Origin of the sequence: Candidatus Accumulibacter aalborgensis (assembly GCF_900089955.1) — a bacterium.
Lineage (GTDB): Bacteria > Pseudomonadota > Gammaproteobacteria > Burkholderiales > Rhodocyclaceae > Accumulibacter > Accumulibacter aalborgensis.
On the sequence record NZ_FLQX01000090.1, the window covers coordinates 1 to 57671 of the forward strand.

Here is a 57671-nt window from a genome sequence, read left to right on the forward strand (position 1 = left end):
CCCTCTGTCTCAGCCTCGAACAGCTTGCGCCAAACAGGCTGAATCACCGCGCGACGTAACAGCGTGTTCGATGGCAAAGCGAAGGCTGGCGAGCGTTTTTCCGCCACCGGTCGGCACGGTCAGCGTGTAAATGCCACTCTCGCGGGAAGCTGCGTCCAGACATTCCTGCGAGATATTCCGACGAAGAACATCTATCGAACGGCGAGGCTCCATGGACGAAAGGTGCCGCTCCAGACGTTGGCTCAGGACTTCCCATCCCACATAGGCGCTATTGGGACGATATTCCCGGCTGCGTTTCTCCTCAAAATCGGCGGTATCGATACGGTCCGCGTCAATCAGGCAGCTAAAAAGAAAACGAACAGCCAGGCCGATTTGCTGCTGCAGGGGCGCTCTCTGAGGCTCATGCTGAGCGATCCGCTGAATCAACTCACGCACATTCTTCGTCAGCCCCGGAGAATTCATCAGCTCATTAGCTCTGGTGAGGACGCACTCATCCGCAACCTGCGTAACTTCATCGAGATGTGTCTTTTCCTGCGCCTTTTGCATGCGCTTGCCGAAGGTATCCTCACCATCAGGGTCCAGGCAGTCGATCAGGCCCGAATGGTGTGATGCAATACAAAGGGCAAGAACTTGACCAATCTGCTGCTCAAGTGGCCCCTTTGCGGCAGCGAATTGCCAGATATACTGCGCCCCCGCAGAGGAGTGATCGACCTTGCCTTTGAGAGACCGCGAGTCGACGTAATCATCTGCGTCTGGGTTGAGCAGCCCCAAGGCGGAATTGATGTAGTCCCGGAACTCTTTGCTGTATTTTCCCAGATCATGGAGCAACCCAATGAGTTCGCCGGCGATTTCCAGCCTGATCTTCCTGCTGAAGACCTTGGAAATGGAAGCAACATTCTGCAAATGATTGTGAAGGTACTGCGGTGTGCTATCGGATGCACGCCAATGGGCAATCGGCTGGTCGGAAATGTTCATCGTGTTGGTCATAATTTGTGATGTGGATCGTACTTGGGCTGAGTCTCAGTCGGGCGTCTGAGGTCATACCTCCCCACCGCCCCCACCAACAGCCCCCTCACCTTCTCCCGCAACCCCTCTGGCTCGACCACTTCGCAATCCGGCCCGTATTTCAGAACATCCATGATCAACTCCGGATCAGCGCTGTAAGGCACGCGCAGTTGGTAGCTGCCGTCGTCCAGGAACTTGCCTTCCTGCGCCGGGTGCCAGTTTTCGGCGGCGACCCAGCGAGCCCGTTCGGCGGTGAAAAGAAGCGTCGCCCAGCGGACTTCACGGCCGGCGAAGATGCCGTAGCCGGCGCCTAGCGCGGCGTCGAGTTCGGCATCCGGAATATCGCTGGCCGCGGTGTCGGCGGCCCTGACCGTCCGGATGGCATCGACGGCGAAACTGCGTAGTTCTTCGCGCAGGTGGCACCAGGCGTCGAGGTACCAGTTGTCGCGGTAGTGCGTCAGTCGCTGCGGCGAGACTTCGCGCTCGCTGGTCACGCCGTCGCTGCGCGCGCAGTAGGCGATGCGCAGCCGCTGACGCTCCATCAGCGCGGCGGCGATGGTCGGGAAGTGTTGCGGCGCGCAGTGCCGGGCGGCCGCGCTGACAATGTGGATGCGGCGGACGATGTCTGCGGCGGAATCGTGGCCGCTTGCGAGCATGCTCGCCAAGCGGTCGCGCAGCGGGTTGATGTGTTCGGCGAGGATGCCGCCGGTGTCGAAGGCGGCGAGCAGTTGCTGCATGCTGAGCAGGGCGTGGATTTCACCGGCGGAGAACCACACGCCGGGCAGTTCGTAGCGTTCGACGCAGCGGTCGATGCGGTAGCCGCCGGTTGCTGCGTCACGGACGATGGGAACGTGCATCCGGTCCCGCAGATCGCGCAGATCGCGAAACAGCGTGGCGCGGGAAACGCCAAGTCGATCCTGCAGGCCGGCAAAGGCCATGTTGCTGTGCGCGAGCAGCAGTCGTTCGATGATGCCGAAGCGCTCGGACTGGGTCATCTCATCCTCTTTTTGTTGTCCGTTATCATAACCGCAGCGATGGCATTGTCTCATGCGTAGATTCGACCTGGGACGGATCAGCGGAGGAGATCGGCGACCGGCGGAAAGCGACTGGCGGTCAGCGCGAACGAGGCAGCGAGGGGGGCGGCTTGGTCCACAACGGTTCCCAACAGGCGTTTGGCGTGAGTTTGCACCGACTCAGTCTCATGGCGTAAGACTGCCTTCGCCTCGGTGAAGAGAAATCGCCATCCGGGCGATGGTTGCCCACACGCTAAGTCCCTTACAATCACGGTCTGCAATACGTAGATACCGTAGATACGGAGCAGGTATCGATCGGTCGTGCCGAGGTGCCGGGGCTTGGAACCCGGCTGTTCTGCTCTGGCCGGCGTGGCCGCTCTTGGCCAAAAGCTGCGGTTCCATGGGGAGGGTCGCCGGTGGGTACTCAACCCGCCTTGTCGCGCGAGTCTGCGCCGATCGGCTGCCCGGTGATTTCATCAAAGAGAGGAGCAAAAATGTCCAAGTCGGCCTTTGTACATGCACGTGATTTCCTTCTGGCTCACCGCACCGATTACGAGACCGCATATCGCGATTACCAGCCACCGCAGTTGACCGAGTTCAACTGGGCGCTGGATTTTTTCGATGCCGCAGCGGCGGGTAATGATCGCCCGGCACTGTGGGTGGTCAATGAGGACGGATCGGAACAGAAGATGTCGTATTCCGAGATGTCGAAACGCTCGAATCAGGTGGCCAACTGGCTGCGCGGACAAGGCGTCAGGCGTGGTGATCGCATCCTGATGATGCTTGGCAACGAGGTTCCCCTGTGGGACACGATGCTGGCGGCGATCAAGCTCGGCGCGGTGTTGACGCCGGCGACAACGCTGCTCGCTCCCGACGACTTGCGCGACCGCCTCGACCGCGGCCAGGTGCGGCACGTGATCATCGGTCACACGCATACCGACAAGTTCGCCAGCCTGCCGGGCGACTACACGCGCACCACTGTCGGCGGTGCGGTTGCCGGCTGGCAACAGCTCGAACAGGCGTACCAGGAGTCGACCGAGTTTACGGCTGACGGCGTGACGCTGGCGACCGACCCGCAACTGCTGTATTTCACTTCGGGAACGACGTCGAAACCCAAGCTGGTGCTGCACAGCCAGCAGAGCTATCCGGTCGGGCACCTGTCGACGATGTACTGGCTGGGGCTGCAGCCGGGTGACGTGCATTGGAACATCAGCTCACCCGGCTGGGCGAAACATGCCTGGAGCTGTTTCTTCGCTCCCTGGAATGCCGGCGCGACGATCTTCATTTTCAACTACTCGCGTTTCGCCGCGTCGGCGATCCTCGATACGCTGGTCAGATGCTCGGTGACCACGCTGTGCGCGCCACCGACCGTGTGGCGGATGCTGATCCAGGAAGACCTGAGCAAGTATCCAGTCAAGGTGCGCGAGCTGATCGGCGCCGGCGAACCGCTCAATCCGGAAGTGATCGATCAGGTCAAGGACGCGTGGGGGATCACGCTGCGCGACGGTTTCGGCCAGACCGAGACGACGGCGCAGGTCGGCAACTCGCCGGGGCAGCCGGTCAAGCTCGGCTCGATGGGACGGCCAATGCCGGGCTATCAGGTGCGCCTGGTCGACACCGAGGGTCACGTCGCCGAGGAAGGCGAAATCTGCCTCGAACTGTCGCCGCGGCCGATCGGGCTGATGATCTCGTACGCCGACGACGCCGAGAAAACTGCCGAGGTGATGCGTGACGGCTTCTATCACACCGGCGACACCGCGGCCATCGACGCCGACGGCTACATCACCTACGTCGGCCGCGCCGACGACGTTTTCAAGGCTTCGGACTATCGCATCAGCCCGTTCGAACTGGAAAGCGTGCTCATCGAGCACGACGCGGTGGCCGAAGCGGCCGTCGTTCCCAGTCCCGATGCCTTGCGTCTGGCGGTGCCCAAAGCCTTCCTGACCCTGCGCGCCGGGCATGAGCCCAGCCGCGAACTGGCGCGTGACATCTTCGTCTTCCTGCGTAGCCGTCTGTCGCCTTACAAGCGCGTGCGGCGGATCGAGTTCGGCGAACTGCCGAAGACCATCTCGGGCAAGATCCGGCGCGTCGAACTGCGCAAAAGCGAACAGGAACGCGTCGCCGATTCGCGTGGCGTGATGGAGTTCTACGAGGAAGATTTCGAGTTCTGAGCCGGGCGGCGAGGTCTTTCGGGCCAGCTTCGAGGTCCCTCTGACGCGCTGTGCCCGGGTCGACCTGCCATGCCGCTTTCGGGCGGCATGGCGTTGTCTGGAGAGCTCTCTTTTCTCGGTTGGGGTGAGGAGCGAACGCCAATGCTGATGCGGCGGTGCTCTCGTTGGGGTTCCTGCGTCACCCCAACGACGACCCTGCTGGCTGCCCAACGTCTGTAGGATGTGCCGACGAACGGAGGCGCATCGCCTGGGTGATGGCCTTAACTGATCGCGCCTGTTCTGCGTTTGCTGCACGAAAGAGGCGGCCCCGCGCGGACCGCCTTTGCGTCGCGACCTTGCGGCTCGAACTTACGTGCGTTGCCGGCGACGACCGAAACCAATCCCGGCCAGCCCCAATCCGAGCAGCGCCAGCGTGGCGGGCTCCGGTACATTCGGAATCGTGTCGGCCTGAACCGCGAGGTCGGTGCCGACGCCGGTCCCGGCATTGTTGCCGACATTCTTGATGATCACGCCAGTCGCGCGATCGATCTGGTACACACCGCCGCTATCACCCGATGCGTACAGGTCACCGGTCAGGCGGTCATAGGCCAGCCCATCGTACAGAGCCCCATTCCATGAGGCGAACGCATCGACGTAGGTATACGAATGGTTGATGCCGGTAAGCACGGAAGCGCCGCTGAGCCGATAGGGAATGAAAGCACCATTGCTGTCGGTACCCGTCCCGACCAGATCGCCCGTGATCGGATCGAAGGCCAGATCGGTGTAAAAAGAGTTTCGGCCTCCAGGGCCGCCGTCATTGGCGAAGGTGCCAACGAATTCGGTCACCGCGGTGTCCGGCTTGAAGCGGAACAGCCCGTTGCGGACAAACGCCGTATGGTCGTTATCATAGGCAGTGAAGTACAGATTGCCGTCTGGTCCGGCGGTCAGGCCGTCGAGGTTGCCCCCCAACCCGGTCGAACCCAGGCTCACGACGTTGGTGATCACACCCGCGCTGACCTGGATGTTGGTCGAGTCGAGCTTGAACATATGCACGTCATTCTGGAAGCGGCGCATGAAGTACAGCGTCTTGTCCGGTGTCTCGGCAACGGTGGACCAGCCTGAGCCTACATCGCCGAGCACCGGATCCTTGATAGCCCCGATGAGCGTCGTGGTGTTGCCAGCGACATCTATGCTCCACAGGTTGCCGTCGCCGCTATTCGACATGGCCCACATATCGATCCCGGCCGCCATCGTCGTGCCGGCGGCGCACGAACTGGCAATAGCCACCGTCGTGGCGAGCTTTCTCAGAAGAGTGTTCATCAATATTCCCTCACAGATTGAATGATTTGGAGACGTTCAGCGCATCAGGTCGATCAGCACCGTGCTCACGCGCTATCGATAAGCAATTGTTGGGCCATATAAACTAAAGCGTTGAAATATTGGATACTATCCTGGAAAACAGAGCTGGACTTGAAGTGCGATGTAAAATTTTTCGACAGATTTTTGGTCTTCTCAGGGTCCGGGTTGAGTCAATTGCCGGTCTTGGTCGAAAGGACGCTGGTCGGCAAGCGAGGTTGAACGTCTGCCGGAACATGCCGCCTCGTTCAGCCGCGGCCCAGCCCGCAACGGGTGGCGTCGGTCAACGATTTTCGAGGCGGTTGTAGTCGAGAATCCCGGCACTGATCGGCGCCGCGAGCAGGTGTGCTGCCTGCAGCTCGTCACTGGTGGGCCAGAAGCCAGGGTCGCTACGGCGAACGGCATAGCGATCGGCCAGCGTGCGGTAATCGTTTTCCGATGACAGTGCGGCGATGGCTCGGGCCAGGTCACGGATTTCCGAACGCCCGACCCGGTAGATGGCGTTCGGGTAGGCGCCAATGAAGCCCTGCGCGACGGTCAGCGTGTTCTCCGCGGGCAAGAGTTCTCTTCCTTCGCGCAGCAGGCTGGTGACATTGCTGTGGCCGGTGTTGCGCAGCAAGGTGAAAAAGCGCGCTTCGCGCGGGGGGTCATCGACCCGCAGGACGACCAACTCCGGCAGCCAGGACAAGGACGCGCCACGAACGCCGGCGAGCGCGGCGAGATCGTTGCGCAAGGCGACGTCGCTCACTCCCGACAAGTCGTGGCGCTGGTTCAGAACCGGCGCCAGGCGCGTGCCGAGCATGGCGTAGAACTCCTGCTGCGCGTCGTCGGTCTGGAAGCTGATTCCCGTCTCGACGTCGAAGTGGGCCAGGGTTCCGTACACGTGATTCTTGACCGCCTGCGGGGCACCTCGATACCAGTGGTTGCGCACCGCCGTGCGTTGGTCGAGGGGCAGAAAGGCGATGAAGTTGAACTCGCCTTCCATGCGCATGAAGTCCATGTACAAGCGCGACAGCAACTGGTGATTGACGTTGCCGTAGACGTCGAAGCCGGCGACCAGCAGGTAATGAATCCGCTCGAGCAACCCGTAACCGAGTACCCAGGCGGTTTTCGGTGGGCCGCCGACGAGGCCCTTGACGACGCTTGCATTGTCGAAGTGACGAAAAACCGTCAAGGCCGCGTTCGGGTTGGCGCCATCACCATTCCAGATCCATGGCAGGTCGGGGCGGCGAACGGCGTCCGCGTAATGCGTCAGGAAGTCCGACTTGGCCTGCAGGTACTGCGCTTCCAGCTTGGCATACTCGCGCCACGGACCGATGAAGCGGGCGTCGCTCCCCTGCCCCGCCGGCAGGTCGAGGCGCCGCGCTTCGCGTGAGAGAAACTCGCCGCCATGCTGTTGGAAATCTGCATCGGCCAGGAAGAAGACCCAGAAGCGGTCCTCGATCACGTCGAGCGCAATCTGCCCACGACAGACCGGGCCCTTGATGAAGCCCATGATCGTGAACTCCGCTTCGTCGAGCATGAAGCGGTAGCGCGCATTGGTCGGCAGCGCGCTGAAGGTGAGAAAGGGGTTGGAAGCCACTTCCAGCGCATACGACGGCAACTCGTCGACCCTGTAATCCGGCTTCAGGAAGAGTTCGCTCCAGCGGGCCATGCGCTGTGGCCCAAGCGCGTAGGGCAGATGTGTCTTGTCGACGATGCTTTCTTGCTCGCGCACGAGCCGATAGTAGACACGTTCGACGCCAGGGTCGTCGTAGGGCCTTCGACTGGCGACGAGATCGACCGGCTGACCGGGTGGCGTGCGCGATCTGACGATGTGGAAATAGTGATGCCTGGCGTCGCTATCAAAATACAGATGGGCCAGGAACAGGTGCTCGAAGAGGTAGCGGCTGACCAGGCGTTGCTTCAGCGAGTCGCCGTTGAGGAAGTTTTCCCAGTCGTCAAGCTGCCTGACGACCGGCGCCGGTAGCGGCGGCAGCCCTTCGAAAGGGGCTCCCTGTTCCAGCCAGCGGCTGAGCGTTGCCAGCTCGACCTGGCTCAGGCCGGGCAAACCAAAGGGCATTCCCCACAAGGGGTTTGCCCGCTCGAAGTCGTCAAATTCCGCGATGCGCGGACACGCCTGCGTCCGGTCGAGCGAAAAGTCGAAGGTCTTCGGCAGGATCGCGCTTTCGGGCAGGGGATGGCTCTCCTTGAGCTTCAGCGCGCGATACATCACGCTAGCCGCGAGATTCGCCGCGGGTGTCTGATCGCGCTCGTTGAGGACCGCCGAGAAACCCCTGGCGCGCCATTGCGAAGCCGTCTGCGCGTCGGTGAATAAGCGCGATGGCGGCGCTTCCAGCAAGCGCCCACCATCGTAGACCAGATCCTTGCTCGTGCCGCGGGCAATCCCCTCCCAGGCGGTGAACTTCAGTTGGCAAGGAGCGTCGTAGCACGCATGGCACACCACGCAGCGCCGCTCAAGGATCGGCTGCACATCGGCGCGGTAGGACAATCCCGCAGAGGGCGAACGTGGGGTATCGAAGCGTTCCGGATCGGCCTTGCCGAACTGCTCGTCGAGCGTGCGCGTGCTCAGCGCGGCGCAGCCGCTCAGCACCAGAAAGAAGATCAGCAGGGAGCTCTTGTCGATGATCATCGGGATTTCCTCAGGTTTTTGGCCGCCAGGATCAAGGCCGAGCGCAGATCCTGATCGGCAAAAGACGAAGGATACCTATTACGCTGCCGTCTGCGCCAGTGCAGATCGCGGCTTCCGGCCGCATCTGCCTCCTGCCGAAGGCCGAAGGTATCAGCGCACCTGCCGGTTCACCAACGCAGTCAGTCAGTCTTCGTTTATGATGGCGGCCGGCTGCCACTCGCGGCCACCGTCGTCGCTGAACTCACCTCATCTCACCTCACCTCGTGGGCCGACCACTCGGGCAATTCCACCGATGGATAATCTCTTCGCCAAACTGCCGCCGCTCACCGCGCCCGATGAAACGGTCCGGCAATTGCTCAGCCAACCCGGTCTGCGCATCGAACGTATCGTGTCCACCGGGCAGTCCAGCCCGCCGGGCTTCTGGTATGACCAAGCTGAGGGTGAATGGGTGTTGCTGGTACAGGGATGCGCGAACTTGCGTTTCGAGGACGAGGCTCAAGTCCGCCACCTCAAGGCGGGGGACCATGTCGACATCGCACCACATCGGCGGCACCGTGTGGACTGGACCAGCCCGGATCGGGTGACGATCTGGCTGGCCGTCTACTATGATGCGGCGACTGCCTCTGATTCTGCACCGTGCTGCGCATCAGAGGAGTGCTTCGGCAAGTGGTCGTCCGCACCGTGATGGAGCGCACAGACTGTCTGGCCGACCGCTGCTACAGTCGGACCAACGTTAAATCCGAAAGTTAGCGTTTTGGCTGAAGTGCGCACGATTCTTGCGTTCTCCATAAAAACTTTGCCACAGGTGCAGCGATGAACAATGTCCACCGGCTCGAACGAGCCTTGAGTAGCGAACCAGACCCTCCCGAGGGAACGCGGAGAATGATCAACGATGAGGAGCGGGTACTCTACGACGGGTACTGGATCAAGACTTACCCGGTTCCCGCCGATTCGCTGCAGGCCAAGAAGCCGCTGATCGAAGCGCTGACTCGCCGCCTGTTCAACCACACCGAGCACGGCCTCAACATTCCGGGCTGCCGGCTTGGTGAAGCTCGGCAGAGTTATCAGACCGAGACCGACCCCGGCCGGCGTCGGGTCAAGGGCGCGATGCTCGCCGGTGCACTGTTCAACCGGGCGACCGATATTTTTCGCAAGCTGGTCGAGTTGCAGGCGGACGGTATCGAGATCCACAGCGACGACCCGTTGATGCGCGAGTGCGGCCAGTGCCTGCTCGATGCCATGGATCTCGGTCATATGGTTCTCCACCGCAGCGGCGAGGAAGGCATCGACGAACTCTGGGGCGAACCTTTTCGCGCCTTCTCGGTGTCCGTCGCCGAGTTCTACGAGAGCCGCTACATCAAGATCGGCCAGAGCATGCGCGACATCGACCGGATCGCTGACGCGATGGTCGACCACTTCGGGCGGATTCCAGCTTTTGAAGCCATCGAAGCACCCGTGCGCGAGTTTGCCACTGCCGCCAGAATCAAGGCGGAGACCTTGCGCACCGACCCGGACATTTTCGATGTCTGGGCGCAACTGGTCACCGCCTGCGAGAGGCTGGCCAACTTCACGCCGAGGCATGGAGCTACGCCCCCAGGAGAACGGACCGGCAGTCTCGTGCACAGTGTTTCGGATGGCCTCCATTTACTGCACAGCGGTCGCGACCTCGTCTTCTACATCGCCCGTGCCCGCACCCCAATGCCCAGGAGTACCAGCGAATACATCGAGCGCTGCGCCGCCTACTTCGCTACCGGCCGGGTTCCCGTCATGCCGGTCCCGCTCCCGGCCTGAGTCACGACACAGACAAAGGGGTTGCCCCGCTCGCTCTCGCCGCCTGGCTCGTCCCCTGCGCCGTCCAGGCGTCACCGGCGAGGATCGCTGGCGGCACGCTGTTCACTCGCTCGGCGGCCAAAGGCTCTGCAACCTGGCCAGAGAAGTCCGCAGACGCCGTCTATCCGTTTTCAGATGGCAGTGCTGTGCGTAACACCTCATGAACACCCGCCAGTCCGACCAGTCGGCCACATGCTGTCCGCTGAACAGTATCTCGGCAAGGTCATCTTCAATTCCGTAGCCTGGCCTCGGTGCGCGGGCATTGCCGCCACAATCGATCAGGTGGCAGCTTGTTTGCCCACCGGCCTGGGTGATCAATACGTTGCCGAGGTGCAGGTCGCCGTGGAACAAGCCTTCGCTGTGCAAGCTGGCCACGACTTTGCTCAGGGAACGGATAATGGCGACCCTTGCCTGACCATCGTTTTCGTCGCCAAGGGCATCCTTGGCCAGCCTGGCGCTGGACAGGAAGCGGCTCATGACCAGCGACTCAGTGCAGCGAAAGGAGCGCACTCGGTCCGCGTACGCCAGTGGAGTGGCGACTGCCACGCCATGGTGCAGTAGCAACTGCGAGTTCTGGAACTCGCTCCGGCCCTTGCTCTTGCCGAGCAATACCTTGCCCCTGGCCCAGATTTGCTCGGTGAATCGCTGATGGACATAGCATTTGACGAACACAGGGCCAGACGGTCGTTCGACCACCAGGTTCTCTCCTTGCACAAGGCCGACTCCGTGGATTTCGCGTAACACGTCGTCGCTGACGCTCGCGTCGCCGCCGGTCATCCAGCGACCCGCTGGCGGCGAAGCAGCGTCGACAATTATCGGCTTTCGGGTCGACAGCAAGCCTTGCCACCAGGTCTTCGCCTGTTGTGCCAGGCGGTCTATTTCGACTTGAATCGGATGTTGCAACCATCGCGCTGCCAGTCCAAAAACAGCCAGTCCGGCGATGAATGAGCACAGCAGCGGGGCCAGTCGAGCATGCGGCTCCAGGCCGAAGACTGACACGACGGTCAGTGGAGCCAGAGTCGTGAGGCCGGACAGTGCCGCACTGCGCAGCAACACCTCGCGCAGTGCTTGCCACGGGAACCCCAGATGACGCTGCGCAGCGCTCAGCCAGATGGCCAGCGAGAAAATCTGGGCGACCGCAAAGCCGAGACCTGCGCCTTCGAGCCCGACCCAGGCACCAATCGCGACGCATCCTAGCTGAAACGCCACCACGGCAAGCGTCGCTTGCAGCACGCTGCCGTGGTGGCCAGCGGCCATCAGCGCCAATGGACACATGCATGGCGACAGGCCGATGGCCATGCCAACGGCGAGCATTTGCGTGACGCTTACCGAAGCATCCCATTGATTGCCGTACAAGAGGCGCGTCAGCGGGTAAGCCATCAAGGCCAGGCCGAAAAAAAACGACCAGCCCAGTGCAGTCACCAGAGACGTTGTTCGCAGCAGCGCTTCGTTCAGATTGCTGCCGTGGCGCTGCGCGCGCCCGAACAGGGGCTGCGCAACGCCTTGCGCGGCATCGAGCACCAGTCGCTGGAAGGTCATCGAAAGCCCCGAGCTGCGCGAATACAGACCGGCTGCGCCCAGGCTTTGCAGCATGCCGAGGAGCAGTTCCGGCGCGCCTGCCGCGAGGTTCAGGATGAGGGTTCTGGCCGAGATCGTGCTGCCGATGCCGACCACCTGGCGCACACCGGTCCAGCCGGGCCAGCATGCCAGATGCACCGGTCGGAAGCGCAGCGCAATCAAGGCGCCGACCAGCGTTGATGCCAGGTTGCCGAAGGCCAGACTGATCGGGCCGTGGCCCCTCCAGGCCAGGAAGACCGCGGTACAGGCGCCGGCCAGGCTGCCACCCAGGCGTATGACGGCGAGCGCATCAAAGCGCATCTCGCGGGTCAACCAGGCGTAAGTCATCGCCCCAAAAGGAGTGATCGCAAAGTTGGCCGCGAGGACCTGCATGATCTCCAGCATGCGCGGCTCGCGGTAGAACCGCGCCACCGGCCCGGCGGCCAGCAGGAGGACTCCCGACATGAGGAATCCAGTGCCCAGAAGCACTGTCCAGGTAGCGCGGACGCACTCGGGTGTAAGTTCCGGCGCCTGGACCAGATACTGCCCCGCGCCAAGGTCCCGCAGCGACGAGATGAGCATGATCAGCACCATCGCTACCGAAAAGACGCCGATTTCGGTCGGTGTCAGCAGCCGGGCGATGACCATAGACGACACGATCAACAGCAACAAGCCGGCGTAACGGTCGAGGAGCGAGAAGAAGAGTGCGCGTCGTGTACTCATGTGGGACCGACAAGCCGGCCGGTTGGAATCGGTGGTGGGTTGTACTATCGCGAACAGGGCGAAGTGCGCAGATCCGGCTTCGCGCCAGCGCTTACGTCGAGGTAAAAGCGCTGATAGTTTTGCACCATGCTGACCAGCGAAAAACTCTCGGCGGCAAGCCTGCGACCAGCCTCACCGAAAGTCTGCCGTGCACCGGCATCATCGGCCAGAGCAACAATCGCGCGGGTGAGCGCGGCGACGTCGTCCGGAGCCACGAGCAGCCCGCTCTGGCCATCGATAACCAGGTCGGCGACTCCCCCGACACGAGTTGCAACCACCGGCAGCCCTGCCGCCATCGCTTCCATGATCGATGTCGGCCGACCTTCTTGCTCGCTCGCCAGGACAAAGATGTCGAACTGAGCGAGTTGCTCAGGAACGTCGGTGCACTCACCCATGAAGCGCACGGCGGTCTCAACGCCGAGTTGGCGAGCCAGCGTCTGCAGCGCAGCACGGCAAGGCCCGTCGCCGACCAGCCGAAGCTCAAGTTCAGTCGGGCACTGCGCCGCTGCGCCGGCAAACGCCTTGAGTAACTGCTCGTGGCCCTTCTGCTGTCCAAGGCGGGCGACACATCCGACGACCACACGACACGGGGAGCGTACGGAGCGGAGGCGCGCGAGCGCCGGCTGGAAGCGTTGCGTATCGACCCCGCTGTGCAGCACGGTGAACCGCTCCGGCGAAATGCCCACCTGCCGAGCGAAGCACTCGCCCGTTGCCGCACCGACAGCCACCATGCGAAAGGTAATCCGTGCCAACTGGCGATAGATCATCGCCCGAACCGGGCCGACGCGGCCGATCCAGTCGAGACCGTGAAGACTGAAGACCAGGTGCCCGGGGCAGCCTGCCAACAGCCAGGCCAGCGCGCCGATGACCCAGGCGCCACAGTTGCGAGCATGGACGACCGCAGGCTGAAAGCGGCGCATCGAGCGGGCAGCCCGCAGCACTGGCGCCAGGCGTTCACGCCGGTCAGTCTTGCCGCAGACCGACACTGAGATCGACTCCGGGACCCGGTCGATGAGTGCGCCGGCGCGTTCGAGGCAACAAACGGCCTGCTCGTAACCTAGGTCATCCAGCCCGCACATCACGTTGACCACTCCGACTTCGACACCGCCGACGTCGAGACTGTTGACCAGATGCAGCACGCGCATCGGCGCCGCCCGCTGCGCCGACTCCGAGGGCCACCGCGGAGGGTGTGGCCGCGTTCGCACGGCGGGACTCGGCCTCGGCCTCCTCGGCCTACTCGGCGTACTTGCGCCGACTGGCTGCGTCGCGCATGATCCGGTCACCCGCGCTGCAGTGGCAGTTGGGACAGTCCAGCGCAAACGCACGGCGAGCGGCATCCTTGTGCTCTGCGGTGTAGAGCATCTCACTCAGCCGCCGTTCGTGCAGGTTGCCAAGCTTGAAGGTCACGTAGCAGAGCTGGACGCTACCGTCCGGGCCGACCCACAGCATCTCGCGCGCAGTGCATGGCACCTTCATCGCCGGGCCAAGCAGCAGCCAGTCGGGCATGGCACGGATCGCTTCGGGTGTATGCCGGATCATCTGGGGGTTATTGGCCTTGAGGCGCAGCAACTCGGCGACCACCAAGTCGATCGCCGGCCGGTCTTCGGGCCGAAACTGCAGGAAGCGATCTGGCCCTTCGGTGAAGTACGGCAGGGAATAGTGAACCAGGTCGATTTGCAGCGTGGTGCCGTACTTTTGCGCAAAGTCGAATGCTTCATGCAGCGAGCGCAAATCGCATGTCTGGCGCCGCAGCAGCCAGTTGATCTGCATGTGCACCTGGTCGCCGTATTTGCCTCGGACCGCAGCAATGCTGTCCTCCATCTTCCTGGACCGGCCAGGGCGCTCGGTGTATTCGTCGTATTCGCTGCCTCGCCCGTAAAAACCGATCGAGATATCGCGCAAGCCTGCCCGGTAGAGTTCATCGATCTGCGACGAAAGCGCCACGGCATTGGTCGTGATCCCCGGCACCAAACCCAATTCGCGACAATAGGCGACCATCCTGGCCAGGTCTGGATGCAGCAGCGGTTCGCCCCCGTAGAGCCGCACCTTGTAAATACCTGCGGCCTTTACATCGTCGAGTACGCCCTTCACCAGATCCCAACTGAGCTGGGTGCCAGGCATGAAGTCCCGCCCATACCGGCAGCCTTGGCAGCGCAGATTACAGTAGCCGGTGATCGCGATCATCACCAGATAAGGCCGTGGCCGGATCATCCCCGGAACAAAGCGTGCCGCGGTGTGCTCTTGCTGGCGCATCCACGTTTCCACTTTGGCGGCGCCATCACGTATTTCGGGGTGTTCGCGCAGAGCGACACCGACTTGCCGACGCGCGGCATTCCAAACGACGTTGATCACTGATCCGCTCATCGTGGCTCCTGGACGACCGGTATGGCACTACTGTGCTACTACAGCCGCAAGCCGATCGGCAGCGAAGCCGAGCAAATTCAACAGGTCTGCCGGAAGTATCCCTGACTCTGCCCGCCGCGGTCAACGGATTTGTCTGGTCAGCATCACTGAGAATCGTCGGCATCTGACGCTTCCGTCATTGCCCGCAAGGTGGGGGTTGGGTACCGCCTACCGGGTGCAGCCCCGTCGAACGCACGATGCCGCTGGTCGCGTCGAACATCACATCAAAAAATTCCTGAGAACTCCAACTGTTGCAGAACAACCATGAGCAGGCGAGGGCATTGCTCCTCGGGTAAGACTGTGTCCATTGCGATCCCGAGGGACTAATGACGCACAGCACTTCGTCCTTGCTCATTCCCGCCTTGACATGTTCAAAATGCGCCATCCAGCACTTTTTCGATGCGCTGCAATGTTCCGTCAGGGCCCACATAGGCCATGAAAGTCTGCGTGCCCGCCGGGCCGCGCGGGTAGGCCAGTTGTTCACTGCCATCGGGATTCTTCCAGACCATCGCCGGTTCGCCCATCGAGGCAACCATCTCGGGAAGAGTCGAGACACCCGGCTTGAGATTACTGCCGCTCTAGCCAGCGCACGCAGCAACAAGCAGGGCACTGAAAACAACCAGCCCGCGTAGCCATACTGAAAGCTTGCTGTCCATTTCGCCTCCATAGCCAATCAAAGTTGAGTGCATCTTCACAGAGCATGAGTCTACCCGCACCCCGACCCGGTGCTCGCGATAATCGTCAACCAGAGGAATCGCCTGGTCCGTGGGTGCGGGCACTGGTCGGCCGTTCCGCGACCATGCGGTTGTCGTGACGACAAACACGTTCCCGCCCTGACGACGAGCAGGCATCACTGCCAGTTCACCGTCAGCACCGGCGCCAGGCCCATCGGCTGGACCGGCACCCCGACCTGGATATCGAGCAGCAGATGATTGTCGGCGGTCTGGAATTGTTCGACGTGATTGGCCGAACCGCTGTACCAGTTGGCGATCGTCAGCTTGTCGCTGGTGCCGATGATGCTCACCTCCAGATTGTTGCCAACGCGGCGGAACCAGAGTTGGTCCATCGCGATGCCGGCGGCAAACTGCACGAGGTCGGTGTTGCCGGCGGTCGCGTCGTTTTCGGTCACGGTGTCGGCACCGCTGCCCCGCCCAAAGAGGTAGGTATCGTTGCCAGTGCCGCCGACCAGGCTGTCGTCGCCGGCACCGCCGTCCAGCGTGTCATTGCCGGTGCCTCCGTAAAGGACGCCGTCGCCGAAACTGTTGCTCAGCGTGTCGGCCGCATCGGTCCCGACCTGCACGTTGCCCCGAACGTTCATCTGCGCCTTGCTCAGGCTGGTGCCGTCGGCAAAGACGAAACGCTCGATCCGGTAAGTGTCGCTGGCAAACCAGTTTTCGACGGTGATCTGGTCGGTCGCCGCCGGATTGGCCGGATCGTTGACCCGAACGACCAGATGGTTGCCAAACCGTCGGGTCACCAGGTCGCTGGCAGAGATGCCGGCACCCAAGACGATCTTGTCCGCCCCGACCGTTTGACCCCAGTTGTTGCTCCCCTGGTCGTTGATCGTGTCCTGGCCATCGCCCCGGTCGAAGAGATAGGTGTCCGCCGTGCCGCCCATCAGCATCCGGTCGTTGCCGGCGCCACCGCTGATCGTGTTGGCATTGGCGTTGGAACCGTAGTTCTGAGTGTTGGCCTGGATCAGGTCGTCGCCGGCACCGCCGTCGATCGTGCTGTTCACGTTGTAGCCGGATGTCAGCGTGTCGTTGCCGGCGCCGCCGTCGACCAGATTGTTGTTTCCGCTTACTATGATCGCGTCGTTGCCAAGGCCGCCGAGCAAGGTATCGTTGTCGCCAAGGTTGGAAACGACATCGTTACCACTGCTGCCGATGAACAGATCCGCGTGCGTGCTGAACGAAGAATACGAACTGCCCAGCGCCAACCGCGCCGCATCCACTGCCGCCGCATTGGCCGGATCATTCAGGCGCGCATTCAAGCGATCAATTCCCGGCCACCCGGCGTCCTTCAACTGTGCACCTTCGAAGCGAACCATCTCGATCCAATCCGCGACGCCGGTGGCGGCATCGGCGCTGATTCGCGCGTCAAGCGCCCCGTCCATCGCCGCAAAGTCCAGACTGACCCCGGTCTCGGAAGCATCGAGCGTTATGGCGTCAAGATAGGGCTTGAGCCGGGTCTGCAAGGCCAGGCTCTGATACACCGATGCTTTGAGCTGGTCGTAGCTTTGTTGCAGCAGCGCCTGGGTGGCAGTCCACAGGTTGACGGTCACGGTGGCCGCGCCACTCGGTACTGGATTGAAGGTGCGGCCGTTGAAGTGTTCGAGGACGGTAAGCTTGTCGGCCCAACTCTGGTAGGCGGCGCTGCCGGTGACGACACTTTGCACGTTGACGGTGAGGGCATGGCCGGCATAGGCGCCGGTGAAGGTGGCGGCCATCGGGCTGGTGCTGGACCATTCCTTGAGGAGGCTGTCGATCAGTCCCATCTGGGTTGCCCGGTCGTCGGCGGCGGCGAATTGGGCGAGCAGCTCGGCGAGGGTGCTGTTCTGGGTGGCGGCTTCGCGCAGGCTTCTGACCTGCCCGGCGCCCTGCAGGTCCGGCAGGTTGGCGACGCTGCTGGTGTCGAGGTGGTCGCTGAATTGGCTGCGGAAGGTGTCCACGGCCAGGTCGATGTCGGCGCTTTGCGCGGTTTCGCCGAAGTCGCCCAGTTCGCCGCTGGTCTTGACGTAAGTGCCGATATCAGCGATGCGGTTGCCGTTGGCAAGGACGGTGCTGTGACTGGTGTCGTCGGCGTTGAGCGCGGCGATGTCGAGGCTGGCGAGATTGGAGAGTTCACCGGCCTGGCTGACGCCATCCTGGTTCACATCGCGCCAGACGCGCAGGCTGGCGAAGCCAACTTCGGCAGCATCGACTTTGCCGTCGTGGTTGCTGTCGAGTTCAGCGAGGGCGGCAAAGCCATCGACGGCTTTCTGCCCGCTGGCTAGGACGGTGGCGTCGCCGAAGAGTTCGGCGCCGGAGTCGATGAGACCGTTGCCATTACGGTCGCGGACGAGGAAGCCGTCGTCGCGCTTGACCCAGCCGACCGATTGCTTGACACCGGTGCCGGCGATGTCGAACATCAATGGCGTGGTGGCGTTGACGCCGACCGTTTCGATGCCGTCGCCGTCGAGGTCGAGAACCAGGGGGTCGCGGCGTGGGGCGGCGACGGTGGCGGCGGTGAACAGATTGCCGATGCTGTTGACCAGCACGGGCACCATCTTGATGGCTTCGTAGGCGCCATAGGCCGCTAGCAGGCCGCCCACATAGGCCGCCAGAGGCAAGCCAGCGATGGCGCCGATCGCGGCCGCGGCGAGTTCGATGCCACCAAAAATGGCGGCGCTCTCGGCGAAATCGCCCAGCCCGTCGGCGACGATCTGTTGTGCCCCGTCTCTATCGCCGGCAAGCTCGGAAGCCATGGCCTCCGAGCCGATCAACATCAGACCCATGACCATGCCGGCCATATTGGCGCGGTTGAGGGATTCTGACGCCAAGCCTATCCGCGCCGTATCGCCGCTGGCACTCGCGAGATCCAGTCGTTCCTGGTTGTAGGTGACGATGTGATCATTGGCGAGTTTCGCATTTTGCAAGGCCGCTTCACCCGCCATTGTTGTCGGCACTTCAAGAGTCGCGGCGTACCTGCCGGCGAGTTCGGGCGGCAACGGCTTGCCGAGACCGGGTTCTCCGAGCTTGCTGAAATAGTCCGACGTTCCGACGTCTACCAGTCTCTGGTTGGCGTCGAGGAGAACCTTGCCTTCGGCATCCACCGGGATCTTGAGGTTGCTGGTTTCTTGTGCGGAAATGGTGTTGACGTAGTCCAGCACCACCTTGCCTGCCGCTTCGTGATCGCTTACCGCGCCGCTGGCGACCAGGTCGACTTTGAGGCGGCGCAGGTCTTCGACCGCAACGCCGTTGATGTGCGTCACCTCAGGGTGATCGAGAAGCACGGGAAGTTCGGTGAGTGACCAAACGCTGTCCCCCCTGCCCGCAGGTGTCAGGGTCATCACATTGCCTTTGGCGTTGGCCAGCATGAATTCGCGGGAGACAAAATCGTTCAGGGAAAGGGTTTCCCCAACGCCATAAGGGGTGCGTTTGCCTTCGGCAGTGATCGAACCGTTGAAAATCGCGTTGCGGACGTTAACATCGCCAACGACCGTAAGAACGGCCTCTCTGAAAGCATCAGAACTGATTGCCTTTCCCGCATCGACGTCACTGATGTACACGAGCTTGCCATTGCTGTCGGCGGACATCCCGGCCGCAACTTCCCAGCCGTTTGCGCCCCCGATTTGCCCTGAATACGCGACCACATTGGCACCCGGCGTCGGCGACTTAACACTCATTTCTCCAACCTTCGCCTGAAGGTCAGTGACAAACTTTTGTGTCTCGGCAGTGGTTAGTTTTCGATTGTTGAAAACATCGTTACTTGCACGCCAGGCATCGACGAAGTTGATCACATCCTGAGTCGTAGTGGTCATGAGATGCTCTCCGGCTTAGATGAACTTTGGGGTGGGCAACTGGATATGCACTGCCTTTACAATGTCACGGCGGTGAGCCGTGCCCTGTGCATCCAACGCTTCCTGGATAAGTTGCAGGACCGTTGCGGCTTGCGGTGCAAGTGTCTTGGGAATCCCAATATAAGTGAGACGCCACCACTCCTCAGTTCCGTCCCAGAAATTCCCTTCTCCTCTGTTGTAGGCTTGAATACGTATCACCTGACCAGACCAGATCAGCACCATGAAAGTGGGAGGAACGTCATAACCTTCAGCACCTTGCCCTTCGAGGCTGATCAGCACCGCGTCCCGGTCACGGTCGATGGTCCATTTTCTTGGCGCTGGAATGGGATCCCGCGTGGAGAACACCGAGCGGAAGTTGAAGGTCGCAAACCATGCTTTATCTTGCTCGGTCAAGGTTTCATTCACGAATGCCATGTCGTGCTCCTCGGTCAAAGTTGAATTTGATGTTTCCGATCGCTGTTGAACGGCACTGCTCGGTGTCGGCATTTCAAGCAAAAATGCGAAATCCGCCGGCTCTGCCGGGGGACTGGAAAAGTCTGACATTTCAGGGAGTCCATCAGGAAACTTCAAGCCGTGAGCCGCCAAGCACACGACTATGGCTGTTCATTCCGCCTCCACAGCCAGTCAAGGTTGGACGGACAAGTCTACCCGCAGTTCGACCAGGTGTTCGCGATAATCGTCAACCAGAGGAATCGTCTGGTCGTGGCGCTCGACGCCATCGACGGTCACGCTCGTCACACTCGTCACGCCGCTCTGGCGATTGGTACCCGTACGCGTTTGCCATACGGCGATGTGGTAAACCGTCTCGCGATAGCGGTAGTGAATCGTGCATCCCGGCCAGTCCGCGGGCAGGCAGGGAGCGAGGCGCAGTTGCTCGCCCTCGAGCCGCAGGCCGAGCAACGATTCCACGATCAACCGGTACATCCAGCCGGCCGAACCGGTGTACCAGCTCCAGCCGCCGCGGCCGATGTGCGGCGACAAGGCATAAACGTCGGCGGCGACGACGTAGGGCTCGACTTTGTAGGTCGCGACTCCCGCCGCCGTGCGCGCATGGTTAACCGGATTGATCATCTTCAGCAACTCCCAGGCGCGCTCGCGCTCACCCAGTTCGGCAAAAGCCATTGCCGCCCAGACCGCTCCATGCGTGTATTGGCCGCCGTTCTCGCGCACGCCCGGTACGTAGCCGCGAATGTAACCGGGGTCCAGGTTGGACTTGTCGAAGGGCGGATCGAGAAGCTGAACGAGCGCGTACTCGCGCCGCACCAGGTGCTCATCGACCGCCTGCATTGCCCGGCGTGAGCGCGTGATATTGCCCAGCCCATCAGCCGCGCCGGAGAGCACGGACCAGCTTTGCGAGATTGAGTCGATACGGCATTCGACGTTGGCGGCCGAGCCAAGGGGCGTGCCATCGTCGAAGTAGGCGCGGCGGTACCACTCGCCATCCCAGCCATGCTGCTCGATATTCTGGCGCAGACGCCCGCCCTCGTCCCGGCAGAGTTCGGCGAAAGACAAGTCGCCATGGGCACTCGCCACGCTGGCGAACTGCCTGAGCACTTCGCACAGGAAGAAGCCCAGCCAGATGCTTTCGCCCTGGCCATGGATGCCTACCAGGTTCATGCCGTCGTTCCAGTCGCCGGAACCCATCAACGGCAGGCCATGCTCGCCAAAGTGCAGGGCGTGCCGAATGGCGCGCACGCAGTGCTCGTACAGGCTGCCGAGTTCTTCGGATTGGCCGGGCAGGTCGTAGTACGAGTCGTCCTCCGGGTTGACCGGCCGGCCTTCGAGGAAGGGCACGGACTCATCGAGCACTCCGGTGTCACCGATCGACCGCACATAGCGGCATACCGCCAGCGGTAGCCAGAGGTAATCGTCCGAACAGCGCGTCCGCACGCCCCTGCCCATCGGCGGATGCCACCAGTGCTGAACGTCGCCCTCCTGAAACTGACGGCTCGCGCAGAGCAGCAGATGCTCGCGCACCAGCCGCGGTGCGGCGTGGATCAGCGCCATCGCGTCCTGCAACTGGTCGCGAAAACCAAAGGCACCGCCCGATTGGTAGTAGCCGCTGCGCGCCCAGACACGACACGTTAAGGTCTGGTACACCAGCCAGCCGTTGGCCAGCACATTGACCGATGGGTCGGGTGTTTCCACCTGCACTGCGCCGAGTGTGTGCTTCCAATACTGCCAGACCGCTTCGAGAGCGCCGCGCGCCGCTTGTCCGCCGCGGAAGCGGCGCATCAGCTTGTTGGCCTCGTAGGCGTTATGCCCGACGCCAAGCCGGAAGATGATTTCCCGTTCCTGTCCGTCGGCCAGTTCAAAGTTGACCTGGATCGCGCCGCAAGGATCGAGGCCGGCGCCCACCTTGCCGGAAAGGCGCGCACGCTGCAGAGCGGCCGGATTTCTCAGCGTGCCGTTGCGGCCGAGGAATTCGGCACGGTCGCCGCTCAGGTTGCGCGTCTGGTCATCGACGTCGAAGAATGCCACGCGATCGGCAAACTCAGGGCTGTACGGGTTGTGCGCGTAGAGCGTGCCGCTGCGCGGGTCAATTTCGGTACTCACATGCATGGCCGACTTGGCACGCAAATCGCCCAGCACCCACTCGACGTAGCCGGTTGCCGAAAGTCTACGCCGCCGACCTGATTCGTTGCGCACTTTCAACACCGAGAACTTGACCGCTGCGTCGATGGCCACATACACCCAGAGTTCCGAACAGATCCCGTCGACCCGGGTCTCGAAAACGCTGTAGCCGAAACCGTGCCGAATCACGTACGGTGTCGTTGCCGGGGCGGGCAAGGGCGTCGGCGACCAGACCTGGCCGGTCGTCTCGTCGCGCAGGTAAAGGGCTTCGCCGCTGGCATCGCTGACCGGGTCGTTGTGCCAGGGCGTGAGACGGAATTCGTGCGCGTTCTCGCTCCAGGTGTAAGCAACGCCGCTTTCCGAGATGACGGTCCCGAAATGCCGATTGGCCAGCACATTCACCCACGGCGCCGGCGTTACCTGACCAGGGGCGAGAGTGATGACGTATTCGCGTCCGTCGATGGTGAATCCGCCCAGGCCGTTGAACAGGATCAGTTCGCGCTTGGCCAACGCGACCTCAGGGACCTCCGGCCAGTGGCTTCTTCGGTGATGAAGGCGAGGTGGTCGCGGTCCCACCGGGGCGCGGCTGTCGAGTTGCTCGGCCAGCGTTCCCCTACCGTCGGTGATCACGGCACGGGCGACCGACTGGAACAGGATGCGGTCCTCGCCGGATATCTGTTCCGCCGGGCGAACGAAGATTCCGCCCGGCCGATCGATCAGGCTCGCCCCGATTCCCGAGGCGATCAGGCCCATGATCTGCTCCTGCAGTTGTTGCCGGTAACCCGCGCGATCCTCGTTCCAGATCACCAGGTCCACCGCCAGCCCCTTGAGGCGCCAGTAGGCATGCGCCTGGACGAGCTGGCGTACGAGGTCGATGTTGGCGCCGTCAGTGATCTGCAGCAGGACGATCGGCAGATCGCCCGAGATGGCGTAACCCCACAGCCCGGACTGCCCACGGTGATTCTGGATCAGCACGGCGGCGGCAGCGCGCAGGGAGGCGTTGGCGTAAATGACGGAACTGGCCAGGCGTGCATGCAGTTGCGAGTCGGCTTCAGTGGCATTGAGCTGTCGCAGGACGACCTGGCTGTGCGTCCACGCGAGATCGAAGACGCGGTCTGCGAGATGTCGATCCTGGTATTTGTCGACCAGGCAGAGGGCCGTCTCGCGGCTATCGCTGATCCCGGAGACGATATCGATGATTGCCGACTGCTTCGGGTCGAGAGTGATGCGCTGGCGGATGGCGACGATCGGATCGAGTACCGACCCTGCCGATCCGGACAGTTCCCCGGCCTCGATCATCGCCAGCGGATTGCTGGCGTCTCGTGTCCGCCCGATGAAGCGCAGGCGATCGGTTTCGTAAGACAGCGCACCGACATCAGCGCCATGGACCACCATCAGGTGCAGCATCCAGGGCGCTTGCTCGCCCTGCGAGCGGGGCCGGCGCGTACACAGGATCGCGCGCCGCTCGGGCAGGATCTCGGTGTGCACGAAGAGATTGCTGAAGGCCGGATGGATCACATCCGCGGCGGGCGGCGCAATGACCACTTCCGCGTAGCTGGTGACCTCGATTTCGCGGCGCAGCCGCGTTCGATTGGTGATCCGGACGCGGCGCAGTTCGATGTCGTCCTCGGGCGAAACGACGATCTCGGTATAGGTTTCGCAATCGCCTTCACCGCCAGCGAGTGCGTCGCGGCGACGAAACTCGGCCCTCCCCTCCGAGAAAATAGCTTCGTAACTCTCCGGCCGCTTGAGCGTCGGCTGATGGGTGGTCGACCAGAACACACCGCTCCGCACGTCGCGGAGGTAACAGAAACTGCCCCAGTTGTCGCAGGTGCTGTCCTCGCGCCAACGCGTGACAGCGAGGTCTTTCCAGCGGCTGTAGCCGCCGCCGGCGTTGGTGACCATCACATGGTAACGGCCATTGGATAACAACTTCACTTCCGGTATCGGCGTGTCGGGGCTGGTGAACACCCGAACCGGCGTCTCCGCAGCGATCCACTGCGAGCGCACATCGGAGAGCTCTGCGGTGTGCGAAAAGTATGCCGTGGCCTTGGGAATCCGTTCCTGGAGCAACAGCAGGACCGCCTGGAACAGCCGGTCCGACTCAAAACGCCGCTGCATCGGACGATCCAGGAGCAGGTAGGCCAGGGCCAGGAGGCTCATCCCCTGATGGTGGGCCATGTAGGAACGCACCACCGCCCGCGATTGCCCGCGTCGCTGCCGGGCGGGAGTGTAGTCGATTGCCTCGAAGAAGCCGAACCGGCCGATGAAGCCCTCAGCCGCCAGCCGCTGCAGATTCAGGCAGGCCTGCTCGGGAGCCACCATCAGCGCCAACGCCGAGGCATAGGGCGCGATGACCAGATCGTGGGCCAGCCCACGCTTGAGTCCGAGGCCCGGCACGCCGAAGGCGCGGTACTGGTAGTTGAAATGCACGTCGACCGTGTTGTAGCCCGATTCCGAGATACCCCAGGGAACGCCACGATGGCTGCCATACTCGATCTGGCGGGCGACCACCGCCTTGCAGGTCTGGTCAAGCAGCGTGTGGTCGTAGGTCGGCATCACCAGCAGCGGCATCAGGTACTCGAACATCGAACCGCTCCACGAGAGGAGTACCGGTTCGCCGCTGGTACTGGTCAGCAGGCGCCCGAGGGCGAACCAGCTCTCCTGCGGCAGTTGGCCCTGGGCAATGGCCACGAAGCACGCCAAGCGCGCCTCGGAGGCCAGCAGATCGTAGTAACTGGCGTCGGCGCGCTGCTCGGCGACGTTGTAACCAATGGTCAGCAGATGGCGCGTTCCGTCGAACAGAAAGTCGTACTCGATGCGCGCGAAGTTACCGGCTTGCAGCGCCAGGCTTTCGAGGGTCGCCAGGCGCTCTCCGGCATGGGCGCTGCCGGCTATGAGATGCCGCTGCAGGTCGGCAAGCCAGGCATACTGGCTGGGCGTCGTCCCACCGGCGAGCAGCGCCCCGATACACGGGCGCAGATCGCTCTCCAGCGCCGCCAGTCCGCGCAGGGTGGGGATGGCGTCACTGTCGGCAAGGTCGGCAAGCGTGGCAAGATGAGTTTCGAGTCCACTCGGCGCTACCGGCAGGAGCAGCCACGGAGCGAGAAACGTGACTTCGTCCAGTGCCGCGCGGCATTGCCGCACCAGCGCTCGTGCCCAGTCGCCCGCTTCGCTCTCGGATACTGCGTCATCGGTGTCATGCGGGACCTCCGGGATATGCTGGGCATCAAGTCCATCCGCAATTCGGGCAGCGATCTCGGCGGCGCCGGTCGCCAACCGTTCAAACTGCGACCGGGCCGCGCTGAGCGTCGCTGGCGGAGCCGCGGACGCCGACTCAAGTTCTTCCCTGAACGCCGCAATCGGCACCGAAGCGGTTTCATCCGCGCTTTCGCTCAGAATCCTGAGCGTGTCGCTCAAGCCGTCGAGCAGCCGCGCCGAGAGTATTTTTTCATCGGCCAGTGCGAGCAGGCCGGCGCGCAAGGTCAACAGGTGACCGGCCAGATTGCCGCTGTCCACCGTCGAGATGTACAAGGGCGGCAGCGGCTGCAGGGTCTGCGTGTCGTACCAGTTGTAGAAATGCCCCCGGTAGCGCTTCAGTCCCTCAAGCGTGCGCAGCGTATTGGCCGTACGGTCGAGGAGTGGGCCGACCGGGAGATAGCCGAAGTCGTAGGCCGACAGGTTGGCCAGCAGCGCCATGCCGATGTTGGTCGGCGAGGTGCGATGCGCGACCGCTGCGATGCGATACTTCTGATAGTTGTCGGGTGGCAGCCAATGGTCCTCGGGGCCGACGAAATTCTCGAAGAACGCCCACGTCCGGCGTGACAGCGCACGCAGGAACAACGTCTGGGCAAGCGTCAAGGCCGCTTCGAGGCGCGCGAGGGGGCGGCTGATCCACCACGCGGCGAGCGGTGAGGCAGCCCAGAGCAGCAGAATCGGGCCGGCAACGGTCAACATCGCCGGTGTCGATAAGGCCAGATGGACCGCCACCGCCGACGCCAGCGTGGGAGCGATCCACATCGACCGGAAAGACGCCGCGAGATCGGCGCGGCCGCGCTGCGCGGCCTGGCGATCGGCATCGATCGACGGATTCCATTCCAGCAATCGTCGGTGCGCGATCAGCAGTCGCCAGTGCGTGCGCACGATGGCATCCAGACTGTAGAACGCTTCATAAGGAAGACACGCGAACTCGAAGCCGACCTGCATCAGGTGCCGGGAAGTCGAGCGTGCGACGCCCGCCAGATGCTGGCGCAGCAGGACTTCTGCCGGCTTGCGGAGGAACTCGAGGATAGACACGCAGAGGGGAGCGATCAGCACGATGCCGATCACCGACAGAGTCCACCAACCGGCCGATGGCAACAGTGTCCAGCCGAGCAGCAAGAGCAATATCAGCACCGCGGGGACGACGCTGCGGCGCAGGTTGTCGAGCAGCTTCCACTGCGACAAGGCCGAGAGTGGGTTCTCCTCACCCTGCGCAGGCGTTGCGCTACCCTTGCCCCCCGGTACGCGGCGCAGCAACCACCCGGCAAGCTGCCAATCGCCACGAATCCAGCGATAGCGACGGCTGACGTCGGCGCTGTAACGGGCCGGATAATCCTCGTACAACTGAACGTCGCTCAACAGCCCGGCGCGCGCGTAGCATCCCTCGAGAAGGTCGTGACTGAGGATGCGATTGTCCGGAAAGCGACCGCCGAGCGCCTGCTCGAACGAATCGACGTCGTAGATCCCCTTGCCGACGAACGAGCCTTCGCCGAACACGTCCTGGTAGACATCCGAAGCGACGCGTGTGTACGGGTCGATACCCGGCTCTCCGCCATACAGACGTGCATAGCGCGAGCGCGTCGTCCCCGGCAGGCTGATCGCCACGCGCGGTTGCAGGATGCCATAGCCCTCGGTGACACGCCGTTTTTCCGGGTCGTAGCACGGGCGATTCAGCGGGTGCGCCAGGGTGCCGACAAATTGCCGCGCGGCATCGCGCGGCAATTGGGTGTCCGTGTCGAGGGTGATGACGAAGCGCACGGCAGACAGGAGCGCGGTGTCACCGACCACCAGCGCAAAGCCGCTTGATGCGCCAGGCGCACTGCGCAGCAGCGCGTTCAGGTCCGCCAGCTTGCCGCGCTTGCGTTCGTATCCCATCCAGATACCGTCATGCGGGTTCCATCGCCGGGGGCGATGGAAGAGGAAGAAGATGTCGCCGCCGCTCCCGTCGGCGACGTATTTCTCGTTGAGCTCGTCGATTCTCGTCTCGGCCAGTTGCAACAGAGGTCCGTCGCTGGGCAGCGACTCCTGATCGGCGTCCGGGAAATCTGTCAATAGCCCGAAGTGCAGGCGTTGGTCGCGATTGGCCAGGAAGCGGACTTCCAGCGCCTCGACCAGATCCTCGACGTTCTCGGCGCTGCCGAGCATGGTCGGCACGACCACCAGTGTTCGCGCAGTCGGCGGTATTCCTTCCGAAAAGTCCATTCTGGGCAAGGCACGCGGCGTCACCAGCAGGGTTGCCAGCCAGTTGACCAGCGCGACGGCCAACTGACTGCTGGCCAACAGCGAGAGGAGCGCGATCGGCAGCAGTGCGCCCAACGGCAGGCCGAAGGCCAGTGCCTGGGCCAGCAGGCCAGCGCTGAGGATCACGCTGAGCAGAACGATCCCGCCCAGGTAGATCAGCAAGGGGCAGCGTCCTGCCGCTCGCCGCAGGGACCGAGAGCCGGACACGCGGACTTCCGCGGCACGTTCGAGTTCCGGCAAGCCCTTGTCGATCAGGTAGAAGCCGACATGCCGTGCACGCTCGCCGGCGCCGGCGTCGGCGCTGTGCGCACCGACCAGCGAGGCAGCGCGTGCCAGATCGACCGCTTTGCGGGCCACCTCATCCTCCGCCAGGCGACCCGTCTTGGCCAGCTCCTCGGTGGCATGGCGGTAACGATCGCGGGTGGCAAAATCCATGCGGCCATAGACGCCGGCCGGATCCTCAAGCAGAGTCTGCTCGACGATGCTCATCGTTTCGACGAACTCGCGCCAGTCCATCGCGCCGAGAACGCGGAGGCTGCCGATACTGTTGCTGATCGAAACCTGGTCGGCCGCCTGGCGCTGGTTCTCCGACTGCACCAACTGCTCGATGGTCAGACCCGACTCGGACAGCCGTTGCTCGATCCAGGTCAAGGGCAAGGCGAGGGCCGGACCCCTCCCCTGCAAGCGGCGTGCGAGCTCGGCGACGAAGGCGCCGACCATCGGCGGATCCGAGCGCGCCATGTCGGCGATCACCAGAATCAGACTCTTCGGATCCTTTTCGGCGGTCTCGGTCATCCGGTCCGCCCAGGAATCGGCCAGATCGCCCTCGTCCCAACCAACGGCGATACGCATGCCGACGCGACGGAGGTTTTCGATCACCGCCAGCCGCAGCATGATCGGGATGGCCCATAACTCGCCCAGCTTGAGCGCGGTGACGGTCTGGTAGGCGGCCACGAAACGGCCGAGTGTCTCCGTGTCTACCCGCCCGTCGCCATGTGCGACGGTCTCCAGGGCGATGTCATAGACCCGCGGACAGCCCTGTGACGGCCCGCGCGCCAGGCGCGGGAGTTCCCGGCTGTAACCCTTGGGCAGGTGCCTCTTGGCCGTGCTGATCTGCTCTTCGATGAGATAGAAATTGTCGAGCAGCCATTCGCCGGCCGGCGTAATACGGCGATTCGTGCCCACCGCTGCCGTGAGCAGCCGGCACACGCCGACCAGGGCCGACTCGTTCTCCGCCAGGCGGGCGAGAAGCTGGTCCACCGCGCGCCCGGTAGCCAGCGTGTGCGAGGCCGCGAGAGCCTTGCCATGCTGCGCCATCTGATCGGCGCTGAACAACTCCGACCGCAACGGGGCTTCTTCATCCGGATGAATGGGTAGCGAGTCGTCGCCGCGAAAGCGCCTCGTCAACCGCCGCAAGAATCCGGTAAGCGTTGTGCCAGCATTCAATTCGGAGGCCTCCTTTCCACGTAGACGAAAAACAATCTCGACCAAACGCGCCAGGGACTAGTCAGCAAGTAACTCGGCCAGCGGTCCATGGGGCTCCACATGCTGCGCTACCACTTTAACGATGACCGTGATCGGAAAGCTCAACAGCATTCCCCAGACGCCCCACAGCCACGTCCAGAAGAGCAGCGAGACGAACACCGCGGCGGTGTTCATTTTGGCGATCCTGCCGCTCATCCAGGTCGTGACGAAGGTCCCGACCAGCGTCGCGATGGCCAGTGACGCTCCGGCAACGAGGAGCGCCGTCGATAGGCTGTCGAACTGCATGAAGACTGCCATGCCGATGGCGGCGGCGGCGATGGCCGACCCAACATACGGGATCAGGTGCAACAGGCCGGCAGCCACCCCCCAGGCGCCATCGTTTTCCAGACCGATCCAGCGCAGGGCAATCCAGGTCAACAGTCCGACCAGCACGTTGGTTGCTAAAAGCATCAACAGGTAGCGCTGGATCGATTCGTTGATCGCCCCGAGAATGTGCACGGTAATCTTCCTGTTCGACAGCGAGGGCCCCGTCAGGCGCACCAGCTTCCTCTTGTACGTGTCGCCCGAGAGCAGGAGAAAAAAAGTCAGGAAGAGCACCATGGCTGCCTGGGCAACCACCCCTGCCGCTCCCCTGGAGCCCGCCAGGAGCATGTTGCCGACCTGGAAGCCGGGCGTGTCGATGACGACGCGTGTCGCCGGCTGTCTGAGCGGCGACGTGGTGCCGGTGACGTGGCTGGTGGCGTTCTCGATCTCGCGGGCAGCGGTCTGCATCTTCTGCACGGTACTGGCCTGGCCCTGGCGCACGCTGGCCAGCCCGGCGGACACCTTCCTCACCGCTTCCGGCACCTGATCAAGGATCGTCTGCATCTCGGCGCGCAAGGAGTAGGTCCCGAAGGCCAGCGCACACACCACAGCGACCATCACGGAGCTGGTCCCCAGCACACGCGGGATCCCGAGCCGCTCGAGCCAGATCACGAGTGGGTTCAGGGTATAGGCCAACAGGATGCCGAGCAGGAGAGAAATGAACAGGCTTTGCGCCCAGTCCAGGGCGAAGACCACCGCCACCGTCGCCAGGATCGCCAGCGCCACACTCCCCCGCCTGGCCCAGCGCTCGCGGACTTTAGGTACCGCCGCTGGCAACCCGGCAGCCGCCGGCGCATGATCGCCTGCCAAGGCTTCCGTTTGAGGCGCTACCGGGGCGGCGATCGGGGTGGACATCGGTGTTGGCGGCCTGGTCAGTCAAGCGTGGGAGCGCTGCCCGACTACCCACCAAACCGGGGGCAGCCGCGCGCCACCCCAGGAGGATAGCCCGCCACCCGCGCGGCGTATGTTCGCTGCCGTACATTGGCGTCCAGCGGCGCTGGCGCCGGCGTGCGCGTGCACCCTGTCTCAGGCCTGCGCTTTTCAGTCAGTGGGTGGCTTCGCTGCGCTCGCTGGCCTCGCCGCGCAGCCGCTCATCACGCAGACTGCCGAACCAGAGCGCATACTGCCGGGTGAACTCCGCGCCGAGGAAGAAAATCTGTGCCGAGTAATACACCCACAGGAGCAGCGCGATCACCGACCCGGCGGCACCAAAGCTCGAAGCGATGCCGGTGTGGCCCAGATACACGCCAATCACATATTTCCCCAGGCTGAACAGGGCCGCAGTGAAGGCGGCACCGGTCCACACGTCGCGCCAGGACAGCGGCGCGTCCGGCAGCGTCCGGTAAATGACAGCCAGCATGCAGGCAATGACGCCGAACGAAACGAGCGACGAAGTGGTCGAGAAAACCACGGCCGAACTGGCCCACACCCCGTCCGCATAGCGTTCAAGCATCGCCAGTGCCGCGCTGGCGACCAGGGAGAGGAGGAGCAGCAAGGCCAGAACAAGGACCAGGCCAAAGGACAGCAGCCGGGTCCGCAAGAGCGTCCCGAAGCCCGATTGACGCGTCTTGTCGATACCCCACAGTTCATCGAGGCTGCCCTTCAGCTCGGCGAAGACGCTGGTTGCGCCGAGCACCAGCAGGACGCTGGCGACCAGCGTCGCGACCCTCCCCGAGGCGGGATCGCGGGCAGCGGCCAGCAGTGCCTGGATGGCCTGGGCGCCATTCGGGCCGACCACATCCTGCACCTGGGCGACGACGCCGCCCTGGGCCGCCTCGGCGCCGAAGAAGTAGCCGACCACGGCGATCGCCAGGACCAGAATCGGGGTGATCGAGAACAAGGTGTAGAAAGCCAGTGCGGCACCCTTGCTCGCTGCCCGGTGATCGATCCAGGAGATCAGCGACTCGATCAGAACGACCTTCAGGTGGCTGGCCCAGATGGGTGGAGAATGGAGCAGACGATGGACGGTATCGCGGAACACAGGCCTCCTCGCGGCGCAGCTCGGGTAGCCACGAAGTGTGCCACAGCTACCGGCTTCTGTCGCGCGCGCTGACTTCCGCAACTCATGGTGACCTTCCTGGGCGCTTCTCCACGTGCCAACTGGCGCCTGGCCTGAGCGATGACTTCGCGCGCCAGATCCCACAGGTCGGTACGCGCATCGACGACAAAGGCCGCAGAGAGCAGGCTGACATAGAGGCTGGTCGGTGTCGTCGGCGGGATGGGCTGAAGATGCGGCCGCATGTCGACCGGGCACGACAGGAACAATGTCGCCGGGTCCCGGGTTGATCAGCAATCGAGTGATGGCAGCACAAGGCCGGAACGGAACGCTCAGCGGATGACATCTGCAGGTACAGGCAACGAATCAGTGGGGCCTCGTCATCGGCAAACGGTCGCGCCAACTCGCGCTCGATCTCTGTCTGCCAGTCATCAGCATTCGTGGTCCGGCACTCGAGTCCGATGGAGTAGCCCGGTGCCTCGGCAAAGCACAGGCCACCGTCGGCCGTCCAGACGACGCGCGTCCTCAGTAACGGGTTTCCTGCCTGCATGGCCTCGAGTCCGGAACGAATTCGCTGCGCATCGAGAGCACCCGAGCGTTCGGCGATGGCGACGAAGTTCATGCACGAAACGCGATCCGCCAAGAAGAAAAAGGCTGCTGCGGGATCGAGTGGCCGAAGAACTGATGGTCTGGACATTCCTGTTCTACGATTCCGCCGCAGGGTCCTCTTGTTTCACGATGATCTGCCAAGCATACATCAGGCCCGCTTCGTTGAACTCGGACCCCGTTTCCAGATCACGCCACCAAACCGACGAGCAGGAGTCCGCTCCGAGATACCGCCAACGGCGATGTTCCCCGCTGCATAACTCGATCTCATAGATTGCGTTTGACTCGGGTTCGATCATTGGAAAAACCCTCTTTCTGCATGCCGGGATTCTACTCGGTTCGCCGGCGGGTTCGGCGCGCATCGTCAAGTTTCGGCTCAGCGTTAGCGGCCGGAGACTACCTGCCGGCTTGGCTTACGGAGATTTTGGCTTCGCTGGGCGAAGGTTGCGCAAGGAAATCGAGTGTGAGATTCGCCAACGCCCGGACACCGATGGTCAGGACCCTTTCGTCAATCCAGAATTTGGCAGAATGGTTGGGAAACACCTGCTCCGGCGGCGTTCCGTCGGGCACTACACCGAGGAAGAAGAAGAAGCCTGGGACAAGCTTCTGGTAGGCCGAGAAGTCTTCGGAGACCGTGACCTTCGGATTGACGAATACATTGGCTTCACCCAGAGTCGCTCGCAGTGACCGCGCGCCGAACTCGGCGAGCCGTTCGTCGTTGTTCGTCACGTCGTAGTCGCGGACGATGGTCAGCTCCGCGCTGCCGCCCGCACTTTTCGCGATCGACTCAGCAGTGGTAATGATTCGTCGATGGATGTCGCGGCGCATCCCTTCATCCAGTGAGCGGATGGTGCCCAGCAGCTCGACAGAGTCCGGGATGATGTTTGAACGGTTACCCCCGTTGATGGCGCCGATCGTGATCACTGAAGGTTCCAACAGCACATTGACCTGGCGACTCTGGATCGTCTGCAGTCCGAGAACGACCTGGGATGCGATGACAATCGGATCAGTCCCCAGCCATGGCAATGCACCGTGGGTTTGAGCACCCCTGACGACAATCTTCAATGTATCGCCACTGGCCATGAACGGTCCTGGACGGTAGCCCGCGTGGCCCAATGGCGTGCGGCTGTTGAGGTGCAAGCCGAAAATTGCGGCGGGCACCGGGTCACGCAGCGCACCCTCCTTGACCATCAGGCTTGCTCCACCCTCTTCCCCAGGTGGAGCGCCTTCCTCGGCCGGCTGGAAAATGAACTTCACCGTACCCGGCAGTTCATCCTTCATGGTCGCGAGAATCTCGGCCACACCCATAAGGATCGCTGTGTGGCCGTCGTGTCCGCAGACGTGAGCGACGCCGACCTCTTGCCCCATCCACATGGCCTTTGCCTTGGAGGCGAACGGAAGGCGGGTCTGTTCGCTGACCGGCAATCCATCCATATCGGCGCGTAGCGCAACCACTGGTCCAGGCAGCCTCCCTTTCAGGACTCCCACGACGCCTGTGTGAGCGACGCCCGTTCGAACGTCGATACCCAGGTTTCTGAGGTGCTCGGCTACCAGCCTGGAAGTGCGAAATTCGCGGTTGCCCAACTCGGGGTTCTGGTGGATATCGCGTCGCCAGCCAATGACCTTGCTTTCCAGTGAGTTCGCGAGTTGGGCCACTTGCGGCCGATTCGCTGGGTCATCCGCGGCGAGTGCATTGCTGGGCGATGCTGCTGCGATCAAGACTGTTGCAATCAGTGATTTCGCATTCATGGGCTGCTCCAAAAGCGTGCAGATGACCTTAGCCCGAGTTTAACAGGCCAAACAATATTCTTATAAACAATGTGTTATAAGGCCATTTTGCACAACAAAAAACTCCACCTTCGCAACGCGCTGATTAAATACATGTTTTTACCTCGGATGTTAAACTTGGGTTAGGTGATTCACACGAAAGAAGATCCCCGAATTCGGATAAAGGGACAGTGTTGCCAAAGGTACTCCTCCCCCTTCAAGGGGGAGGTCGGGAGGGGGATGGGGTAAAGAGACTGCTCCCTTCTGTGCCTTTTAACCCCATCCCCTCCCCGACCCTCCCCTTGAAGGGGAGGGAGCGCGCCCGTGGCTGACATGTGCATTCCTGGGAATCGCCTTATTGGGCCGCTTCCCGGTCAGCGCAGGAGCGCTGTCTTGCCCCCTCAACTCGCGACCAGTGCGGGTGACCTGCCGATTTTGACGACACCGAAGGGCTATCCCGATGGGCAAGCGCATGGGAATTGTAGGCTACGACAGCGCTCCGGCAAACCTGCCCGGAATGCCGCATCTCGATCTGTACTCTCTGCCCCACCCACTACAGCGGGAAAGGCAGCCTCAGCCGCTTCAAGGTCATCTGCAGGAACTTCCCCGATATGGCAACATGATGGATGATGTTGCCAGTCAGCCGGAAGCGGGCGAACCGCGGCGGCGGGTTCTGATCGCTATCAACAAGCGGGCTGCCTGCCGGAGTGGCAACCAGCAAATTTCGAAAAACCGGGAGTTGGCAATGAAGAAACTGGTCCTGGCCCTTTCTCTGGCGATGCAGGTCGGGGCGCTGGCCTATGCCGATCGGTCGCTACCCAGCTCTACGGGCATCGAAATCAAGGATTACCCCTGGCAGGCGCCGGCCGGCGAGAAGAGCGAAGCGCTGGAGCGCAAGGGCAACAGGAAGCGCGGTGAGGAACTCTACGCGCTGTGCCGCAGTTGCCACCTGCCGTCGGCGGGCGGACTTTCCGACGGCAGCATTCCCCAGCTCGCGGGCCAGCACAGCAGCGTGCTGATCAAGCAGATGGCCGACATCCGCGTCGGCTTGCGGGACAACCCGACGATGTACCCGTTTGCCGCAGTGCTGACCGATCCGCAGGATCTGGCCGATCTCGCCGCGTATCTCGAAGGCCTGTGCATACCCCTCGACCATGGCCAATACGACGCCCACGATGCAGTCCGGCAAGTGGCGAAAGGCAGAGATCTTTACGAAAAGGAGTGCCGGGTATGCCACGGACCGGGCGGTGAAGGGTCCAGGCACAAGATCTATCCGGTGATCGCAGGGCAGCACTATCAATACCTGCTACGCCAGATGACCGAGATCCGCGACGGCAAGCGGCGCAACGCCAATCCCGAGATGGTCAGGATCATCAGCAAGTACAGTGACGATCAACTGCTCGCGATTTCGGCTTACCAGGCGAGCCTGATGATGCCGGGAAAAATGTGCAAGGCCAAGGCGCCGGCGAGGAAGCAGTAGGCACGCCGTTCGCGCGCGACGCCCGTCGATCAGTGCCCTGCTCGCTGCGCTGGAGCACAGCTTAACCACTGTCTGGAATCCGGGGAGCACGACACTCTGCTGTTGATCCTGTCGGCAAAGGTGACAGGCCATGACCGTGGCCACCACCGGCCAGGCTATGCAGAACGGTGTCGGCTGGTGCAAGGCGCCGCGCACCGCCATTACGGACAACTCGTTCGTCAAAGGCGAAGGGTTTTCGCCCAAGGCCCGCCGCGAACTGCTCGGGCATTCGCACATTCGCAGCTCTCACTTTCGCTCTGAATCTGTTGATGAATCCCTGATCCGTTCCTCGATCTTCGGCGGACACTGCGACAAAAAGTAGATATCATTGGTAATTATCTTTTTTCGGAGCTTCACATGGATACCGCACGCCTTTTTCAATCGGGCCGCAGCCAGGCCGTTCGGCTACCCAAAGAGTACCGGTTTGCCGGCACCGAGGTGGCTGTGAAGCATTTTGGCAATGGCGTTCTCTTGCTGCCTGTGGATGACCCATGGGAAACCCTGGAAACCGCGCTGTCATCCTTCGAGCCAGGGTTTGTCATGACACGAGAGCAGCCAGCAACGCAAGTTCGTGCCGAGATTGCCGTATGATTCTGCTTGACACCAATATCTGCATTTACATCATCAACACCAAACCGTCCGAAGTGCTGGCGCGGTTTCATCAGTATCGGCTCGGTGAGATCGGGCTTTCGAGTGTGGTGGCCGCGGAACTTGCCTTTGGTGTTGCCAAAAGCGCCTCGGCGCGCAATCGCCAAGCGCTGGAAATGTTTCTGGCCCCACTGGAAGTTCTCCCTTTTGATATGGCTGCCATGTGGGCTTATGGTGATTTACGCACGGACTTGGAGCGCCGGGGGCAGTCAATTGGTTCTTTGGACACCCTGATTGCCGCGCACGCACTGAGCGTCAATGCCGTGCTGGTGACCAACAACACCCGCGAGTTTTCCAAAGTCCAGGGGCTGCAATTGGAAAACTGGGTGGCTGCCAAGTGATTCCAATCTCCATTGGCAGCGAAGCCGACGGCAGTGTGACCGTACTCGACAGTTGCTCGAACCGCTGCGCCACGGCGCCCATCCGCTCCACGCCTTGCCGCCCGCCGAGCGCGCGCGCCTGGAACAGGTAGTCGGCGACTGCGCCGATCGCTTTCAGCGCAGCGGTTCCGGGGTGGAGGGTCGCAGCGGTCAACCGGCCCTCCGTCACCGTGATCGCCATCTGTTGACCAGCTAAAGGAACCATGACACCATGGATAGTGTCACATGATCACGAAATTGTTTGATCAGGTGGTGGGGGAACTGTCCTCCGCAAAGTGCAACATTCGCTGTGATGATCTGGCAAGGCAGTTGACTCGCTTGGGATTTGAGGTGCGCGAGGGTAAACGAGGTGGACACAGAGTGTTTGTTCATGGTGGGCTATCCGACTTCACTTCAGGATCGTTCAACTGTGGCCACGGACGAAACCCGGAGATCAAGCCTGCTTACATCACCAATGTATTGAGAATTCTGCACGTCCATAAGGCCGAGATTCTGATTTACCTGGAGAAACGCAATGTCCATTGACCCTTATGCCTATAACATCACCGTTCGACGCGCCATGTTTGAAGGTGAAGTCTGCTTCGAGGCGCGCGTAAAGGAACTGCCCGACCTCATCGAATATGGCGATTCGCCTGAGGAAGCCTATGCGCTGGCCGTGGATGGCATTGAGACCACGGCCGAGATGCTGAGTGAGAAGGGACGGGTGATGCCTGTGCCCACTTCTCCGGCAAATGACTTCAGCGGTCGGGTGACTCTCCGTGTTGCCCGTACACTGCACCGTGCTCTGGCGGAAGCTGCAGATGAGGAAGGCATCAGCCTCAACCAGCATCTGGTGAACATTCTGAGTTATTACTCGGGCTTCGCTGCTGGCCATCAGGCCGATAGGGTTCCCTGGACGAATCTGCGGACTACTCCCAAGGCTGCACATTCTGCCAGAAGTCCCCATTTACGCGTCGTTTACTCCAGTGACTTGAAGTCGGCGTCCGGCTGGCGTTGATCAGAATGATCACACCATTACAGCATGCGGTTGAATGCTTGCAGATTCGCGACGTACTGATACATGACTCGGAAGCCTTCATAGCAGAAGATTTCGACCCAAAATATGGCGCTGGCGTAGATGGCCTGCAAATTCAACTGAAGCACATGGTTAGCCATAGTCAGGTGCTCGAAGTCGAGGATGGAGAGCAGACACAGCAGCTTTTTCGAGTCTTCATTCAGTTAGGTGCCCGCTGGGTAGAAGCGGCACCAAGGGAACAAGGCGGTGGCGAAGGAACTGTTGCAGAAGAGCAGGTAAAGGCTCAAATTGAAGCGACGCTGATTGCTGAATATGCTCTCACCGATCACCCAGGAAAGGAGGCGCTTGATGCCTTCGCGCTGAAAAATGCCAGCTATCATGTCTGGCCATACTGGCGTGAGTATCTGTCCAGCCAGTGTCAGCGGATGGGGTTGCCCAAGGTAGTCGTCCCGACAATTCAGGTCGCTCAGCACCATCTTCAACAAGGCGAAAGCAGGGATATCGCTGACTCCTGATAGCAGAAAACAGAAATGACATCAGCAGTCATCACGCCGCCTTCCTCTCTGGCATGACCGTCTGGATCAGTCCCCGCATGCCCGCCGCCTTCAGGTCAATGAGCAGGCCTGTCGGGCTGACCGTCACCCGTTCCACCAGCAGTTGAATGATCCTTGCCTGCTCGGCGGGGAAGAGTTCATCCCACACTGGCGCTATAGACTGTAGCGTCCTGATGACCTGCTGGGCGTCTGCTGCCGGCTCAAGCGCCACCACTTCACTGATCGCCTGAGACATCACCTCGGGCGCCTGCAGCACCTTCCTGACTTGAGCGATCACCGCCGCCTCGATCTCTCCGGCTGGCACCCGAGACACCGAGCACGCCTCCTTCCCGATCTTCATCGACGCCGTATTGACGTAGTAGCGATACCGCTTGTCGCTTTTCCGGGTGGCGCCAGGTGTCATCGCCCAGCCATCATCGGCGAAGATCAACCCCTTCACGAGTGCGGGCGCTCGGGAAGGGCGGTTCTACCGAGCACGTTGTTCCGGCTCCCCTCGCCCCAACATCGCCTGGACCTGCTCCCAAACGGCCCGATCCAGAATCGCTTCATGCTCGCCGGCGAAGTGCTTGCCCTTGTACGCGGCGACGCCGATGAACACTGGATTCTTGAAGAGCTTGCAGAGGTAGCCCTTGTCGATCAGCTTCCCGGCACGGGTGGATCAAGAACAGTCGACATTCATCATGCCGAGTCCAGTACCTCATGAAGCGGCAGAACCTCGTCCACAAGGCGCTGGGCCTGCGCGAGTGACAAGGCGTCCTCCGCTGTCTGCCCCCGTGATCCCTTGCCAGGGGCCGGATCGCTTCTCAGGGATGGCAAGCTTGCCGTTCGCCGGTGCGACGAGAAAACAACGACAATCGGGTCCATTCCCACAGCCGTCCCCTCGCCGCCATGCTCGACGCCCGCCAACACCCGGAACAGTTTTCCCGCCGCATTCTCGTCGCCGTCACCGGCCTCTCGCCGCAGATCGTCACCGAGACGCTCTACGCGCTGGCCGTAGCGCCATCAGCCAGGCGCTTCGTGCCGACCGAAATCCATCTGATCACCACCCGCACCGGGGCCGAGAAGGCGCGCCTGGCGCTGCTGTCCGATGATCCGGGGTGGTTCCACCGCCTGTGTCGAGACTACGCGTTGCCGCCGATTTGTTTCACCACCGACACCATCCACACCCTCGAAGACGCCGCCGGCAAGCCGCTCGACGATATTCGCTCGCCGGCAGACAACCGCCGCGCCGCCGACGGCATCACCGGCATCATCCGCCAGCTCACTGCCGACCCCGACTGCGCGCTGCACGTCTCGATCGCCGGCGGACGCAAGACGATGGGCTTCTTTCTCGGCTATGCGCTGTCGCTCTACGGTCGCCCGCAAGACCAACTGTCGCACGTGCTGGTCTCCGAACCCTTCGAGGCCAGCATCGGTTTCTACTACCCGACGCCGTCGAGCCGCGTTCTCGAAATGCCCGGAGGTCGCCTGGTCGACAGCGCGCTGGCGCAGGTGACGCTCGCCGAACTGCCCTTTGTCAGCCTGCGTCACGGCCTGCCCGAAGCGCTGCTGACCGGGCTGGCAAGCTACAACGAAACCGTCGAAGCCGCCCGCCGCGCGCTCGCGCCGGCCGAACTGCAGATCGACCTCACGGCGCGTCGAATCCGTGCCGCCGGCCACGAGTTTGGTTTGCCGCCCGCCGAACTCGCGCTGCTCAGCGTCTTTGCCCGGCGCGCTCTGCGCGGCGAAGCGCCTTTGCCGGCGCCAGCCAAGGAATTCCCCGACGCCGACTGGAAACGGCGCTATCTCGTCGAGTTGCGCTGGATCGCCGGACCGCTGGGCGACCTCGACGAAACCGAGCGCGCGCTGCGCAAAGGAATGGACGGCGGCTACTTCTCGGCGCATCTGTCGAAGCTGCAGAAGATTCTCAGGCGCCAGCTCGGCCCCGCCGCCGAGCCCTACCTGATCAGCGACGGCGGTACCCGGCCGCGCCGCTACAGCCTTGGCCTGCGGCCGGTGGCGGTCAGTTATGATCCGCTACCAGGACCACAACCGATCGGCGACCCGATCCACTCCCTTCTTCCCGGAGCATAACCATGAACACCCTCATCAGCTTTCTCGGCAAGGGCAAAGCCGACGCCCGTACCGGCTACCGCACGGCGAACTATCGTTTCGACGCCTCCTTTTCGCGCAGCGTGCCATTCTTTGGCATTGCGCTGGCCGAATACCTGAAACCCGATCGCCTCGTACTCGTTGGGACCTCCGGCAGCATGTGGGACGTCTTCTTCGAGGGCGAAGGCGCCGGCGACGATGCCGTGCTGCAACTGATGGCTGCCGTCGAGGCTGGAGAGGTCGACGACGCGCTCCTTGACCTGCCGCGCCGCCAACTCGGTGCGCGGCTTGACGTGCAGGTCGAGTGCCTGTTGATTCCCTACGCACGCGACGCCAGCGAACAGGCCGAAATCCTCCGCCTGCTCGCCGGCGTCGTGCGGCCCGGCGGAAACCTTTCGCTAGACGTCACACACGGCTTTCGCCACCTGCCGATGCTCGCGCTGGTCGCGGCGCGTTACCTGGCGCGCGTCGTCGGCGTCAAGATCGACGAACTCTATTACGGCGCCCTCGAAATGACGACTCCCGACGGCGAGACGCCGGTTCTGCGGCTCGGCGGCCTGCTGGCCATGCTCGACTGGGTCGACGCGCTGGCCACCTACGACAAGGACGGCGACTACGGTGTCTTCGCGCCGCTGCTCACCGCGGACGGGATGGAGAAAGGGAACGCCGACCTGCTGCCCCGCGCCGCCTACTTTGAACGTACCGGCAACCCGGTGCGCGCGCGTGAGACGCTGGGCAGCGTCTTTCCCTCGGTCGAGGCCCATCGTGGCGCCCTTGGCGGCCTGTTCAGCGAAACCTTGAAGAAGCGGATCAGTTGGTTTCGGCGCGGCAAGCGCGACGACTGGGAGCTGTCGCTCGCCGACGCCTACCGCGAACGCGGCGATTACCTGCGCGCCGCCACCTTCATGTACGAGGCCTTCGTCACGCGCGCGTGCAACGAGCAAAGTGACGATCCCACCGACTTCGAGCTGCGCAAGAAAAATTACGCCATCGCGCGCGCCCAGCAGCCCGAGGTCGCCAAGCTCGAGTACCTGCGCAACTCCCTCGCGCATGGGGTTCGACCGCGTGCTGATCAGGAGGCCCGTACCCTCGACGATGAAGGCCGCCTGCAGACCGCACTGAAGTCGCTGCGCAACAAACTCTTCAAGCTGTAACCCGGAGACCCCACCGACATGAACCTTCTCGAACAGTCCGCCCGCGTCGCTCTGGCCGCCTTCCTGCACGACATCGGCAAACTGGCCGAGCGTGCCGGCATCGACCACCACGGCCAGCTCGACGCCCACCGCACGCTCTATTGCCCCTGGCACCAGGTTGGCGCCGATGCGCGTAACGGTTACCACAGCCACATCCACGCCGCCTACACCGGGCTGGCCTGGGATGCACTCGAAGCGACCGGCCATTTCCCCGACCTGCGCCGCGACTCACCGCCGTTTGCCACCAGCGCCGACGGCAACGTCACCGACTCGGCGGTCAATGCCGCCAGCGCGCACCATCGGCCGGACACCTTCCTGCAATGGATCGTCGCCACCGCCGATCGCGTCGCGTCGGGCTTCGAGCGCGACAAGTTCGAAGCCGAATACAACAGCAGGAAGGAACGCGACAACCATTACCGCGCCCGCCTGCTGACGCTGCTCGAACAGATCGGTAAACGCGAGGTCAAGGAAGGCGAACTGCAGTGGCGCTACGCGCTGCGGCCGCTGGCGCCGGAGACCCTCTTTCCGCAGCCCGCCACCGAGTGCACGCCGCGCGACGACAAGACCGCACGCGCCGAGTACCTGGCGCTGTGGGAAGAGCTCGTCGCCGGCATCCGGCAAATCCCGAAGGCACATGTCCACGCGCTGCCGCTGTGGCTGGACCACTTCGACAGCCTGTGGCTGACGATGACGCATGCCATCCCGTCAGCCACGGCTTTCGGCGTCAAGCCCGAGGTCTCGCTCTACGACCACAGCAAGGCCACCGCCGCGCTGGCCACCGCACTCTGGCGCTGGCATCACGACCAGGGAAGCGAAGACGTACGGGCCGTTCGCGAAGGTTGGGCTGAAGAGAAGATCCTGCTCGTCCAGGGCGACTTCTTCGGCATCCAGGATTTCATCTTTGCCGAAGGCGGCGCGACGCAGAAGCACGCGCACAAGCTGCTGCGCGGCCGCTCTTTCCAGGTCTCGCTGCTCGCCGAATGCGCCGCATTGAAGCTCCTCGAAGCGCTAGAACTGCCGCCGACGGCGCAGATCATCAACGCCGCCGGCAAGTTCCTGATCGTCGCGCCGAACACCGCCGGCGCACACGCCGCCATCGCGCGCTGCCGGCAGGAACTCAACGACTGGTGTCTGGCGCACACCTACGGCGAGATCGGCGTCGGCCTGGCGAGCACGCCAGCGTCGTGCAACGACTTCGCCGCCGGCCGCTTCGGCGAGCTGACGCAACGCCTGTTCGCCGCGCTCGACAGCGCCAAGCACCAGCGCTTCGACCTCTGCGCCGATAACGCGACTTGCACCTTCGACGGCTTTCTCGATCAGTTCGACAACACCCTCGGCGTCTGCGCGATCAACGGCCGCCATCCGGCCGACGCGGAAGCGTCGGCGCGGCGCGGCTATTCCTTGTCGACGCTGGCCGACGACCAGATTCGCATCGGCGAGCAACTGACCCGGCACGCCCGCCTGCTCGTCGCGCGCCAGCCCGAAAAGCTGCCTGTGCTCGGCCTCGACTACTTCGGCTACCGCCTGGCGATCGTCCCGACCGCCGATGAATCGGGCAAGTACGGCGAACTGGCGCGCACCGGGACACTGCTGCGCGTCTGGGACTTCGACGCCGCCGAGGCCGACGGCACCCTCTGGCGCGGCTATGCGCGGCGCTTCGTGAACAGCTACGTGCCGCGCTTCGACGCCGGCGATGCGCAGACCGCCGGCAAGTACGGCAAATGGGAAGGCGAAGCCGACTTCGCGCGCGAGACCGGCGGCGACCCACAGCGCGCCGCAGCGATCAAGACGCTGCACCACATCGCTTGCGAAGACCGCCGACTGACGGTCGACGACCGCTGGCAAGGCGAAATTGCCCTGCTCACCGTCAAGGGCGACATCGACGACCTCGGCAGCCTCTTCCAGCAAGGCCTGGAAAAACCGACCTTCGCCAAGATGGCTTCGCTGTCGCGCCAGATCAACGCCTTCTTCGCCCTCTGGCTGCCCTGGTTCTGCGAGCACGGCCGGGATGCTCACGGCGTCGCCCGTTACCGCAACACCTACACCGTCTTCGCCGGCGGCGACGACTTCTTCCTGATCGGCCCGTGGGAGTCGACGCTGGCACTGGCGACCCAACTGCGCGCGAAATTCGCCGCCTACGTCGGCAACCCCGGCATCAGCTTCTCCGCCGGCCTGAGCATGACGCACCCGAAGACGCCCGTTCGCCAACTCGCGCGCAGCACCGAAACGGCGCTCGCCGCCGCCAAGGACCAGCCGGCCAAGAACGCCGTCACGCTCTGGCAGCGCAGCGTCTCCTGGGCCGACTGGCAGACGCTGATGGGGCAGCGCCGAGCCGCACTTGAAGCGCTGATGGCGCGAGCCGGCAGCCACGGTGCCGGCTTTTCCACTGGACTCACCTACACCCTGCTGCAGCTCTCCGACCGCGCCGAGAGCAAGCGCCCGCAAGACGCCATCTGGCGCTCGCAGCTTCATTACCGGCTGGCCCGCTTCTTCCGCGACCGTGTCAAGGGCGACGAAGCCGCGCGTGACCGCCGCGAGCAATTGCTCACCGACGCCATCCGCGAGATCGGCGGCGCACTCGGAATGTACAAGGGCGCCTACCGGCTGCCGCTGTCGGTCCTGCTCTACCGGCAACGCGAATGATGGCCCAACCGGCACGGCAAGCTTGCCGCAGCAGACACTGAAGCGAACCTGGCACACAATACCCTCAAGGAGAACAAACGATGACCATCAACCTGGCTACCTTTCCACCCGACGCAGAGTTGTTCAACGGCGAGGCCGAAGCGGTCGCCAAGCGCCTCGATCAGGCCGCGGCTTCCCTCAACAAACCGACGCAGATTCGCCGTTTCTACGACGAACTGGTCGGCTGGCAGGAGCGCATCGACGGCGACGACGAGAAGTTCAGCCAGTACGAAGCCTTCATCAAGATGCTCAACGCCAAGGTCGCCTACGCCAAGGGCCGCAAGCTGGTCGATGACGAATTCGTCGCGTGGTTCCGCCTGTGCATCAAGACGACCACCAGCGCCAGAGCTCTGGACCACTTCCGCCTTCACTTTGAAGCCGTCCTCGGCTTTCTCAAGGCGCTGCGCAACCAATAACAGCCAGGGAGAAAAACAATGCAACTCACCCGGATCAAGCAACTCACCGCCACCCTCACCCTCAAAACCGGCCTGCACATCGGTGCCGGCGACACCGAAATGCGCATCGGCGGCACCGACAACCCGGTGGTCAAGAACCCGCTCGACGGCCAGCCGTACATCCCCGGCTCGTCGCTGAAAGGCAAGATCCGCTCGCTGCTCGAATGGCAGATCGGGCTGGTCAGCGTCGCCAACGGCAATCCATTCTCCTTCCAGCACCTGGCCAAACACGACAGCGCGGAAGCGCGCGATCTGTTGCGCCTGTTCGGCGGCGCACCGGGCGGTGACGTGGAGAACCTGGTCAGGCAGATCGGCCCGACCCGCATCGCTTTCTGGGACTGCGCGCTGAACGGCGAATGGCTCGCCAGGGCAAGAGCGCGCAACCTGCTCAGTACCGAAGCGAAGAGCGAAAACTCGATCAACCGCATCGCCGGCGTCGCGGAAAACCCGCGCTTCACCGAACGCGTCATCGCCGGCGCCGAGTTCGACTTCCGGCTGTCGCTGAAGGTCATCGACGGCGAGGACCTCCTGCCGCTGTTGCTGCGCGGCCTCAAGCTGCTCGAACTCGACAGCCTCGGTGGCTCCGGCTCGCGCGGCTACGGCAAGGTCGCACTCGCCGGGCTGACGCTCGACGGCCGGCCGATCCAGGCCGATCTGGACGCTGTCCAGGTCTTCGCGACAGGCGGCTGAACGATGCCGTACGCCCTCCATCGCGCCACGCTGGCGCTGCACACGCCGCTCGGCACGCCGCTCGCCGGCGACACGCTCTTCGGCCAGCTCTGCTGGGCGCTGCGCGAAGCCGCCGGCGAAGCCGAGCTCACGCGCCGCCTCGACGGCTATACGCAGGGTCAACCCTGGCTCGTCGTCTCCGACGGCTTGCCGGCCGGCTACCTGCCCAGACCAACGCTGCCGCAGCACTTCGCCGCGCCGGCGGCGGACCCGGCGCAGCGCAAGGCGGCCAGGAAGAAGCGCTGGATTCCGGTGGACGGTACGGGTGCCGCGTTCGCCGCGCTGCTGGCCAGTGCCGTCGATGACGCCGTCGCCTACGGCAGCGCACCGCGACAGACCGTGCAGGCGCACAACACGCTCGATCGCCTGACCGGCAGCACCGGCGAAGGCGTCTTCGCACCCTACACGGTGGCGCAGACCTTCCACGCCGCCGGGCAGCGCATCGACGTGTACCTCGTTCTCGACACCGAGCGCGTCGGCGCCGACGAAGCGGGATGCCTGCTAGCAGCCATCGGCAGCACCGGCTTCGGCCGCGACGCCGGCGTGGGCCTCGGCAAGTTCACGCTGGTCAGCCTCGCAGCCGCCGACTTCGCTGTCCCCGCCGGCGCCAATGCCTGCTGGACGCTCGCTCCCTGCGCGCCGCAGGGCCTGGGCTTCTCCGGGTCGCAGAGCTACTGGCGAGTGCTCACCCGCTTCGGCCGCCATGGCAACGCGCTGGCGCTCGCCGGCAAGCCGTTCAAGACGCCCGTGCTGCTGGCCGCCAGCGGCGCCGTCCTGACGCCGATCAGCGACTTCGCCCTCCGACCTTTCGTCGGCCAGGGACTCGGCGGCGCCGGGCAACTCTCCAAGGCCGAGCCCGCCACCGTGCAGCAAGGCTACGCCCCTGTCGCAACGATCGCCCTGGAGGCCGCACCGTGACCATTACCCCGCGCACCATCGTCCGCCACCTGGCCATTTCGACGCTGTCGCCGATTCATGTCGGCTGTGACGAAGTCTATGAGCCGAGCGGCTTCGTCATTGACGCCGGCCTGCTGCACGTCCTCGACCCGGCTGACCTGTCGCTGGCTCTGAGCGACAACGAACGCCGACAGCTTGCCACGCTGGCCGACCAGCGCGAGCCGATCGGCGCGCTGCAGCGCTTCTTCCGGGATTCGGCGGCGCGTTTTGCCGAATTCGCGCGCAGCCAGGTCGCGGTCACCGAGGCGATCGCCCGCGAATACGCCGACAAGGCCGGCCGCCCGATGCAGCGCGGTCGCGACGGCGAGCCGACCTATAACGTCTTCCCGATCGCCCGCACGGCCTATCGGCCGTTCGACGGCACACCCTATCTGCCGGGCAGTTCGCTCAAGGGCAGCATCCGCACCGCGTGGCTCAACCGGCTCAACGATGGCGCCGCGCCGCCCGACCGGCGAGCCAGCCCGCGCAGCCTCGAAGAGCGCCTGCTCGGCTACACCGCCGGGAAATTCGAGAACGACCCCTTCCGCCATCTGGCGCTCGCTGACGCACACGCCGACGACGGCGGAGTTCCCCCGCCGACGCGTGTCATCTACGCGATCAGCAAGAAGAAGCGCCTGCCGCGTGAAGGCGAACGCGGATCGCCGGAGCTGAAGGTTTTTCTCGAGACCATCCCCGACGCCATTCCGGCCGGTTTTCTCGGCGAGATCCGGCTCGACAACGACAGGATGCGCTGGAACAGCCTGTGCGACGCGTGCAACGCCTTCTACCGGCCGCAGCTCGAGGCCGAGCTGGATCATCCCGTCCTCGGCCGGCTCCTTGACGCCGACTGGGCACGGCTGCTTGCCGATCTGCTCGGCGGTGAACTCGGCGAACTGATCGCCGCCAGGCAGGGCTTTCTGCTGCGCGTCGGCCGGCACTCGGGTGCCGAATCGGTCACCCTCGATGGCGTGCGGCGGATCAAGATCCTCGGCGCGCGCGTCGACGGCAAGCAAACATCCGACTATCGTCCGAACACCACCGAAAAGCGCTACGCCAGCCTCAGCCGTGCCGCCGACAGCGGGCTGTTGCCTTTCGGCTGGCTCTGGGTCGATGCCAGTGAGGACCGGCATCGCCACCTGTCGGACACCGTCCGCCAGAAACTCGCCGTTCGCAGCCGGCCGCTGCGCGAAGCGCATCAGGATCGGCTGCTGCGGCTCGAAGAGAAGGCCGAGCAGCGGGCCGCTGCCGCAGTCGCCATCGCCAGGCGAAAAGCCGCTGCCGAGGTCATTGCCCGTGCCGAAGCCGAAGCGCAGGAAACACGCGCCCGAGCGCTGGCCGAGATGAGCCCCAACCGCCGGCGTATCGAGGAATTCATCGCCGACTTCGCCGCGCGCGCCGAACAATTGCGCGGCAACCGCGAAAACGCCAACGGTACTTATCACCGCAAGGCACAAGAACTTGCGCGCGATGCCGCCGCCTGGCCTCTTGAAGAGCGGCTAAGCGCCGCTGAGGCAATCGAGGAATGGCTGCCAAAGGTCGTCAGGGTCGACATCAAGGACGAACGCAAGAAGCTCAAACTCGCGGCGCTGCGTGCCTCATGAACGCCGCCACTTCCTTCCCGGTCGCCCGCTATCGCTTCGAATTCCAGGCCAGCCAAGCGATTCGACTGCCCGCTTATTCCGGCTCGATGTTGCGCGGCGCCTTCGGCCACGCGCTGCGCCAACTCGCCTGCATGACGCGGCAGAAGGAGTGTGCCGGTTGCCCGCTGATCGGCTCATGCCCTTACCCGGCGGTCTTCGCGCCGCCGGCTCCAGCGACGCACCGCCTGCAGAAGTTCTCGCAGATCCCCGCGCCCTACGTCATCGAACCGCCGGCCTGGGGAAGCCGCGTGCTCGCCGCCGGCGAGACGCTGGCTTTCCATCAGGTGCTGATCGGCCGGGCACTGCACGAACTGCCGCTGATCATTCTCGCCTGGCGACGCGCCCTCGCGCGCGGCATCGGCGCCGGCGACGGTACCGCGGAACTTATTCATGTCGTCCATTGCGGCGAGCGTACCGAGCAGGAAATCCACCGCCCCGAGATCGGCACCATCGCTGAGCACGCGCAGGCGATCAGCCTGCGCAGCGACGACGAGCCAGCGATGACGAACGCAATACTCTGCTTCGCAACCCCGCTGCGCCTGCAGCACAACGGCCACGCCCTGCCCCCGGAGAAAGTGCACGCACGAACACTGCTCATGGCCCTGGCTCGGCGTGCCAGCCTGCTCGCCGAGTTCCACTCCGCTGGCCCTTTGGTGGACGATTTCTCAGCGCTGAGCGCCGCATGTGGCGACATCCGCGAAGAGAAAAGTCTGACCTGGCTCGACTGGACGCGCTTCTCATCACGCCAGCAGCAAAAAATGAGCCTCGGCGGGGTCATCGGTACGTGGCGGCTCGAAGGCCAACTCGCCCCCTTCGCCGCGCTTCTGCAACTCGGAGAGTGGCTGCATGTGGGCAAGGAAGCCGCTTTCGGCCTCGGCCGATACCGCCTCGCCGAGTCCCTGGCGGGACACATCTCCGAGGATCAGGAGAAAAGCTGGGACGGGCCCCGCCAAGTATCTGAAAAAGAAGCTACAATTGCGTAGGTGCAGTCAGTAACCAGCCCTGAAATCAAAGGGATTGAGACACAACCTTGGCGGGTTTGGTGCTGGTTGGTCAGTAACCAGCCCTGAAATCAAAGGGATTGAGACACACACTCAGGCGTTCTCGGATCGTGCGGATGGCGTCAGTAACCAGCCCTGAAATCAAAGGGATTGAGACAGATTATGCGTTCTGTGGCGCAAGTCGGCAGGTCAGTAACCAGCCCTGAAATCAAAGGGATTGAGACACGTAGTCAGCAAACGTCACAAGCGCAGCACCCTGTCAGTAACCAGCCCTGAAATCAAAGGGATTGAGACGAATAATTGTGATACTAGCGTGGCGCATTCACTGTCAGTAACCAGCCCTGAAATCAAAGGGATTGAGACCCACAGGTCCCGCTTCCTTGCCGCCAGCCTCTTGTCAGTAACCAGCCCTGAAATCAAAGGGATTGAGACTCTGGCTGAGCTTCAACACGCTCAGTTTCAAGCGTCAGTAACCAGCCCTGAAATCAAAGGGATTGAGACATTTCGCGGAATTCGTTCTTGTCCATTCCTTCGAGTCAGTAACCAGCCCTGAAATCAAAGGGATTGAGACGCGGTGCAGGACGAGCTTTGCTGCGAGAGCTTTGTCAGTAACCAGCCCTGAAATCAAAGGGATTGAGACCTTCGTGGTCGGTGTTCCGCTGGCTGAAATAGTCAGTAACCAGCCCTGAAATCAAAGGGATTGAGACGGTCAGTTGCACTTCGAGCAATCCGAAGTCGTCGGTCAGTAACCAGCCCTGAAATCAAAGGGATTGAGACCAAAACGGTCGCTACCCTTAGCGCCAACCTGTTGTCAGTAACCAGCCCTGAAATCAAAGGGATTGAGACTGCTTTGCCCATGCGGACTAAGTAATGCTCCTGAGTCAGTAACCAGCCCTGAAATCAAAGGGATTGAGACGCTTTTTCGGCAGCGACATACGCTGCAAGCCGTGTCAGTAACCAGCCCTGAAATCAAAGGGATTGAGACGTCAAACTTGTACTGACCGCGGTTAGCTGTGAAGTCAGTAACCAGCCCTGAAATCAAAGGGATTGAGACCTGCATTCTCGGCAGCGACATACGCTGCAAGCCTGTCAGTAACCAGCCCTGAAATCAAAGGGATTGAGACACTTTGCTATTTCAATAGCAGAGCACGCACATTCTGTCAGTAACCAGCCCTGAAATCAAAGGGATTGAGACATAGTGCTCATTTTTGAATTACCTTTCTAACGTGTCAGTAACCAGCCCTGAAATCAAAGGGATTGAGACGTAGTTCAGCGAACGTCCACATCATGGCTTGCGGTCAGTAACCAGCCCTGAAATCAAAGGGATTGAGACGACAAGCGACAACTCACGCAAAGCCATTCTCGGTCAGTAACCAGCCCTGAAATCAAAGGGATTGAGACAACGCAAGAAATTTCATTTAGTCGCCACCTTTGTCAGTAACCAGCCCTGAAATCAAAGGGATTGAGACGCACGATCATGTGCTGCGATGTAATTCAGTGTAGTCAGTAACCAGCCCTGAAATCAAAGGGATTGAGACGCCATTCGCGTCGACGATACTTGTGTTTGTGCTGTCAGTAACCAGCCCTGAAATCAAAGGGATTGAGACACCTGCGTCGACGCCGTTGAAGGCGCGCAGTTCTGTCAGTAACCAGCCCTGAAATCAAAGGGATTGAGACACAAGCTCGGGGCCGTCTTCGCGCTCGTACGCAGTCAGTAACCAGCCCTGAAATCAAAGGGATTGAGACTCTCTGTGCTTACATCTTGTGTTCTTACTACGTCAGTAACCAGCCCTGAAATCAAAGGGATTGAGACAAGTTATGTTGTTACGGTTTCCGTAACTTAGGTGGTCAGTAACCAGCCCTGAAATCAAAGGGATTGAGACTCCTCGAAGCTGATTCCCATCTCTTTCGCGATTCGTCAGTAACCAGCCCTGAAATCAAAGGGATTGAGACGCAGCGGTCAGCTTGACCCATCATCTGCGTGCGTCAGTAACCAGCCCTGAAATCAAAGGGATTGAGACGAACCGCCCGCAGGCTGGCATCAAGTCGAGCCAGGTCAGTAACCAGCCCTGAAATCAAAGGGATTGAGACCGCTGCTACCCTTGCGGCTTCAGCAGCGATATAGTCAGTAACCAGCCCTGAAATCAAAGGGATTGAGACTTTGAACTATCGGCATAGTGTATGCGTCAAGTGTAGTCAGTAACCAGCCCTGAAATCAAAGGGATTGAGACCTTAAGATCGGCCTTGTAAATCCGTCAAGCGCGTCAGTAACCAGCCCTGAAATCAAAGGGATTGAGACTTCAGCCTTTTCGGCAGCGATATATGCCGCAAGGTCAGTAACCAGCCCTGAAATCAAAGGGATTGAGACCTTGGAAACAACGCGAGGGGTCTTAGTTCTGGTGTCAGTAACCAGCCCTGAAATCAAAGGGATTGAGACATTTTTACGTTCACCTTGACTGCGACGAAGTTGGGTCAGTAACCAGCCCTGAAATCAAAGGGATTGAGACACGTTCGCATTGCGCGCCGCTATCGCGTCTTTAAGTCAGTAACCAGCCCTGAAATCAAAGGGATTGAGACTTGCACCACACACGCGGTACACACATCGCTAAACGTCAGTAACCAGCCCTGAAATCAAAGGGATTGAGACACAACCCGGTAGACCATGACAAAAGCTCGTTAAGTCAGTAACCAGCCCTGAAATCAAAGGGATTGAGACCGCTTCATCTTGCGTTATATCTGCTCGCCTTTCAGTCAGTAACCAGCCCTGAAATCAAAGGGATTGAGACGTAAAAGAAATACCGACTGCTGGATTCGCGAGTAGTCAGTAACCAGCCCTGAAATCAAAGGGATTGAGACACAAACAAAACCGCTTGTGAATCCCTCGGCAAAGGTCAGTAACCAGCCCTGAAATCAAAGGGATTGAGACCTGGCGTGGTACGTCAATGCGCGCCCGTAAAACGTCAGTAACCAGCCCTGAAATCAAAGGGATTGAGACCGACGCTTTGCAGCGGCTTGTGCCTTCGTCATGTCAGTAACCAGCCCTGAAATCAAAGGGATTGAGACAATCTGCCCCCCGCTCATTCATCAGATCAACGATGTCAGTAACCAGCCCTGAAATCAAAGGGATTGAGACGATGGGGGTTAGCCGACCTTACGTTCTTCCTCCGGGTCAGTAACCAGCCCTGAAATCAAAGGGATTGAGACACAACTGGGGCGGGATGTAGAAGGGGTCAGCCTGTCAGTAACCAGCCCTGAAATCAAAGGGATTGAGACCCTGTGCTTTAGCGGAGCGAGCCGCCTTTTGTGTCAGTAACCAGCCCTGAAATCAAAGGGATTGAGACAGTCGCCCCACGTCGCATCAATCTGTGTCGATGTCGTCAGTAACCAGCCCTGAAATCAAAGGGATTGAGACGTCTTGAGACTGGCTACCGTGATACCAGCGCCGGTCAGTAACCAGCCCTGAAATCAAAGGGATTGAGACCGTCATGATCTGTCCTGCCAAGGAAGCGCTGATTTAACCGCCAGGTATCGAATTCGGCCGGTCCCAGCCAGCAGCAGCCACTCAGCCTGCGTGACGGCGAGCAGATGTCCGCACAAGACCTTTCCTCGTCGCGCTGCCCAGGTTCTCGCTCTTTGGGGTCAGTTACGCGGTGACGCGCTGACACGCTGACTTACGGTTTTCGCTGCCAAAGGAACAGCTTCGCCTGGATGGCTCCAGGCGTCCAGTATGGTGGGTCGCCGAAGACGTTTCGCAGGCGTTCAGCAAATGCCCGCAGCTTGGCCGACGCACGCCGGCCCTCGGGGTGCGCCACATAGATATACTCGGCTGCCGCCTGTAGGCCTACGTCGATCACCCGCAAGGCACCCGACTGGATCTCCGCGCTGGCGATGAAGGTCGGCAGCAGCGCGATGCCCAAGCCGGCGATAGCTGCGTCTCGCATCATGTCGCCATTATTGACACGCAATGCGACTGTGGCACGAACCACCCGTGCACCTTCCTCGCCCTGGAACGTCCAATCGGCCACTCCCCGATTGATGTAGAAGATGCCACGATGGTTCGCCAACTCGTTCAACGTGCTTGGGATACCCTGCCGCGCCAGGTAGTCGGGTGACGCAAGCAGGAGGCGTCGACTTGGAGCCAACTGCCAGGCTACGAGCCGCGAATCCTCCAGGGCACCGTGCCTGACCACCGCGTCATAGCCGTCGGCGGCCGCGTCCACTCGTCGGTCATTCAGGTCCAGCGTGAGTTCCAGCTTGGGATGCTCGGCAAGAAAGGGATAGAGTGCCGGTCCCAGATGCATGCGGCCGAAGGTGGCCGGAGCGGAAATGCGCAAGGGTCCCGACAAGCTGCCACGGCGCTCGGCCATGTCGGCAACTGCCTCCTCGACCGCGCGCATGATGTGTGCGGCTTGCTCAAGGAACGCCGTCCCGTCCTCGGTGAGGCTCACCTTGCGGGTCGTTCGATGGAGCAGGCTTGCGCCCAGCATTCGCTCGAGCTCGGCGAGGCGCTCGCTGACCACTGATTTCGACAGATTCAGGCGTCGCGCCGCCTCACTGATCGAGCCGGATTCGGCGATGGCCACAAAGCTGGAAATGCCGTCTAGCTTCAACATTGTTCGACCTTCCCGAAAAGCTATTCCGTGATTTGCACTCTACCGCGAACAGCGATTAGGCACCACACTTCACTCAGCCCGCCAACGTGAGCCAGTCCAGGAGTGTCAAGGAGTGACCAACTCGCTACCGCTTGCAGGTCAATCAATCGCTACCAACGCGCTCGGAGGCGGACGCCGTCCGTCCAGCGCCAATCAGGAGATCACCATGAGACGCTTGTCTGGAAAAGTTGCCATTATTACCGGGGCCAGTTCGGGCATCGGCCGCGCCACCGCCAAGCTGTTCGCCGCCGAAGGGGCCAAAGTCATCGTCGGCGCGCGGCGCACGGGCGAGCTGGACGAGTTGGTCGCGCAGATCCGCGCGGCCGGCGGCGAAGCGTCCGCACTGCCTGGCGATGTGCGCTCGGAGGACTATGCCAAGGCGCTCGTCGCTCTGGCGGTCGAGCGCTACGGCCGGCTCGACATCGGCTTCAACAACGCCGGCACACTGGGCGAAGGTGGTCCGAGCACCGAGGTGTCCGAAGCGGGCTGGAATGACGCCATCGCCATCAACCTCACCGGTTCCTTTCTGGGCGCCAAGCACCAGATCGCGCAAATGCTCAAATCCGGCGGCGGCTCGGTGATCTTCACCTAGACCTTCGTCGGTCACACCTTTGCCTTCCCGGGCGTTGCCGCCTACGCTGCAAGCAAGTCAGGCCTGATCGGCCTAACGCAGGCCTTGGCTGCCGAGTTTGGTCCGCAAGGGGTGCGTGTCAACGCGATCCTGCCCGGTGCGGTGGACACTGACATGTACCGCAGCATGAACAACACGGCTGAGTCACAGGCCTTCGTGACCAAGCTGCACGCACTGAAGCGCGTAGCCAGTCCCGAAGAACTGGCTCGCTCGGTGCTGTATCTGGCGTCGGATGATTCGGCCTTCGTGACTGGCACCGCCTCGCTGGTCGACGGTGGAGCGTCGATTACGCGTACCTAACGGTCATTGCGTGAGGCGGCTCACGCCGCCCCGGATGATGAAAGGGAATACGGGTGGGTGGCAACGGCAGAGGGAATCGGTGACGGGAATCGCGGGAATCGGAGACCGACCACAATTCTGGGCTAGTATTTTTTTGTCTATTCCCATCGCCCTGCCTCAATGCGGCGTATCTTGCCGGGCGAAGGGAAGGTGGTGCTTACTCTGGTCTTCTCCTATGCGGTTTCCAGCACGCGCATTTCGACGTGCAAGCCCGCGGCTGCCGCCATGTTGACCAAAGCATCCAGGCTGAACAGGGTGATCTTGCCGCGCATCAGGTCGGAGACGCGGGGTTGCGTGACACCAAACAATTGAGCTGCCTGGGACTGGCTCAAATCGACGCGGGCAATGTGCTCTTTCAGGGCCATCATCAGAACCGAGCGAAGCTTCATGTTTTCCGCTTCCGCTGGCGTGTCCTCGATGGCATCCCAGACGCTGGAGAATCGTTCGTTGCTCATTGAGCCAATTCCTTAACCAAGTCACTGTAGCGTTTAGCGGCCAGATCGAGATCCCGCTGGGTGGTCTTCTGCGTCTTTTTCTGGAAGTCGTCCGGCTCGTGGCCGTGCTGAACCTGGTCAAGTTGGTGCCCGGCCTCGCGCCGTGCCGAGGCGGGGAATGCGCGTAAGTCATCGAGGGCGCTGCCCCGGAACTCGACAGGCTTGGGATCACTCATTCATTCGAGTATGCAGAATTTTGTATGTGTCGGCAAGTCTTGCCGTTTGTTGGCGCTGACCTGCAAGAATCGCGCACGAAGTGGGGGACCGCCATCCTTTGCTGGCATCTTCTGTCGTCATCAACCAAGGTTTCTAGGATGAAGGCGCTGGGGCAGCGTTACGTGCAGCACTCGGTCTGGCTGGCGAGGCACGACAGGCAGCCTACCGCGAGCTGTTCCGTGATCAACTGAAACCTGCGGTGGGCGATTCTATCCGCCAGGCAACCAACGGTAACTTTGCCCTTGGCGACATCCGCTTTGCCGCGCAGGTCGAAGCGGCGCTGGGCAGGCGTGCAACGAGGAGAGTTGCTGGCAGGCGACGGACATTGCCGGGACCGGATTCAGGGGATCTCCTGGCGTAGCAAGTCCGGGGGCAATTTGGCGCAATGCCTTTGGTTATTGCGCCCTACGCGACGGACCTCGAGACTCCCTTCGTCCACTTGCGCGCATCGAGCGCTTCATTTGGCTGATCGGTGGCCTTTCCCCGGTGTCAGGCGGTGGCGCCGTGCCGGCAAGCTTGCCGTACCGGACAGCCGGTCCGCACCGGCCTATCGTGGCGACATGAGCGATGCGGCACGAACCCTTTTCCTGGTCTGCTACGACGTCTGCGACAACAAACTGCGGCGGCGTGTGCAGAAGTACCTGATGGCTTACCGGGTCGGTGGCCAGAAGTCGTTCTTCGAGTGCTGGCTGACTGCCGCCGAGTTGCGCGAGGTGCGCCGCACGCTGGCCGATCTGCTCGATCCGAGCGAGGACCGCGCGCACGTCTTTCAGCTCGATCCGCGCATGCGGCGTGACATGCTGGGCCGGGCGACAGAGCCGGTGACCGACGTCTTCCTGATCGTTTGAGCAAAGGAGAGAAGCAATGACCAGCCTGTATGTGGACCGACGCGGCGTGACGCTGAAGGCAGATGGCGAGGCGCTGGTGTTCCACGAGAACGGCGAGCGCATCGGAACGGTACCGCTGGCGCCACTGTCGCGGGTGTTCCTGCGCGGCGACGTGACCTTGTCGTCAGCGCTGCTCGGCAAACTCGGTGAGCGCGGCATCGGCGTCGTCGTCCTGTCCGGGCGCAAGGCCGTGCCGACGATGCTGCTCGGCCGACCACACAACGATGCCGCGCGGCGCGTTGCGCAATACCGGTTGTCGCTCGATGCCGATTTCTGCCTGCGCTTTTCGCGCGCCATCGTCGAGGCCAAGTTGCGCGCGCAGGCGGATTTTCTCGCCGAGCGGCGTGACAGCGAGCCGCGCTCGCGCTACCTGCTGACCTTGAGCCTGAAACGCCTGGCGAGCAGCATCGCCGCGGTGGACGAGCAGCGGTCGATCGCTTCGCTGCGCGGCCTTGAAGGCGCCGGTGCGGCGGCATATTTCGAGGGCTTCGCCGACCTGCTGCCCGAGCGTCTGAAATTCAGCGGCCGCAACCGGCGACCGCCGAGAGACCCGGTCAACGCGATGCTCTCGCTGGGCTACACGCTACTGCACGCGGAGACCGTTCTGGCGCTGTACGGCGCCGGACTCGACCCTTTCGTCGGCTTCTACCATGCGCTCGACTTCGGGCGCGAGTCGCTGGCCTGCGATCTCGTCGAGGCGCTGCGGGTCGAGGTCGATCAGCACGCGCTGATGCTCTTTCGCTCGGAAAAGCTGCGCGCCGAGGACTTTTCAACGACCGAGAGCGGCTGTCTGCTCGGCAAGGCGGGACGCGCGCGCTTTTACGCCGAGTGGGAGGCACTCGCCGCACGCCTGCGCAAGCTGCTGGCCGAGAGTGTCAGTGACGTGGCGAACGCGATCGCGCTGGCCGGTGCGGTCGATGCGCCCTGCTCTCCTCCGCTTGATACCGAGTGGGCGAACGAGCCGATGGATGAGGCCGGTAATGGCTCCGCCGGGGATGACGATGGCTTCTGAAAGGAATGCGCTGGCCTTCGTGATCGGCTACGACATCAGCGATCCGCGGCGCCTGCTGCGCGTCCATCGGCGGATGTGCCGGCACGCCGCGCCGCTCGAATACAGCATCTTTCTGCTCGTCGGCAGCGACACCGACAAGGATCGCTGCCTGGAGGAGATCGACGAGCTGATCAATCCGATCGAGGACGACGTGCGCTGCTACGCTCTGCCGCTGCGCGGCTTCCAGGGTCGCGTCGGGCGTGCCAGCCTGCCCGCGGGAATCCTGTGGACCGGACTGCCGGCGGCGATCGGCTGATCGCCGGCCGGCCACTGAGCGAGATATGCGACCATCTTGCAGGCATCAGCGCTCGTAGAGCAATCCTCCGACGTCTCGCCTTGCCTGTTTTGTTGATTTCTTGCGCCACAGAGCCGGGATTATAATTGCTCACCTTACTCACCAGGACGACCATGCGCCGCCACCCATCGCCTGGCTGTTTTGCCCTCACCGCCATCACCGCATCGCTGCTGCTCGGGGCAGGCACGTTCGCCATGGCCGCCAGTTTTGACTGTGCCAAGGCGGGCACCTTGGTAGAAAAGACCCTTTGCGGCAATGCCGACCTTGGCAAGCTGGATGAAAGCGTTGCCCAGACCTATCAGCAGCTCCTCGTGAGCGTGGGTAGCCCCTGGGATGATCTGGTGAAGAAGTCCCAGCGGGAATGGCTCAAGGCCCGTAACGACGACGCCAACACCGCGGCACCGGGCAAGGAAATGGTCAATGCGCTGACGGCCTCCCTGAAGGCTCGGCTTGCCTCCCTTAACGGAGCGCTTACCACCCAGAACGGCCTGCGCTTCCTTACCGTAGATAGGGTTGCCCTGCACAAGCTGGACAAGACCGACATCCCCGCCGATAGCGCCTACGCCAGGCAACGCTATGTACGCCAAAGCCGCTCACCGGTGTATCTGCTGAGTGATGTTCCTGGCGCCAAGGCCTTCAATGCCCGTATGGACAAGGACTTCGCCCTGCCCAAGGAACCGGCAGGCGGCTCCAGCGAAGAA

At 62.4% G+C, this 57671-nt stretch carries 44 protein-coding genes, 1 pseudogene and 1 CRISPR repeat array (1 of these 46 running past the window's edge); of the genes and pseudogenes, 25 read left to right on the top strand and 20 right to left on the bottom strand.

Translation table 11 applies throughout. From position 1 onward, the window contains the following. Positions 1-9: 9 nt before the first annotated feature. The gene (locus ACCAA_RS04980) at positions 10-975 is read right to left on the bottom strand and encodes a CRISPR-associated endonuclease Cas3'' (protein ID WP_186406131.1); all 966 of its coding nucleotides are present in this window, start codon (positions 973-975) and stop codon (positions 10-12) included. An 8-nt stretch (positions 976-983) separates the two neighbouring features. Continuing rightward, entirely contained in the window at positions 984-2000 is a 1017-nt protein-coding gene (locus ACCAA_RS04985; RefSeq protein WP_186406132.1) for a helix-turn-helix transcriptional regulator, read from the bottom strand. A gap of 512 nt (positions 2001-2512) precedes the next feature. Between ACCAA_RS04985 and ACCAA_RS04990 the strand changes: the two genes are divergently transcribed. After that, a complete protein-coding gene (locus ACCAA_RS04990) occupies positions 2513-4189 on the top strand; it encodes an AMP-binding protein (protein ID WP_186406133.1) in 1677 nt (558 codons plus the stop codon). Positions 4190-4537: 348 nt separating this feature from the next. Here ACCAA_RS04990 and ACCAA_RS21950 read toward each other — a convergent pair whose 3' ends face one another. Further along, the gene (locus ACCAA_RS21950; protein ID WP_245754446.1) at positions 4538-5488 is read right to left on the bottom strand and encodes a PEP-CTERM sorting domain-containing protein; all 951 of its coding nucleotides are present in this window, start codon (positions 5486-5488) and stop codon (positions 4538-4540) included. A 319-nt stretch (positions 5489-5807) separates the two neighbouring features. Further along, positions 5808-8156 carry a fatty acid cis/trans isomerase gene (locus tag ACCAA_RS05000; protein WP_186406134.1) on the bottom strand — a complete coding sequence of 783 codons (2349 nt, stop codon included), beginning with the start codon at positions 8154-8156 and terminating at the stop codon, positions 5808-5810. 292 nt (positions 8157-8448) lie between these two features. Between ACCAA_RS05000 and ACCAA_RS05005 the strand changes: the two genes are divergently transcribed. Continuing rightward, positions 8449-8841, top strand: coding sequence for a cupin domain-containing protein (locus ACCAA_RS05005; protein WP_186406135.1), 393 nt, complete (start codon positions 8449-8451; stop codon positions 8839-8841). 128 nt (positions 8842-8969) lie between these two features. Next, entirely contained in the window at positions 8970-9947 is a 978-nt protein-coding gene (locus ACCAA_RS05010) for a hypothetical protein (RefSeq protein WP_186406136.1), read from the top strand. Positions 9948-10049: 102 nt separating this feature from the next. On the opposite strand, the gene ACCAA_RS05015 is transcribed toward ACCAA_RS05010, so the two are convergent. From ACCAA_RS05015 to ACCAA_RS05060, 11 genes are all read right to left on the bottom strand, one after another. Continuing rightward, positions 10050-12266, bottom strand: a complete 2217-nt coding sequence (locus ACCAA_RS05015; protein ID WP_186406137.1) for an oligosaccharide flippase family protein — start codon at positions 12264-12266, stop codon at positions 10050-10052. 44 nt (positions 12267-12310) lie between these two features. Continuing rightward, complete coding sequence (locus tag ACCAA_RS05020) at positions 12311-13450, bottom strand: glycosyltransferase (protein ID WP_186406138.1); 1140 nt, start codon at positions 13448-13450, stop codon at positions 12311-12313. An 88-nt stretch (positions 13451-13538) separates the two neighbouring features. Then, positions 13539-14669, bottom strand: coding sequence for a radical SAM protein (locus ACCAA_RS05025; RefSeq protein ID WP_186406139.1), 1131 nt, complete (start codon positions 14667-14669; stop codon positions 13539-13541). A 410-nt stretch (positions 14670-15079) separates the two neighbouring features. Continuing rightward, on the bottom strand, positions 15080-15232 hold the full coding sequence (locus ACCAA_RS05030; RefSeq protein WP_186406140.1) for a hypothetical protein: 153 nt from the start codon (positions 15230-15232) through the stop codon (positions 15080-15082). Positions 15233-15558: 326 nt separating this feature from the next. Beyond that, entirely contained in the window at positions 15559-19230 is a 3672-nt protein-coding gene (locus ACCAA_RS05035; protein ID WP_186406141.1) for a calcium-binding protein, read from the bottom strand. Positions 19231-19245: 15 nt separating this feature from the next. Then, complete coding sequence (locus tag ACCAA_RS05040) at positions 19246-19812, bottom strand: hypothetical protein (RefSeq protein WP_186406142.1); 567 nt, start codon at positions 19810-19812, stop codon at positions 19246-19248. An 81-nt stretch (positions 19813-19893) separates the two neighbouring features. Continuing rightward, positions 19894-28791, bottom strand: coding sequence for a glycoside hydrolase family 94 protein (locus ACCAA_RS05045; RefSeq protein ID WP_425394456.1), 8898 nt, complete (start codon positions 28789-28791; stop codon positions 19894-19896). A gap of 57 nt (positions 28792-28848) precedes the next feature. After that, positions 28849-30048: an AI-2E family transporter gene (locus ACCAA_RS05050; protein WP_186406143.1), complete on the bottom strand. Its 1200-nt coding sequence runs from the start codon at positions 30046-30048 to the stop codon at positions 28849-28851. Positions 30049-30238: 190 nt separating this feature from the next. Further along, a complete protein-coding gene (locus ACCAA_RS05055; RefSeq protein ID WP_245754447.1) occupies positions 30239-31174 on the bottom strand; it encodes a YihY/virulence factor BrkB family protein in 936 nt (311 codons plus the stop codon). After that, the gene (locus ACCAA_RS22705; RefSeq protein ID WP_425394457.1) at positions 31114-31434 is read right to left on the bottom strand and encodes a hypothetical protein; all 321 of its coding nucleotides are present in this window, start codon (positions 31432-31434) and stop codon (positions 31114-31116) included. Before ACCAA_RS22705 ends, ACCAA_RS05055 begins: the two co-directional genes overlap by 61 nt. A 757-nt stretch (positions 31435-32191) precedes the next feature. Then, complete coding sequence (locus tag ACCAA_RS05060) at positions 32192-33556, bottom strand: amidohydrolase (RefSeq protein WP_245754448.1); 1365 nt, start codon at positions 33554-33556, stop codon at positions 32192-32194. 751 nt (positions 33557-34307) lie between these two features. Between ACCAA_RS05060 and ACCAA_RS05065 the strand changes: the two genes are divergently transcribed. From ACCAA_RS05065 to ACCAA_RS05095, 8 genes are all read left to right on the top strand, one after another. Continuing rightward, positions 34308-35042: a c-type cytochrome gene (locus ACCAA_RS05065; protein WP_186406144.1), complete on the top strand. Its 735-nt coding sequence runs from the start codon at positions 34308-34310 to the stop codon at positions 35040-35042. Between the two features lie 130 nt (positions 35043-35172). Further along, positions 35173-35403, top strand: a complete 231-nt coding sequence (locus tag ACCAA_RS05070; protein ID WP_186406145.1) for a hypothetical protein — start codon at positions 35173-35175, stop codon at positions 35401-35403. A gap of 35 nt (positions 35404-35438) precedes the next feature. Next, complete coding sequence (locus tag ACCAA_RS05075) at positions 35439-35672, top strand: antitoxin (protein ID WP_186406146.1); 234 nt, start codon at positions 35439-35441, stop codon at positions 35670-35672. After that, entirely contained in the window at positions 35669-36070 is a 402-nt protein-coding gene (gene vapC, locus ACCAA_RS05080) for a type II toxin-antitoxin system tRNA(fMet)-specific endonuclease VapC (protein ID WP_186406147.1), read from the top strand. Before ACCAA_RS05075 ends, vapC begins: the two co-directional genes overlap by 4 nt. Next, complete coding sequence (locus ACCAA_RS22435; protein ID WP_222104801.1) at positions 36060-36305, top strand: DUF6399 domain-containing protein; 246 nt, start codon at positions 36060-36062, stop codon at positions 36303-36305. The genes vapC and ACCAA_RS22435 overlap by 11 nt, the downstream gene beginning before the upstream one ends. Before the next feature lie 29 nt (positions 36306-36334). Further along, positions 36335-36634 carry a type II toxin-antitoxin system HicA family toxin gene (locus tag ACCAA_RS05085; RefSeq protein ID WP_186406148.1) on the top strand — a complete coding sequence of 100 codons (300 nt, stop codon included), beginning with the start codon at positions 36335-36337 and terminating at the stop codon, positions 36632-36634. Beyond that, positions 36624-37106, top strand: coding sequence for a toxin-antitoxin system HicB family antitoxin (locus tag ACCAA_RS05090; protein ID WP_186406149.1), 483 nt, complete (start codon positions 36624-36626; stop codon positions 37104-37106). The genes ACCAA_RS05085 and ACCAA_RS05090 overlap by 11 nt, the downstream gene beginning before the upstream one ends. A 5-nt stretch (positions 37107-37111) precedes the next feature. After that, on the top strand, positions 37112-37639 hold the full coding sequence (locus tag ACCAA_RS05095; RefSeq protein ID WP_186406150.1) for a preprotein translocase subunit SecB: 528 nt from the start codon (positions 37112-37114) through the stop codon (positions 37637-37639). Positions 37640-37670: 31 nt separating this feature from the next. On the opposite strand, the gene ACCAA_RS05100 is transcribed toward ACCAA_RS05095, so the two are convergent. Both ACCAA_RS05100 and ACCAA_RS22710 read right to left on the bottom strand, forming a co-directional pair. Continuing rightward, positions 37671-38108, bottom strand: coding sequence for a recombinase zinc ribbon domain-containing protein (locus ACCAA_RS05100; protein ID WP_186406151.1), 438 nt, complete (start codon positions 38106-38108; stop codon positions 37671-37673). A 36-nt stretch (positions 38109-38144) separates the two neighbouring features. Next, positions 38145-38276 carry a hypothetical protein gene (locus ACCAA_RS22710; RefSeq protein WP_186406152.1) on the bottom strand — a complete coding sequence of 44 codons (132 nt, stop codon included), beginning with the start codon at positions 38274-38276 and terminating at the stop codon, positions 38145-38147. Here ACCAA_RS22710 and ACCAA_RS05110 point away from each other — a divergent pair. From ACCAA_RS05110 to cas6, 9 genes are all read left to right on the top strand, one after another. After that, positions 38226-38381, top strand: a complete 156-nt coding sequence (locus tag ACCAA_RS05110) for a hypothetical protein (RefSeq protein ID WP_186406183.1) — start codon at positions 38226-38228, stop codon at positions 38379-38381. The two genes, ACCAA_RS22710 and ACCAA_RS05110, sit on opposite strands and share 51 nt — an antisense overlap. A gap of 128 nt (positions 38382-38509) precedes the next feature. After that, positions 38510-39751 carry a CRISPR-associated ring nuclease Csm6 gene (gene csm6, locus ACCAA_RS05115; RefSeq protein ID WP_342674028.1) on the top strand — a complete coding sequence of 414 codons (1242 nt, stop codon included), beginning with the start codon at positions 38510-38512 and terminating at the stop codon, positions 39749-39751. A gap of 2 nt (positions 39752-39753) precedes the next feature. Continuing rightward, positions 39754-40923, top strand: a complete 1170-nt coding sequence (csx2, locus tag ACCAA_RS05120; protein WP_186406153.1) for a TIGR02221 family CRISPR-associated protein — start codon at positions 39754-39756, stop codon at positions 40921-40923. Positions 40924-40941: 18 nt separating this feature from the next. Further along, positions 40942-43605, top strand: coding sequence for a type III-A CRISPR-associated protein Cas10/Csm1 (gene cas10, locus ACCAA_RS05125; RefSeq protein WP_186406154.1), 2664 nt, complete (start codon positions 40942-40944; stop codon positions 43603-43605). An 80-nt stretch (positions 43606-43685) separates the two neighbouring features. Beyond that, complete coding sequence (gene csm2, locus ACCAA_RS05130) at positions 43686-44060, top strand: type III-A CRISPR-associated protein Csm2 (protein WP_186406155.1); 375 nt, start codon at positions 43686-43688, stop codon at positions 44058-44060. A gap of 18 nt (positions 44061-44078) precedes the next feature. Next, entirely contained in the window at positions 44079-44789 is a 711-nt protein-coding gene (csm3, locus tag ACCAA_RS05135; RefSeq protein ID WP_186406156.1) for a type III-A CRISPR-associated RAMP protein Csm3, read from the top strand. A gap of 3 nt (positions 44790-44792) precedes the next feature. Further along, complete coding sequence (gene csm4, locus ACCAA_RS05140; protein ID WP_186406157.1) at positions 44793-45746, top strand: type III-A CRISPR-associated RAMP protein Csm4; 954 nt, start codon at positions 44793-44795, stop codon at positions 45744-45746. Then, positions 45743-47365, top strand: a complete 1623-nt coding sequence (locus tag ACCAA_RS05145; protein WP_186406158.1) for an RAMP superfamily CRISPR-associated protein — start codon at positions 45743-45745, stop codon at positions 47363-47365. The genes csm4 and ACCAA_RS05145 overlap by 4 nt, the downstream gene beginning before the upstream one ends. Then, positions 47362-48387, top strand: coding sequence for a CRISPR system precrRNA processing endoribonuclease RAMP protein Cas6 (cas6, locus tag ACCAA_RS05150; protein ID WP_186406159.1), 1026 nt, complete (start codon positions 47362-47364; stop codon positions 48385-48387). The genes ACCAA_RS05145 and cas6 overlap by 4 nt, the downstream gene beginning before the upstream one ends. A gap of 5 nt (positions 48388-48392) precedes the next feature. Beyond that, positions 48393-51886: direct repeats of the CRISPR family, unit length 36 nt; unit sequence GTCAGTAACCAGCCCTGAAATCAAAGGGATTGAGAC. Positions 51887-52076: 190 nt separating this feature from the next. Here the strand turns inward: cas6 and ACCAA_RS05155 are convergent. After that, the gene (locus ACCAA_RS05155) at positions 52077-53018 is read right to left on the bottom strand and encodes a LysR family transcriptional regulator (protein WP_186406160.1); all 942 of its coding nucleotides are present in this window, start codon (positions 53016-53018) and stop codon (positions 52077-52079) included. Positions 53019-53223: 205 nt separating this feature from the next. Between ACCAA_RS05155 and ACCAA_RS05160 the strand changes: the two are divergent. After that, positions 53224-53988 (top strand): annotated as a pseudogene (locus tag ACCAA_RS05160) (SDR family oxidoreductase). A gap of 212 nt (positions 53989-54200) precedes the next feature. On the opposite strand, the gene ACCAA_RS05165 reads toward ACCAA_RS05160, so the two are convergent. Next, entirely contained in the window at positions 54201-54482 is a 282-nt protein-coding gene (locus ACCAA_RS05165) for a helix-turn-helix domain-containing protein (RefSeq protein ID WP_186406161.1), read from the bottom strand. Continuing rightward, positions 54479-54697, bottom strand: coding sequence for a hypothetical protein (locus ACCAA_RS05170; protein ID WP_186406162.1), 219 nt, complete (start codon positions 54695-54697; stop codon positions 54479-54481). The genes ACCAA_RS05165 and ACCAA_RS05170 overlap by 4 nt, the downstream gene beginning before the upstream one ends. 501 nt (positions 54698-55198) lie before the next feature. Between ACCAA_RS05170 and cas2 the strand changes: the two genes are divergently transcribed. From cas2 to ACCAA_RS05190, 4 genes are all read left to right on the top strand, one after another. Beyond that, on the top strand, positions 55199-55585 hold the full coding sequence (gene cas2, locus ACCAA_RS05175) for a CRISPR-associated endonuclease Cas2 (RefSeq protein WP_245754449.1): 387 nt from the start codon (positions 55199-55201) through the stop codon (positions 55583-55585). A 16-nt stretch (positions 55586-55601) separates the two neighbouring features. Continuing rightward, positions 55602-56636, top strand: a complete 1035-nt coding sequence (gene cas1 / locus ACCAA_RS05180) for a CRISPR-associated endonuclease Cas1 (RefSeq protein WP_245754450.1) — start codon at positions 55602-55604, stop codon at positions 56634-56636. Continuing rightward, positions 56626-56931 (top strand): CRISPR-associated endonuclease Cas2, encoded by a 306-nt coding sequence (locus ACCAA_RS05185; protein ID WP_186406163.1) that lies wholly within the window; start codon positions 56626-56628, stop codon positions 56929-56931. Before cas1 ends, ACCAA_RS05185 begins: the two co-directional genes overlap by 11 nt. A 152-nt stretch (positions 56932-57083) precedes the next feature. Further along, positions 57084-57671 carry the 5' portion of a DUF3298 domain-containing protein gene (locus ACCAA_RS05190; protein WP_186406164.1) on the top strand. Its footprint extends 432 nt past the window's final position, so 588 of the gene's 1020 nt are visible here — the first part of the coding sequence; it begins with the start codon at positions 57084-57086; the stop codon falls past the right edge of the window.

Coding starts and splice junctions, on each gene's coding strand:
- ACCAA_RS05010 (WP_186406136.1), top strand. CDS start 8,970: ATGAACAATGTCCACCGGCTCGAACGAGCCTTGAGTAGCGAACCAGAC.
- ACCAA_RS05035 (WP_186406141.1), bottom strand. CDS start 19,230: ATGACCACTACGACTCAGGATGTGATCAACTTCGTCGATGCCTGGCGT.
- csx2 (WP_186406153.1), top strand. CDS start 39,754: ATGAACACCCTCATCAGCTTTCTCGGCAAGGGCAAAGCCGACGCCCGT.
- ACCAA_RS04990 (WP_186406133.1), top strand. CDS start 2,513: ATGTCCAAGTCGGCCTTTGTACATGCACGTGATTTCCTTCTGGCTCAC.
- ACCAA_RS05090 (WP_186406149.1), top strand. CDS start 36,624: ATGTCCATTGACCCTTATGCCTATAACATCACCGTTCGACGCGCCATG.
- ACCAA_RS05070 (WP_186406145.1), top strand. CDS start 35,173: ATGACCGTGGCCACCACCGGCCAGGCTATGCAGAACGGTGTCGGCTGG.
- ACCAA_RS05085 (WP_186406148.1), top strand. CDS start 36,335: ATGATCACGAAATTGTTTGATCAGGTGGTGGGGGAACTGTCCTCCGCA.
- ACCAA_RS05165 (WP_186406161.1), bottom strand. CDS start 54,482: ATGAGCAACGAACGATTCTCCAGCGTCTGGGATGCCATCGAGGACACG.
- ACCAA_RS05050 (WP_186406143.1), bottom strand. CDS start 30,048: ATGTCCACCCCGATCGCCGCCCCGGTAGCGCCTCAAACGGAAGCCTTG.
- vapC (WP_186406147.1), top strand. CDS start 35,669: ATGATTCTGCTTGACACCAATATCTGCATTTACATCATCAACACCAAA.
- ACCAA_RS05040 (WP_186406142.1), bottom strand. CDS start 19,812: ATGTCAGACTTTTCCAGTCCCCCGGCAGAGCCGGCGGATTTCGCATTT.
- csm3 (WP_186406156.1), top strand. CDS start 44,079: ATGCAACTCACCCGGATCAAGCAACTCACCGCCACCCTCACCCTCAAA.
- ACCAA_RS04980 (WP_186406131.1), bottom strand. CDS start 975: ATGAACATTTCCGACCAGCCGATTGCCCATTGGCGTGCATCCGATAGC.
- ACCAA_RS05155 (WP_186406160.1), bottom strand. CDS start 53,018: ATGTTGAAGCTAGACGGCATTTCCAGCTTTGTGGCCATCGCCGAATCC.
- cas6 (WP_186406159.1), top strand. CDS start 47,362: ATGAACGCCGCCACTTCCTTCCCGGTCGCCCGCTATCGCTTCGAATTC.
- cas1 (WP_245754450.1), top strand. CDS start 55,602: ATGACCAGCCTGTATGTGGACCGACGCGGCGTGACGCTGAAGGCAGAT.
- csm4 (WP_186406157.1), top strand. CDS start 44,793: ATGCCGTACGCCCTCCATCGCGCCACGCTGGCGCTGCACACGCCGCTC.
- cas10 (WP_186406154.1), top strand. CDS start 40,942: ATGAACCTTCTCGAACAGTCCGCCCGCGTCGCTCTGGCCGCCTTCCTG.
- ACCAA_RS04985 (WP_186406132.1), bottom strand. CDS start 2,000: ATGACCCAGTCCGAGCGCTTCGGCATCATCGAACGACTGCTGCTCGCG.
- ACCAA_RS05170 (WP_186406162.1), bottom strand. CDS start 54,697: ATGAGTGATCCCAAGCCTGTCGAGTTCCGGGGCAGCGCCCTCGATGAC.
- csm2 (WP_186406155.1), top strand. CDS start 43,686: ATGACCATCAACCTGGCTACCTTTCCACCCGACGCAGAGTTGTTCAAC.
- ACCAA_RS05005 (WP_186406135.1), top strand. CDS start 8,449: ATGGATAATCTCTTCGCCAAACTGCCGCCGCTCACCGCGCCCGATGAA.
- ACCAA_RS05095 (WP_186406150.1), top strand. CDS start 37,112: ATGATCACACCATTACAGCATGCGGTTGAATGCTTGCAGATTCGCGAC.
- ACCAA_RS05030 (WP_186406140.1), bottom strand. CDS start 15,232: ATGGGCGAACCGGCGATGGTCTGGAAGAATCCCGATGGCAGTGAACAA.
- ACCAA_RS05000 (WP_186406134.1), bottom strand. CDS start 8,156: ATGATCATCGACAAGAGCTCCCTGCTGATCTTCTTTCTGGTGCTGAGC.
- ACCAA_RS22705 (WP_425394457.1), bottom strand. CDS start 31,434: ATGCGGCCGCATCTTCAGCCCATCCCGCCGACGACACCGACCAGCCTC.
- ACCAA_RS05020 (WP_186406138.1), bottom strand. CDS start 13,450: ATGCGCGTGCTGCATCTGGTCAACAGTCTCGACGTCGGCGGTGTCGAA.
- ACCAA_RS05185 (WP_186406163.1), top strand. CDS start 56,626: ATGGCTTCTGAAAGGAATGCGCTGGCCTTCGTGATCGGCTACGACATC.
- ACCAA_RS05110 (WP_186406183.1), top strand. CDS start 38,226: ATGCTCGCCGGCGAAGTGCTTGCCCTTGTACGCGGCGACGCCGATGAA.
- ACCAA_RS05075 (WP_186406146.1), top strand. CDS start 35,439: ATGGATACCGCACGCCTTTTTCAATCGGGCCGCAGCCAGGCCGTTCGG.
- ACCAA_RS05065 (WP_186406144.1), top strand. CDS start 34,308: ATGAAGAAACTGGTCCTGGCCCTTTCTCTGGCGATGCAGGTCGGGGCG.
- ACCAA_RS05025 (WP_186406139.1), bottom strand. CDS start 14,669: ATGAGCGGATCAGTGATCAACGTCGTTTGGAATGCCGCGCGTCGGCAA.
- ACCAA_RS05015 (WP_186406137.1), bottom strand. CDS start 12,266: ATGAGTACACGACGCGCACTCTTCTTCTCGCTCCTCGACCGTTACGCC.
- ACCAA_RS21950 (WP_245754446.1), bottom strand. CDS start 5,488: ATGAACACTCTTCTGAGAAAGCTCGCCACGACGGTGGCTATTGCCAGT.